The sequence below is a fragment of the Enterobacter sp. A8 genome, assembly GCF_004296595.1.
Lineage (GTDB): Bacteria > Pseudomonadota > Gammaproteobacteria > Enterobacterales > Enterobacteriaceae > Enterobacter > Enterobacter cloacae.
Genome location: NZ_SCMF01000004.1, coordinates 457,790 through 498,507, shown reverse-complemented (window position 1 = coordinate 498,507; position 40,718 = coordinate 457,790). Strand labels below are relative to the sequence as shown.

Here is a 40,718-nt window from a genome sequence, read left to right as displayed (position 1 = left end):
AGCCATGATCAAACTCTTCAATTTAAAAGTTTGATGCTCAATGAATTAAACTTCGTAATGAATTACGTGTTCACTCTTGAGACTTGGTATTCATTTTTTGTCCGAAGACATTAAGAATCCATGTCACTTTGAGTGCCCACACAGATTGTCTGATAAATTGTTAAAGAGCAGTTGCGACGCGCTTCAGCGCTCTGTCGCGAGGTGGCGTATATTACGCTTTCCTCTTTCAGAGTCAACCCTGATTTTCAGGATTTTTTCTCTTCAACCTACCGGGTTGTTTGTGAAGTGATTCACATCCGCCGTGTCGATGGAGGCGCATTATAGGGGGCCTCCGGGGAATGACAAGCGGAAATATGCATTTTTATTTCAACCGCTCATCTTTTCACCAAAAAGCCTATTTTTGGTGCTTTTTGATCGCTTCAGGCAGCTCGGCAAGGCTATTAATCACCCAATCCGCTGCAGTCTCTGCTTCTGGCGTCACGGGTTTGCCGGTGCGAACTAATACTTTGGTACCCACACCCGCCGCGGTTGCCGCCTGCATATCTTCCATTTTATCGCCCACCATATAAGAAGCGGCCATATCAATATGCAGAAATTCCTGCGCCGAGATAAACATCCCCGGGTGCGGCTTACGGCAATCACAGGTCTGGCGATACTCTTCTACCGTTCCCTGCGGGTGATGAGGACAATAATAGATGCCATCAAGATCAACACCGCGGTCGGCAAGAGACCAGTCCATCCATTCCGTCAGCGTTTCGAATTGCGCTTCGGTAAATTTGCCACGCGCGATACCAGACTGGTTGGTGACAACCACCAGCGCATAGCCCATCTCTTTTAGCTGGCGCATGGCATCGATAACGCCTTCGATAAATTCGAACTCATCAATCTCGTGAACATAACCGTGATCCACATTAATAGTGCCATCACGATCGAGAAAAATTGCGGGTACTGATTTTGCCACCGGTTTGCTCCTGAAAAAGGCGTGTTCAGCTAGTATCTCATGAATCGCAGCGCAATAAAGTGCTCATCGCACAGAGTTGGATTGATTTAGACGTCTGGATGCCTTAACATCCGTTTTGTTTACGGGCATCACCCGTATCTGGCAGACGAAAATGCCACGGCTAACTTACATACGATAAAAATAATCTAATGATTAAACTTTCCAATATCACCAAAGTGTTCCAGCAGGGGAACCGAACCATTCAGGCGCTGAACAATGTCAGCCTGCATGTTCCTGCTGGTCAGATTTATGGCGTCATTGGCGCATCGGGTGCAGGTAAAAGTACACTGATCCGTTGTGTTAACCTGCTTGAGCGCCCAACCCAGGGCAGCGTAGAAGTTGGCGGACAAGAACTGACCGCGCTCTCAGAAAAAGAACTGACCAAAGCGCGTCGCCAGATTGGCATGATCTTCCAGCACTTTAACCTGCTGGCGTCACGCACGGTGTTCGGCAACGTCGCCTTACCGCTGGAGCTCGACAACACGCCTAAAGATGAGGTTAAGCGTCGCGTAACCGAGCTGCTGGATCTCGTGGGTCTGGGTGATAAACATGATAGCTACCCGGCTAATCTGTCTGGCGGACAAAAACAGCGTGTAGCCATTGCCCGTGCGCTGGCAAGCAATCCCAAAGTGCTGCTGTGCGATGAAGCCACCAGCGCATTAGACCCGGCCACCACCCGTTCTATTCTGGAACTGCTGAAAGACATTAACCGTCGTCTCGGCCTGACGATCCTCCTTATTACGCACGAGATGGATGTCGTAAAACGCATCTGTGACTGTGTTGCCGTGATCAGCAACGGTGAACTGATTGAGCAGGACACGGTAAGTGAAGTGTTTTCACATCCTAAGACCCCGCTGGCGCAGCAATTTATTCAGTCCACACTGCATCTGGATATTCCGGAAGATTATCTGGAGCGTTTGAAAACCGAACCCACGACGGACAGCGTCCCGATGCTGCGAATGGAGTTCACCGGTCAGTCCGTTGATGCCCCGCTGCTTTCCGAAACCGCGCGCCGCTTCAATGTGAACAACAACATCATCAGCGCGCAGATGGATTACGCCGGTGGCGTGAAGTTCGGCATCATGCTGACGGAAATGCACGGCACACAAGAAGAAACCCAGGCGGCAATTGCCTGGCTGCAAGAACATCACGTAAAAATAGAGGTACTGGGTTATGTCTGAGCCGATGATGTGGCTGCTGGTTCGCGGCGTTTGGGAAACGCTGGCAATGACCTTTGTATCCGGTTTCTTTGGTTTTGTGATTGGCCTGCCGGTCGGCGTACTGCTGTACGTGACGCGTCCGGGTCAAATCATTGAGAACGCGAAGTTGTACCGTACGCTCTCTGCGCTGGTGAACATCTTCCGTTCTATCCCGTTTATTATTCTGCTGGTATGGATGATTCCATTCACCCGCGTGATTGTCGGCACCTCTATTGGTCTGCAGGCGGCCATTGTTCCCCTGACGGTTGGCGCCGCGCCGTTTATCGCGCGTATGGTGGAAAACGCCCTGCTTGAAATTCCAACCGGGTTGATCGAAGCTTCCCGCGCAATGGGCGCCACGCCGATGCAGATCGTGCGCAAGGTTCTGCTGCCGGAAGCACTGCCAGGCCTGGTGAATGCGGCAACCATTACGCTTATCACCCTGGTCGGTTATTCCGCGATGGGCGGTGCCGTTGGCGCTGGCGGTTTAGGCCAGATTGGTTACCAGTACGGCTATATTGGTTATAACGCTACCGTAATGAATACCGTTCTGGTATTGCTGGTTGTACTGGTTTATCTCATCCAGTTCTCTGGCGATCGCATCGTCCGGGCTGTTACGCACAAATAACGTTACACACAACACAAACTCGACGAGTTAAGGATAAAAACATGGCGTTTAAATTAAAGACCTTTGCTGCAGCAGGCGCGCTGATCGGCTCTCTGGCACTGGTGGGTTGTGGTCAGGACGAAAAAGATCCCAACCACATTAAAGTGGGCGTTATCGTGGGTGCAGAACAGCAGGTTGCTGAAACCGCTCAGAAAGTGGCAAAAGAGAAGTATGGCCTTGATGTTGAGCTGGTGACCTTCAACGATTACGTTCTGCCGAACGAAGCGCTGAGCAAAGGCGATATTGACGCCAACGCCTTCCAGCACAAACCGTACCTGGATCAGCAGATTAAGGATCGCGGCTACAAACTGGTTGCGGTGGGTAACACCTTCGTTTACCCAATCGCGGGCTACTCCAAGAAGATTAAATCGCTGGACGAACTGCAGCCAGGCTCTCAGGTTGCTGTGCCAAACGATCCAACTAACCTGGGCCGCTCCCTGCTGCTGCTGCAGAAAGTGGGCCTGATTAAACTGAAAGACGGCGTTGGCCTGCTGCCGACCGTTCTCGACGTGACCGAGAACCCGAAAAATCTGAAAATTGTTGAGCTGGAAGCGCCACAGCTGCCACGCTCTCTGGACGATGCGCAGATCGCCCTGGCTGTTATCAACACTACCTACGCCAGCCAGATTGGCCTGACCCCGGCAAAAGACGGCATCTTTGTTGAAGACAAAGATTCCCCGTACGTTAACCTGATCGTGACCCGTGAAGACAACAAAGACGCGGAAAACGTGAAGAAATTCGTTCAGGCTTATCAGTCTGAAGAAGTTTACCAGGAAGCCAACAAAGTGTTTAACGGCGGCGCGGTTAAAGGCTGGTAATCTGACCTCAGTGTAATATCATCAAGACGGGCTTCTGCCCGTCTTGTCATTTGTGCAGTCAACTGATTCAATATCTGACGTTTTGATTATCCACTGAGGAATTATTATGCGTGCTTTACCGATCTGTCTTTTAGCACTGATGCTGAGCGGCTGTTCTATGCTAAGCAGATCTCCAGTTGAACCCGTTCAAAGCACTGCAACCCCGCCAAAAGCAGAGCCCGTTAAACCTAAAGCGCCTCGCCCTGCGCCGGTACGTATCATTACCAAAGCCGACGAACTTGTGGGCAAGCCTTTCCGTGAGCTCGGTGAGGTGAGCGGTGAATCCTGTCAGGCTACCAATCAGGACTCCCCACCCAACATTCCGACAGCCCGTAAACGTATGCAGATCAACGCGGCCAAAATGAAAGCTAACGCGGTACTGTTGCACAGCTGTGAAGTCACCAGCGGGACACCCGGCTGCTATCGTCAGGCGGTGTGTATTGGTTCGGCGCTGACCATTTCGGCGAAATGAGTGCCTTTCATTTCGAACAGATAGGCGTTATCCGCTCTCCTTACAAAGAGAAGTTTGCCGTGCCACGCCAGCCGGGTCTGGTCACCAGCGGCAGCGGTGAACTTCACTTGATTGCGCCCTATAATCAGGCCGATGCGGTGCGCGGGCTTGAGGCGTTCAGCCATTTATGGGTTGTTTTTGTGTTTCACCAGACGATGGACGGTGGCTGGCGTCCTACGGTGCGCCCTCCTCGTCTGGGCGGAAATGCCCGGATGGGGGTATTCGCGACTCGCTCAACCTTTCGTCCAAACCCGATCGGCATGTCGCTGGTTGAACTGAAAGGAATACGCTGTCAGAAAGATCAGGTGATACTGGAGTTAGGCAGCCTTGACCTGGTTGATGGCACCCCGGTTATCGACATTAAACCCTATCTGCCTTTTGCCGAAGCGTTGCCAGATGCCCGGGCCAGCTACGCCCAGCAAGCACCGCAGGCGGATATGCCTGTTCACTTTACGCCAGAACTGCTTACGCAAATTGGCCAACTGGAAAAGCGCTATCCCCGTTTGCGGGACTTTATCGTAGACGTTCTGGCGCAGGATCCGCGTCCAGCCTACCGTAAAGAAGAGGAAGCCGGGAAAACCTACGCCGTCTGGCTGCTGGATTTTAATGTCCGCTGGCGCGTGACAGAGACCGGTTTTGAAGTGTTTGCCCTGGAACCCAGGTAATTTTCTTCTCCTCTCTTTTGGCATCTTTGCCACACTGGTAAACTAAACCACTTTTTTTGTGTCAGGCTGGCGTTTCAGCCTGTTCCAATTGTCGAAATGGAACCGTAACAACATGCGTACTAGCCAATATCTGCTCTCCACACTGAAGGAGACACCTGCCGACGCCGAAGTCATCAGCCATCAGCTGATGCTGCGCGCCGGGATGATCCGCAAGCTGGCCTCCGGGTTGTACACCTGGCTGCCGACCGGCGTGCGCGTCCTGAAAAAAGTCGAAAACATCGTGCGTGAAGAGATGAATAACGCCGGTGCTATCGAGGTGTCCATGCCCGTGGTTCAGCCCGCTGACCTGTGGCAGGAGAGCGGCCGTTGGGAGCAATATGGCCCTGAACTGCTGCGCTTCGTTGACCGTGGCGAGCGTCCGTTCGTCCTCGGCCCGACGCATGAAGAAGTGATCACCGATCTGATTCGCAATGAGCTAAGCTCTTACAAACAGCTGCCGCTGAACTTCTTCCAGATCCAGACCAAGTTCCGTGACGAAGTTCGCCCACGTTTCGGCGTTATGCGTTCTCGCGAATTCCTGATGAAAGATGCTTACTCTTTCCATACTTCTCAGGAATCTCTGCAAGAGACCTACGACAAAATGTACGAGGCTTACAGCAAAATCTTCTCCCGCATGGGTCTGGATTTCCGTGCTGTGCAGGCCGATACCGGCTCTATCGGTGGTAGCGCGTCCCATGAGTTCCAGGTTCTGGCGCAGAGCGGTGAAGACGATGTGATCTTCTCTGACTCCTCTGACTACGCGGCAAACATTGAATTTGCTGAAGCACTGGCACCAAAAGAACCACGCGGCGCGGCAACCCAGGAAATGGCGCTGGTTGACACGCCAAATGCCAAAACCATTGCCGAGCTGGTTGAGCAGTTTGCGCTGCCGATCGAAAAAACCGTTAAAACGCTGCTGGTGAAATCCACTGAAGGCAGTGCATATCCGCTGGTTGCCCTGCTGGTACGTGGTGATCACGAGCTGAACGAAGTGAAAGCTGAGAAGCTGCCACAGGTTGCCAGCCCACTGACCTTCGCAACGGAAGCAGAAATCCGCGCCGTCGTAAACGCAGGCCCAGGCTCTCTGGGTCCGGTGAATATGCCTGTGCCTGTTGTGATTGACCGCACGGTTGCGGCGATGAGCGACTTCGCTGCAGGCGCTAACATTGATGGTAAACACTACTTTGGCATCAACTGGGATCGCGATGTGGCAACGCCAGAAGTGGCGGATATTCGCAACGTTGTTGCAGGCGATCCAAGCCCGGATGGCCAGGGCACCCTGATGATTAAACGCGGCATCGAAGTGGGGCATATCTTCCAGCTGGGCGATAAATATTCCCGTGCGCTGAACGCTGCCGTTCAGGGTGAAGATGGCCGTAACCAGATCCTGACCATGGGTTGCTACGGTATCGGGGTCACGCGCGTGGTGGCTGCGGCGATTGAGCAGAACTACGACGAGCGTGGCATTGTCTGGCCGGATAACATCGCGCCGTTCCAGGTGGCGATCCTGCCAATGAACATGCACAAGTCTTACCGTGTGCAGGAGCTGGCTGAGAAACTGTACGCAGAGCTGCGCGCGCAGGGTATCGAGGTGCTGATGGACGACCGTAAAGAACGTCCGGGCGTGATGTTTGCTGATATGGAACTGATTGGTATTCCTCATACCATCGTTATCGGTGACCGTAACCTCGACAGCGACGAGATTGAATATAAATACCGTCGTAGCGGCGAAAAACAGATGATCAAGACCGGTGATATCCTTGATTACCTGGTAAAAGCCATCAAAGGTTAAATAAAAAACCCCGCTCAGGCGGGGTTTTTTCATGGCGCAAAGCCAGCGTTATTTACTGTTACAGTCTTTGCCTGCCGCGAACTTCGCGTCTTTATCTGCCACAAGGGTTTTCACCAACTCGCCGCTATCCGGGTTTGGCTCCAGCGTAAAGTGACCGTCGACCGTCAATAATACCGGCTTACTGTCATTTCCGCGTGCGACCGCATAATCCCGTTCCAGCTGGGCATTGTTCGCCACGCTTACTTTCTTACCCGTTGCGCAATCTGTAAAGATGGCCGCATCAGCCATATAGAAATACATGCCCCGCATCGGCATCGGCGTAGCCGGCAGCGCCGCTTTCACCGGAGCCAGCGTGTAGTTGAACTGGGATTCAATCGGGTTGCCTTCACGGTCGAGCATCTCCATCCCCTCGCCTTTGGCGCGGAAATACGTTTTATCGCCGCTCGTATCGGTCAACACCAGCTTCTCGGCCGTGCGTGCCCATGTCCCGTAAGTCGCAAAAGAGGAGGGTTCTTTCGCGCCCTGATACCGCTGATTCATGACCCACGTACCGTCTTTTTGCAGGAACAGCGACGTCTCAATGCCTTCACAGTCGGCACAAGGCAGTACGCCGCGCCAGCTCTGCTGCATTGGCTTTAACTCTTCATTCTGCGTGGGCTGCAGGACCTGCGTTTCCGAACGGTTGTTACATCCGAAAAGCGCAAAGAGCGTACTCACTGCCAACGCTGACCATAATGCTTTTTTCACAATGAATTCCTTATGAAATAGTGTTCCTTTTCGTCAATCCAAAGGGCGACGAACTTTACCGCGTAGTGCTTTCACTGTGGATTTCTGAGCCTTTGACGACAACCGACGCTCTTTCGATGCGCGGGTTGGCCGCGTTGCCCGACGGCTTTTTTGCACTGCAGTTAATTCTTTTATCACCGCCACCAGTCTGGCAATTGCCGCTTCCCGGTTTAACTCCTGGCTACGGTACTCCTGCGCCTTGATCACAATGACACCGTCACTGGTGATCAGATGATGGCTGGCAGCGAGCAGACTTTCCTTATAATACTCTGGCAGGCTTGAGGCCCGAATGTCAAAGCGCAAATGGATAGCGGTTGAAGCCTTGTTAACGTGCTGTCCCCCCGCCCCCTGCGCACGGATGGCGGTGATCTCCAGCTCATTGTCCGGGATGCTGACGTTTCGGGACAACACGATCATGAAGCAGGCTGCCACGCCGCCAGATGAATTTCCAGATTATTCTGAGAGTCAGAAAGCCAGATTGCACCGTCCTGGATCGTCGCCTGCAGAGTCATCGTCCGGCTGGCAAATTCGCTCAGCTGCGCCAGTTGTTCATCATCCAGATACCAGACCGTAAGGTTTTTAAACTGACCGCTCTTGCTCTTGTTTTGCTGCCACCAGATTTCCGCAGCGCGTTGGTTGTACGCGAATAGCGCCACTTCCGCAGACTGGGTACACGCCTTTTTGAGGCGGCGCTCATCCGGCAGACCAAGTTCAATCCATAAATCGATACCCAGATGATCGTTACGCAGCCAGGCTTCCGGCTCGTCTTCTGCGCTTAAGCCACGGGTAAACTGCAGACGCTCGTCGGCATATTTAATCCACGCCAGCAGGCGCAGCATCATGCGCTCCTGGGTTTCAGAGGGGTGACGCGCCAGCGTCAGTGACGCATCCAGAAACTGGTTGCGGTCAAGGTCAGCCACATTGACCACCGCTTTATAAATTGTCGCTTTCAGCGCCATGGGATAACTCCTTTCGAATCAGGCGCACATTGTAGCGAAAACAGCAGCAAAAGGCTGTTACGCCGTGATGAATACGGCGCCATCAAGGCTCTGATATTGCTTAAATGAGTATGGTATAGTCACCTTGCTAAACCGAGTTTATCTTCGTAGGCTTAATGATATCTCACAGTAAGTCAGTGCGCTGGCGGGAGGGGATGTGAATAATTATTGTGAGCTAATTCGCAAACGGTATGCGGAAATCGCCAGCGGAGATCTGGGATATGTCCCGGATGCGTTGGGCTGTGTATTGAAAGTGCTTAATGAAGTGGCCTCTGATGAGAGCCTTTCAGAATCGGTCAGGGAAAAAGCAGCGTATGCTGCGGCGAATTTACTGGTGAGCGATTATGTCGATGAATGATACTTATCAACCCATCAATTGTGATGACTATGACAACCTCGAACTCGCCTGCCAGCATCATTTAATACTGACGCTGGAGTTAAAAGATGGCGAAGTGTTGAAGGCGAAAGCCAGCGACCTGGTTTCACGTAAGAATGTGGAATATCTGATAGTGGAAGACGCCGGTGCGACGCGTGAGCTACGCCTGGACAAAATTGCCAGCTTCAGCCACCCGCAAATCGGCACCGTCGTGGTGAGCGAATCCTGATGACACTAACGGGCAGCCTGGCTGCCCGTTACGTTTTCCACTCCAGACTCACGCCCGATTCTGCCCAGCCCTCTTCTGTAATGAATACCCCTGCCGCCGCAATCAGTGTTTCACCGTAAAAAAGTAACGGCGTGGTATCGCGCAACCAGGGCGGCACATTGCACTCCTGCCAGATTTTTTTGAGCTTCCTTCCACCGTTACGTCCGACAATGTGCAGCATACCGCTGGCCTTAAAGCGCACGGTGACCGGTTCTTCGGCTTTCGGTAAACGCACATGGCCTGGCGTCTCCAGAGACAAGCTTCCCATATCCCAGGGCAACAGCAGCGGTTTCGCAGGCGATGGCCAGCCGAGCACCACATCTGCAAGCGAGGGGGTCGATTTCACCCACCACAGCTGGCCTTTATAGCGCCTGACGTCAAAACCGTTCAGGTGCACGCACGGCGTTGCATCCTCCCGCGCCTGGGCGACTTCGTCCCAGATACGTCCCAGCATGGCACGCGATGGCATCGTTGCACGGTGAGAGGCCAGCCAACGGCGCAGCAGCGCGGCCCGACGAACCGGACTCATCGCCTCCAGCGGTGCGATCGCCAACGCCCCGTTTACCGAAATCAGTTCAGCCAGTTCTTCACTCAGCAGTTCATCCAGCAGGCTCTCCTGTTCGGCACACAGCAGGGCGCTTCGTGCTGTTGCGTCTGCAAAGTGCGGCCAGCGTGCGGTCAGTAACGGCAAAACACGCAGACGCAGGAAATTACGATCGTAGCCATCGTCCTGATTGCTCTCATCTTCAATCCAGCTCAGCTGATATTGCTGCGCCCAGGCTTCCAGCGATGCGCGCGACTCGCCAAGCAGCGGACGCAATAATTGCGTCCCGGCAAAATCAGAGCGTTCAGGCATGGCGGAGAGCCCCGCCGGGCCACTTCCCCGTTTTAACGCCAGCAAGAAGGTTTCGCACTGGTCGTCAAGGTGCTGTGCCGTGACCAGCGCTTCGCCGGGCTGTAATGCCGCGGTAAATGCGGCATAGCGCGCTTTACGCGCGTGCGCTTCAATACCGAGCCCTTCATCTCTGAGCACCACCCGTTTAATCTCAAGCGGGATCGCCCAGGCCGAGCACACCGCTTCACAGTGCGCAACCCAGGCGTCGGCATGAGGACTCAGCCCATGATGGATATGCATCGCCCGGAGCTGAACGTCAGGCTGTTGATCGCGCCAGAGTTTGAGGCGATGGAGCAACACCGTGGAATCCAGGCCACCGCTAAATCCCACCAGCAGCTGGCGGTACGGTGAAACGGCTTGCGCAATAGCGGGTAGGGTCATAGAGAATTACACATAAAAAATGCCCGAACAGAGCGGGCATTATCACACAGGATGGCGCTTACTGCTGGTAAAGCTCCAGCGGAAGACCGTCCGGATCGTTGAAAAAAGTAAAACGCTTGTCGGTAAACGGATCGACACGAATCGCTTCGCACTTCACGCCATGCTCTTCAAGATGTTTTACCGCACGGTCAAGATCATCCACGCTAAAAGCCAGATGGCGCAGGCCGCAGGCTTCCGGACGGGACGGACGCGCAGGCGGGAAAGGAAAAGAGAACAGTTCAATCACATACTGCCCGTTTAACGCCAGATCGCCTTTCCAGGAGTCGCGCTCCACACGATAGGCCTCACTTAACAGCGTAAAGCCCAGAATGTCGCAATAAAAGGCCTTACTTTTGGCGTAATCGGTGGCAATGATCGCAATATGATGAACCTGTTTTAAACCCAGCATAGCTTCTCCTTTTATGATGCCTGAACGTTACAACCGAAAACCCGCCCCTGGCAAGCAGCCACCTTTATTTTAGGACTCGCACCCAGTAAACCCCATTTTCATCACGTTTCGCACCGTGGATATCCGTCTCGAAGCCCGGGTAGTGACGCCCGACAGAACAGAGCATCAGCAGAAAATCGAGCACCGCACGGCTCTCTTCGGTGATCATCTCTCCCGGCATCAGCAGCGGTACGCCCGGTGGATAAGGCAGGATCATATTGGCCGAGACGCGTCCTACCAGATTTTCCAGCTCAACGGTTTCTACCTCCCCTTTCACCTGTCGCTGCCAGGCTTTGTGCGGCGTCAGTTTCATCTCAGGCAAGACGTCAAACGCCTGCAGCATCAGGCGCGGCAGATCGTGCTGGCGGATCAGTTTGTGGATCCCCTGGGCCAGATCCTGTATACGCATATTGCGATAAAAATCAGGATCCTCCGCATAGAGATCCGGCAGCATGTTCTTCACGCGCAGGTTCAGATCGTACGCACGCTTAAACTCCATCAGCCCACGTAGCAGACCCATCGCGCGGGTTTTATCAATCCCAATGCTGAACAGGAACAACAGGTTATACGGTCCGGTTTTCTCCACCACCACGCCGCGCTCATCAAGGAATTTCGCCACCAGCGCGGCCGGAATACCTTCGTCGCTCATGTTGCCCTGTTCATCCATGCCCGGCGTCAGGATTGTTACTTTTACCGGGTCGAGGAACATGTGGTCGGCATCGGCATCACGGAAGCCATGCCACTCCTCACCCGGCGCGACTGGCCAGCACTCCGCCTCGTCAATCTCTTCCGGCTGCCAGATATCAAAGAACCAGCCCTCAGCCTCATCTTTTAACCGCTGAACCTCTTTGCGGAAATGCAGCGCGCGCTCCACAGAGCGATTGATAAGACGTTTACCCGGATTGCCGCGCAGCATCGCCGCAGCCGTTTCAATGGAGGCCACCAGCGGATAACTTGGTGAGGTGGTGGTGTGCATCATAAACGCTTCGTTAAACGTCTCTTCGTCGTACTCACCTTTGATATGAATAAGCGAGGCCTGGGAAAATGCTGCCAGCATTTTGTGCGTCGATTGCGTTTCGAAAAACACTTTGCCCGGCACGCGTTCGCCACTCATTCCACTTTTACCCGCGTAGATGGGGTGGAAATTGGTATAAGGCACCCACGCGGAATCAAAGTGGATCGAGGGGACATCCAGCGTCTGTTTGATCCAGTTGGTGTTATACAGCAATCCGTCATAGGTGGAGTTGGTGATCACCGCATGGATCGGCCAGCTTGCGCCGGGGATCGCCGCCACCTTATTTTCTATGGCTGAATGGGTGAATTCACGGCGCGGAATTCCCCCCAGGATCCCCAGCGCGTTACGCGTGGGTGACAGCCAGAGCGGTACGACATCGCTCATCATCAGCAGATGCGCCAGCGACTTATGGCAGTTACGGTCGATGAGTAACGTACTTCCGGCCGGGGCGGCATACATGCCGACGATTTTGTTTGACGTCGACGTACCGTTGGTCACCATATAGCTCTGCTCGGCCCCAAAGGTGCGGGCAATGTACTCTTCCGCTTCAAGGTGTGGACCGGTGTGATCCAGCAATGAGCCAAGCTCGGTAACCGAAATCGACACATCCGCTTTCAGGGTGTTACCGCCGAAGAAATCATAAAACAGACAGCCAACCGGGCTTTTTTGATAAGCCGTCCCCGCCATATGACCAGGCGTGCAAAAGGTGTACTTCCCTTCCTTCACATAGGTAAACAGCGCCCGGGTAAACGGCGGCGTGATGTTATCCAGATACTCGCCGGTATATTGCTGAATGCGGGCCGCAATATCTTCGGCCACGCCGAGTGAGTATTCGAAAAACCACAGCGCCATCCGCATATCCTGTGCACTGACGTCCATGGTCGAGTGGGTATTGATAAACGCATACAGCGGGAGATATTCATTCAGCTTGTTGATATCGCTGCACAGCTCCAGGTCGTACTCATCCCAGTCGAAGATCACGCCACAGATCCGCGGGTTGTGCTCAATGAACTTCAGCAGGTCAGCGCTGTTGTGCGGCCAGATCAGCTGATAGCCACGTGACTGCAGGGCCTGCTCCAGCTCCTTGATAGGCTCATCTTTATAAAAGACGCCGTGTGGCCCCATAATGGCAATAATATTCACGGGCTTCCTCCTTAAAAAACATTAGCTAAGCATAGCCAAGGTAAACCGCAGGTATAAAAAAAGCCGCAACAGTGTGCGGCTTTTCAGATAATTGTGAAGCTTACGCGTAACCGTAGGTCATCAGACGCTGGTAACGACGATTGAGCAGGTCTTCTTTGCTCAGCACATCCAGGTCCGCCAGATCGGCCAGCAGCTGCGCTTTCAGGGAAGCGGCCATCACTTCCGGCTTACGATGCGCACCACCCAGAGGTTCAGGGATGACGGTATCGATCAGCTTCAGCTCTTTCAGGCGTGGGGCAATGATGCCCATCGCTTCTGCAGCCAGCGGCGCTTTATCGGCGCTCTTCCACAGGATAGAGGCACACCCTTCCGGAGAGATAACGGAATAGGTGCTGTACTGCAGCATATTCACTTTATCGCCCACGCCAATCGCCAGCGCACCACCGGAACCACCTTCACCGATGACGGTACAGATGACAGGCACCTTCAGGCGAGACATCTCACGCAGGTTACGTGCGATGGCTTCAGACTGACCGCGCTCTTCCGCGCCCACGCCTGGGTAAGCACCCGGGGTGTCGATAAAGGTGATGATGGGCATATTGAAACGCTCAGCCATCTCCATCAGACGCAGGGCTTTACGGTAGCCTTCTGGTGCCGGCATACCAAAGTTACGACGGATCTTCTCTTTGGTTTCACGGCCTTTCTGATGGCCAATGATCATCACCGGACGTCCATCCAGACGAGCGATACCACCGACGATAGCTTTATCGTCAGCGTAAGCGCGGTCGCCTGCCAGTTCGTCAAATTCGTCAAACGCCAGGCGGACATAATCCAGGGTGTACGGACGCTGTGGGTGACGCGCCAACTGGGCGATCTGCCATGCGCCGAGATCGGCAAAGATTTTGCGCGTCAGTTCTACGCTTTTCTCACGCAGACGATGCACTTCTTCGTCGATGTTAATATCCAGTTTTTCATCCTGACGGCTTACCGCTGTCAGAGAATCGATTTTCGCTTCCAGCTCAGCAATCGGCTGTTCGAAATCAAGGAAATTCAGACTCATAGTATTCCTGTATTAGTCAAACTCCAGTTCCACCTGCTCCGAACCAATGAGGCCACGGAGATCGTTCAGTAAACGATCGCTCGGAGAGACACGCCACGTTGCACCAAAGCGCAACCGCGCACGTGCATCCGCCCTCTGATAGTAGAGATGTACTGGAATTGTCCCCGAGCGGTGGGGTTCCAGAGACTGACGGAGTCGGTTTAAAAGCTGGTCATCAATTTGCCTGTCCGTCAGCGAGATAGCAAGCCCGCGAGCATATTTTTCCCGGGCTTCGTCAATGTCCATCACTTCGCGGGCGGTCATTTTAAGCCCCCCGCTGAAGTCATCAAAGCTGACCTGTCCGCTGACGATAAGTATGCGGTCTTTTTCCAGCAATTGCTGGTATTTATCCAGCGCGTCGGTGAATAACATCACCTCCAGACGCCCGGAACGGTCATCCAGGGTACAGATGCCGATACGATTGCCGCGCTTGGTGACCATAACCCTTGCAGCAATCACGAGCCCCGCAGCCGTGGTGATTTTACCACGTTCTGTCGGATGCATGTCTTTCAGCCTGTAGCCTCCGACATAGCGCTCAATTTCTTTGATGTACTGATTGATCGGGTGCCCCGTCAGGTACAAGCCTAACGTTTCACGCTCACCATCCAGCACCACCTGTTCTGGCCACGGCAGACAGCTGGCGTAAGACTGCTCGATCTGCTCTGGCTCTTCCGCCAGCACGCCGAACATGTCCGCCTGGCCAATGGCTTCCGCTTTTGCGTGCTGATCCGCGGCTTTCAGCGCGTCGCCAAGCGAGTTCATCAGCGCGGCGCGGTGCGGCCCCAGCCTGTCGAACGCACCGGACATGATCAGTTTTTCCAGCACGCGGCGGTTCAGTTTTTTGGTATCGGTGCGGGCGCAAAGATCAAACAGCTCGCGGAAATAACCACCGTTATTACGCGCTTCGATGATTGCCTCAATCGGCCCTTCACCTACGCCTTTGATCGCGCCGATCCCGTACACAATCTCCCCGTCGTCGTTAACGTGGAAATGGTAAAGACCCGAGTTAATGTCCGGCGGCAGGATCTTCAGTCCCATGCGCCAGCACTCATCCACCAGGCCAACCACCTTCTCGGTGTTATCCATATCGGCGGTCATTACCGCCGCCATAAATTCAGCGGGATAGTGCGCCTTCAGCCACAGGGTTTGATACGACACCAAAGCATAGGCGGCAGAGTGCGATTTGTTAAATCCGTACCCGGCGAATTTCTCCACCAGGTCGAAGATTTTCATTGCCAGTTCGCCGTCAATGCCGTTTTTCTTCGCGCCATCTTCAAAAATAGAGCGCTGCTTGGCCATCTCCTCCGGCTTTTTCTTACCCATTGCACGACGCAGCATATCCGCGCCGCCGAGGGTATAGCCGGAGAGCACCTGAGCAATCTGCATGACCTGTTCCTGATACAGGATGATGCCGTAGGTTGGCTCCAGTACCGGCTTCAGGCTTTCGTGCTGCCACTGAACGTCCGGGTAGGAAATCTCTTCCCGACCATGCTTACGGTCGATAAAGTTATCTACCATCCCCGACTGCAGCGGTCCCGGACGGAACAGCGCCACCAGTGCGATCATATCTTCGAAGCAGTCAGGCTGCAGACGTTTAATCAGATCTTTCATGCCGCGGGATTCAAGCTGGAAGACCGCGGTGGTCTCCGAGCGCTGCAGCATGTCGAAACTTTTCTTGTCATCCAGCGGGATGGCCGCGATATCCAGCGGCGGCTCGCCGTTCTTCTCGCGGCGGGCGTTGATCATCTCCAGCGCCCAGTTGATGATGGTAAGCGTACGCAGACCGAGGAAGTCGAACTTCACCAGCCCGGCGTATTCAACGTCGTTCTTATCAAACTGGGTAACCGGGTGCTGCCCCGCTTCGTCACAATAGAGCGGCGCAAAGTCGGTAATTTTGGTCGGGGCGATAACCACACCACCCGCGTGTTTACCGGCGTTACGCGTGACGCCTTCCAGCTTACGCGCCATATCAATCAGCGCTTTGACTTCTTCGTCAGCTTCGTAGATTTCCGGCAGCTGCGGCTCGGCTTCAAACGCTTTTGCCAGCGTCATCCCCGGATCGGGCGGCACCAGCTTAGAGATGCGATCGACGAATCCGTACGGATGCCCCAGCACGCGGCCCACGTCGCGGATAACCGCTTTCGCCGCCATCGTACCGAAGGTAATGATCTGCGATACCGCGTCACGGCCATACATATCCGCCACGTGCTCAATAACCTGGTCACGTTTTTCCATACAGAAGTCGACGTCGAAGTCGGGCATGGAGACACGTTCCGGGTTAAGGAAACGTTCGAACAGCAGGTCAAATTCCAGCGGGTCGAGGTCAGTGATCTTAAGCGCATAGGCCACCAGTGACCCGGCACCGGAACCACGTCCTGGACCAACCGGCACGCCGTTATCCTTCGACCACTGGATAAACTCCATTACGATCAAGAAGTAGCCCGGGAAGCCCATCTGGTTGATAACCTGAAGTTCGATATCCAGGCGCTCGTCATACTCCGGACGACGTTTTTTACGCTCTTCTTCATCCGGGAAAAGGAATTCAAGACGTTCTTCCAGACCTTCTTTGGATTTCATGACCAGGAAGTCTTCCGTGGTCATTTCCCCGGTCGGGAACTGCGGCAGGAAATACTCACCCAAACGCACGGTAACGTTACAGCGCTTGGCGATTTCAACGCTGTTTTCCAGCGCTTCCGGGATGTCAGAGAAGAGTTCACACATCTCCTCTTCGCTGCGCATATACTGCTGAGCAGAATAATTACGCGGGCGCTTGGGATCGTCGAGGGTGAAGCCATCATGGATTGCCACGCGAATCTCGTGAGCGTCGAAATCCCCGGCCTCAAGGAAGCGTACATCGTTGGTTGCCACCACGGGCAGCCCGCGCGCTTCCGCAAGCGCCACGGCGGCATGGAGATAACTCTCTTCATCCGGGCGGCCGGTGCGGATCAGCTCCAGATAATAACGATCCGGGAAGTACTCTTCGTAGAATGATACGCACTGATCCACCAGCGCACTATTGCCGCGCAGCAGGCATTTGCCCACATCACCCATGCGGCCGCCGGAGATCAGCAATAACCCTTCGTTCAGCTCCGCCAGCCAGTCCCGGTCAATCCATGGCCCCAGGGCGCCGTAGCCTCGCTGGTAGGCTTTGGAGATAAGCAGGGTGAGATTCTGATAACCCGTGTTGTTCATCGCTAACACGGAAATTTGCGTCATTTCGTCGCCGAGCAGTTCGCTCTGCACATGAAAATCAGCTCCGACGATGGGTTTCATCCCCGCGCCATGCGCCGTTCCGTAGAACTTCACCAGACCACACAGGTTGGTAAAATCGGTGATCGCCAGCGCAGGCATACCCAGTGAGGCCGCCTTTTTTACCAGCGGCCCGGTTTTCGCCAGCCCATCGATCATGGAGTAGTCGCTATGCACCCGCAGGTGTACGAAACGTGGTTCAGCCATCTTCAGATTCCGCGTTACTTAATTGCTTGCGTATTGATTCAGGACACCAGTCCCAGCGCGCGTTTCACCGGGCCAAAACTGCGCCGGTGATGCTCGGTTGCGCCATGTTCAGCCAGCTTTTCCAGGTGGAAGGCTGTAGGATACCCTTTATGCTGAGCGAAGCCATACTGAGGGTAAGTGAGATCCAGCGCGGCCATTTCAGCATCGCGAGTCACTTTGGCAATAATAGAAGCCGCACTGATTTCCGCGACCCGGCTATCCCCTTTTACTACTGCCATGGAAGGCACTGGTAATGCAGGGCAACGGTTGCCGTCAATAAGAACATACTCCGGGGCAATTTTCAGCCCCGCCACCGCACGCTGCATCGCCAGCATTGTGGCATGCAGGATGTTTAGCTCGTCAATTTCATGCGGCTCAGCACGCCCAAGGCTCCAGGCTAATGCTTTTTCCTGAATCTCATCAAATAACGCCAGTCGGCGCTTTTCTGAAAGCTTTTTGGAGTCATTCAACCCGATAATCGGACGGGCAGGATCGAGGATCACCGCCGCGGTCACGACAGCGCCCACTAACGGGCCACGGCCCACTTCGTCCACACCCGCAACAAGGTGGGTGTGAGGATAAATAAATTCCATCATCTTGCTAACTCCAGCACCGCATCAGCCGCTTGCTCATCGGCATTACAGCGGATCTGCTGATGCAGTTCGCGGAACGTATCATGCATCTGGTGGCTGGTCTTGCCGTTGGCAAGCAGCGGTAGCAGCGCATCGGCCAGCGCCTGAGGCTGACATTCGTCCTGCAGAAGCTCTTTCACCAGTTCACGCCCGGCGAGCAGGTTTGGCAGCGAAACGTACTCCGTCTTCACCAGGCGTTTGGCCAGCCAGAAGGTGAACGGCTTCATGCGATAGCCTACCACCATCGGACATTTCGCCAGCATGCACTCCAGGGCTGCCGTACCGGAGGCCAGCAGCGCGGCGTCGCTCGCAACCATCGCCTCACGGCCTTTTCCATCCAGCAGATGGATGTGAAGATCCGGTGCAACCTCGGCTTTGATACGCTCAAACTGCTCCCGGCGCTTGGCGTTCACCAGCGGCACAACCACTTCGAGATCGGGATAGGTATCGCGCAGAATTTGCGCGGTTTTCAGGAAGTCCGCGCTAAGCATCTCTACTTCTGCGCCACGGCTACCCGGCAGAAGAGCCAGACAGTGCGCATCGTGAGGGATCCCCAGCACGTCACGCGCTGCGTTTTTATCCGGATCCAGCGGCATCGCATCCGCCATGGTATGCCCGATAAAACGGCACGGAACGTTAAATTTGTCGTAAAACGCTTTTTCGAAAGGCAGGAAAGCCAGCACCAGATTGGTTGACCGTCCGATTTTGAAAACGCGTTTCTGTCGCCACGCCCAGACGGACGGACTGACGTAGTGAATTGTTTTAATGCCCTGCTTTTTCAGATTCCCTTCGAGGGTAATGTTGAAGTCAGGCGCATCAATACCGACAAAGACATCGGGTTTGAGCTCGGTGAAGCGGCGGGTAAGATCGGCGCGGATATGCAGCAGACGACGCAGTCGCCCCAGCACCTCAACAATGCCCATCACGGCCAGCTCTTCCATTTCGTACCAAGCTTCGCAGCCTTCAGCCTGCATTAGCGGGCCTGCAACGCCAACAAAGCGAGCATCAGGTACGCGAGCCTTAAGCGCGCGGATAAGACCGGCACCAAGAATATCGCCGGAGGTTTCTCCGGCGACCAGGGCTATCGTAAGCGGACGACTGTCGACCATTAACGAATCAGACCCCTTGTGGAACGGTCAAAGAATTCCATGAACGCGTTCACTTCAGGGTGCTTTTCCGCCAGTTCGGCAATTTCCGGCTTCGCCTCTTCCAGCGTTTTGCCGCTACGGTACAGTAACTTATACGCGTTGCGGATAGCCGTAATCGCTTCGCGACTAAAGCCACGACGCTTGAGGCCTTCGATGTTCACGCCGAATGGCGTGGCATGGTTGCCCTGCGCAATTACATACGGTGGGACGTCCTGCGCCACACCGGAGCATCCGCCGACCATCACGTGTGCACCAATGATGCAGAACTGATGGACTGCGGTCATACCGCCAATAATTGCGAAATCATCAACCGATACGTGTCCTGCCAGCGTTGCGTTGTTGGCAAGAATACAGCGGTCACCTACGGTACAGTCGTGCGCGATGTGCGCATTAACCATAAACAGGTTATCGCTGCCCACCTTCGTCAACCCACCACCCTGTACTGTTCCACGATGAATGGTGACGCTTTCGCGGATACGGTTACGATCGCCAATTTCCAGACGGGTCGACTCACCAGCATATTTTAAATCCTGGTTAACTTCGCCGATGGAGGCGAACTGATAGATCTCATTGTTGCTGCCAATGGTCGTATGACCATTCACGACAACGTGAGATTTCAGTACTGTACCCTCACCAATTTCGACATGGGGACCAACAATACAGAACGGGCCAATGTGGACATTAGCACCAATAATGGCGCCGGTTTCCACAATAGCGGTAGGATGAATAAAGGCAGATTTATCAATCACGTATCAGGACTCCCGGCTACGAGCACACATCATCGTCGCTTCGCAAACAACTTTGCCGTCAACCAGCGCTACGCCTTTAAAGCGAGTCAGGCCACGACGCGTTTTTTCAAAAGTGACTTCCATGATCATCTGATCACCAGGCACGACAGGACGCTTGAAGCGCGCTTCATCGATACCCGCGAAGTAGTACAGTTCACCCGGCTCCAGTTTGCCTACGCTTTTAAACGCAAGAATACCGGTAGCTTGTGCCATCGCTTCCAGGATCAACACACCCGGGAAGATGGGTTTACCAGGGAAGTGCCCCTGGAAGAATGGCTCGTTAACGGAGACATTTTTCACTGCGCGCAGAAAACGACCTTCTTCAAAATCCAGCACACGGTCTACCAGCAAAAACGGGTAACGGTGCGGCAGAAGTTCTAAAATCTCTTCAATATGCAGAGTATGAGTGTCGGTAGTCAAAATACTCTTCCTGTCAAAATGTACTGATTAGCAATAATAACACGGCCTGCCGGTTTAAAAGAAAGCCGACAGGCCGGGAAATTAAGCGTTAAAAAGATGAACGCTTAGTCTTGTTGATCGATCTTACGCTCAAGGGACTTGAGTCGCTTGCTCATATCATCAATATTCATCACCAGAGCTGCTGTTTTACGCCATACCTTGTTAGGTTGCAGCGGGATGCCTGAGGAATAGACGCCTGGCTCAGTGATAGGACGCATTACCATGCCCATTCCCGTCACGGTGACCTTGTCGCATATTTCCATATGACCATTGATCACGCTGGCACCGCCAATCATGCAGTAACGGCCAATTTTCAGGCTGCCTGCCATGATGACGCCACCTGCAACCGCGGTATTGTCGCCAATCACAACGTTATGCGCAATCTGGCACTGATTATCGATAATAACACCGTTGCCGATAATGGTGTCGTCAAGCGCACCACGGTCAATGGTGGTACAGGCTCCGATCTCGACGCGATCGCCAATGATAACGCGACCAAGTTGCGGGATCTTAACCCAATTACCACGATCGTTAGCGTAGCCAAAACCGTCAGAACCAATCACTGTGCTGGACTGAACGAGGCAATTTTCGCCGATTTCAACTTCGTGATAGACGGACACATTAGCCCACAAACGGGTCCCGGCGCCGATTTTTGTGTTTTTCCCAACGAAGCAGCCCGGGCCGATGACGACGTTATCGCCCAGTACGACGCCAGACTCGATCACGGCATTTGCGCCGACTGCTACGTTGTTACCCAGCTGAGCCGTCGGATCGATTGCTGCACTGGCAGCAATGTTTTGCGCCGGCTGCGGCGTGGTATCAAGAATTTGTGCCATGCGAGCATACGTCAGGTAGGGATTTTTCACTACCAGTGCCGCACCAGTGGCAAACGGAAGATCGTCCTGCGTCAGAACAACAGCCGACGCCTGGCATTGAGCCAGATGTTCACGGTACTTAGGGCTTACCATGAAGGTAATATTGCCAGCTTTAGCAGATTGCATGGACGCAACAGCGGTGATGACGATATCGCCATCACCGTGTAATTCTGCATCCAACTGCTGAGCTAAATCAGCCAGTCGAATTGAAGGCATTACTTATTTAACCTGTTTCAGAACATCAGCGGTGATGTCTTTAACATCGCTGCTGTTGAAAGCAACGGCGTTCGCATCAACAACCAGATCGATGTTCTGATCGGCAGCAACTGCTTTAACAGCAGTCTGAATGCGAGTCACCAGCTTGCCACGCTCTTCGTTAGAACGACGCTGACGATCCTGCTCGAAAGCCTGCGCTTTCTGGGAGAACGTCTGGCGCTGAGCCATTACGTCTTTTTCCAGTTTGCTGCGCTCGCTTGATTTCATGGTAGAACCATCACGCTGCAGACGCTGCATTTTGGACTGAAGATCGTTTTCCATACCCTGCAGTTCGCTTGCACGGCCTTTGAATTCGTTTTCCAGAGTCGCAGAAACGCCCGTTTTCTGTGCAACCTGCTGGAACAAATTACCCATGTTGACGATTGCAATTTTGTCTGCTGCCTGAGCAGAAGTTGCCATCGCTAAACCGAGACCTGCAGCTAATAACCACTTTTTCACAATTAACTCCTTACCATCCCATTGGCACCAGAAGGTACCGTTCTTTGCGTGGCAAGGCGATCGTTTTACCGATCGCCGGTTGTCAGCGCTACACTGCCAACGCATTCCTTTGCAGCGGAGAATTACCAGGTTTTACCAATGTTAAACTGGAATTGCTCCGACTTATCTCCATCATATTTCTTAAACGGCTGGGCGTAAGAGAAGACCAACGGCCCCAGCGGTGACATCCATTGTAATGCGATACCTGCAGACATGCGAATATTGCCCGGATCGCTGTAGTCTGGAACACCTGCCGCACGCATCTGGGCAGTGTTCTCCCAGTTGGTATCCCACACGGTACCGGCATCCCAGAAGAAGGACGTACGGACTGAGTTCGCGTATTTATCACTGATGAATGGCGTTGGCGTGATGAACTCAAGGCTCGCCACGGCCATGGCGTTACCGCCTACCGCATCATCAGAGCTACAAACCTGTTTTGGATCCCGGCTTGCGCAGTTATCTTCGTCATTACCGCCGTAATAAACCGCTTTCGGACCAATGTTATTGGACTGGAAGCCACGAACGGTACTGGAACCACCGGCGTAGAAGTTCTCATAGAACGGCATCTCTTTGCCGCCTAAACCATCGCCATAGCCCCAACGCGTACGACCCAGAACCACCCACTTATGATCGTCATCGATCGGGAAGTACGAGGCAGTATCGAGCGTTAACTTGTAGAACTCGTTATCAGAACCAGGAATAGTCACTTTACCATTCAGGTTGACACGAGAACCTTCCGTTGGGAAGTAACCACGGTCAAGGCGGTTATACGTCCAGCCGTAGTTGAAGGTGAAGTCATCCGCCGCAAAACCGTTGTTATCGCTGGAGGTGCTCGCCGACTGGCCGATAGAGTCGAGATAACGCCACATTGCCACCTGCGGTTGCATATTGGACAGGTCGTTATGCACGTAACCCAAGCCCGCACGCAGGGTGTTGTATTCGTTAACCGGGAATCCAAGCGTACCGTCTACACCGTAGCTCTTGTTGGTGTACGAGGACAGATCCGCGTCGTCTGCTTTAAAGTCGTTATAGAAGATACGACCACCCAGGCTCACACCGTCGACGGTGAAGTATGGGTTAGTGACAGAGAACTCAGAGTAGGTCTGGTAGTCGTTTTTGGTACCGTTGATACCCACCGAGTAACCCGTACCCAGCCAGTTATCCTGCTGAACGCCAACCTGGAAGCTCACGCCGCTTTCAGTACCGTAGCCCACACCGAAGTTAAAGCTACCGGTATTACGCTCTTTCACTTTGTACACGACATCAACCTGGTCCGGGCTGCCCGGCACACGCTGGGTATCGGTATCAACCGTTTCAAAATAGCCCAGACGGTTCAGACGCTCTTTACCCTGGTCAACGAGGTCGCTACCCAACCATGCCCCTTCCATCTGGCGCATTTCGCGACGCAGAACGGAATCTTTGGAGGTGTCGTTACCTTCGAAGCGGATCTTACGCACGTAGAAACGGTTGCCCGCATCAACGTTAACGTGAAGCTTAACGGTTTTATCCGCGTCGTTGATTTCCGGCTGAGTTTGCACACGCGGATAGGCATAACCATAGCGGCCGAGCAGCTTTTTAATGCCGTCTTCCATTTTGGTTACTTTAGAACCGCTGTACAGATCGCCTGGCTGAATTTTGGTCAGCGATTCGATCTCGGCAGAATGCCCCGCCAGGTTGCCACTTACTTCAACACCCGAAAGCTTGTACTGATCGCCTTCTGTAATGTTAATCGTAATGTAGATCCCTTTCTTGTCCGGGGTCAGACTCACCTGAGTGGAGTCGATGTTGAAACGGGCATAACCGCGATCCAGATAGTAGCTGCGCAGGGTTTCGAGGTCGCCCGCCAGTTTCTGTTTCTGGTATTTGCGATCGCCCACCACGTTCCACCACGGCACTTCGTCACGCAGCTGGAAGGTGGAGATCAGTTCGTCGGTAGTGAACGCGTGGTTCCCGACGATGTTGATCTGTTGGATCTTCGCCGAGACGCCTTCCTGGAAGACCAGCTTCAGGTCAACACGGTTACGCGGCAGCGGAGTCACCACCGCTTTCACGCTGGCGCTGTACTTACCGACGCTGTAATAGAAATCTTCCAGACCTTTTTCAATGTCTGAAAGGGTGGTGCGGTCCAGAGATTCCCCCACACGAACACCGGATGCTTCAAGGTTTTGCTTGAGCATGTCATCTTTCACCGACTTGTTACCAGAGAAAGTGATACTGGCGATCGTTGGACGTTCTTTTACCTGAACCAGCAGCGTATCACCATCGCGCAGGACGCGGACATCCTCAAAGTTGCCGGTGGCAAACAGAGCACGGATGGTGTTACTGATGTCATCATCATTAACCGTATCGCCGGGGCGCACAGGCATACTGAGGAGGGCCGCACCAACGGCGACACGCTGAAGGCCTTCGAAATGAATGTCTTTCACTACGAACCCGTCAGCACCGTATACGGTGGCGCTGCTAAACAGCAGCGACGCTATGAGCAACTTTTTCATCGCCATCGTTATTATGCGTTCTTCCTAACTAACTCTCTTACAACCGAGAGAAATCATTGAAAAGTGCAAGCCCCATTAACAGCACCAGCAAAATCGAGCCAATGCGATAACTAAAGTCTTGAACTCGCTCGGATACCGGCCCGCCTTTTAGCTTTTCAATCGCTAAAAACAGCAGATGACCCCCGTCTAAAACGGGAAGCGGGAACAGGTTGATGATCCCAAGGTTCACGCTAATGAGCGCGAGAAACATGAGATAGTAAATCACCCCGAACTCCGCTGACATCCCAGCCCCCTGAGCTATCGAAATTGGCCCACTGAGGTTGTTCAGTTTCACATCACCGGTTATCAATTTCCCCAACATGTTTACCGTCAGCTTCATCAGTTGCCATGTTTTATCCGTGGCTTCAAGGATGGCGCTAAACGGCCCATACTGGCGTATTGTCTTGTACTCATCAGGCAGCGGGATCACTTTAGGCACAACGCCTGCAAACCCTTCTGCCTTTTTGCCGACCGATTTGCTATCCGGGATCAGCGTCAGCGAGAGTGGACTACCCTGCCTTTCAACTTCCAGCGCGAGCGACGTACCCGGATTATCGCGCACCAGAGTAACAAAGGTCATCCACTGTGTTAATGGCTGACCATCGACTTTAACGATCCTGTCGCCAGCTTGCAAACCCGCTTTGCTCGCCGCCGAATTTGCCTGAACTTCGGCTAATATCGGTTCGATCTGCGCACCACGTGGGCGAATCCCCAGCGCAGAGACGGGATCTTCTTTGTCTGGTTCGAAACTCCAGTGACGCAAATCCAGCACTTTATTCTGTCGCTGGTCAGAACCAAACGGTGACACGCTGACCGTGGTCTGCTCATCACCGATTTTGGCTACCAGTTGCAGTCGCACGGCATCCCAATCAGGGGTTTCGATACCATCAATCGCTTTAAGTTCCATCCCCGGCGTAATTTGCGCACTCGCCGCGATGGAATTGGGGGCGATTTCACCGACAACCGGACGCACGCCCGGAACGCCGATGATAAACACCAGCCAGTAAGCGAAGATAGCAAAGATGAAATTGGCTACCGGTCCGGCAGCAATGATGGCGGCACGTTGTCCAACGGTTTTGTTGTTAAACGCGCTGTGTCGAAGCTCAGGGGCCACAGGCTCAACACGTTCGTCGAGCATTTTGACGTAGCCACCGAGCGGGATAAGGGCGATGACAAATTCCGTGCCGTGACGGTCGGTACGCGTCCAGAGTGATTTGCCAAAACCGATGGAGAACCGCTCTACGCGCACACCGCAACGGCGAGCAACCCAGAAATGGCCAAATTCATGCACGGTAATCAGTACACCCAGTGCAACAATGAACGCCGCCAGATTCCAGAGAATGCTCAGCATAAAACCTTCCGTTAAATCGTCCCGAATACCAGTAAAAGCAGACAAGCAAACACGGGAACAGCCGCTGTCAGGCTGTCAATGCGATCCAGTATCCCGCCATGCCCTGGAATCAGGTGTCCGCTGTCCTTAATCCCTGCTTCTCGCTTGAACATACTTTCGGTTAAATCACCGAGTACCGAGGCCAGCGCGGCAAAAATCGAACACACCAGCAGTATTGACGGTGCAATGTCCAGATTCGCCCAGACGCCATAGCCCCAGGAGATAATCGCTGCCGTAAACAGGCCGCCGATGAATCCTTGCCAGGTTTTACCAGGCGACACCTTCGGAGCCAGTTTATGTTTGCCAAACAGTTTACCAAACATATAGGCCCCAGAGTCAGCCCCCCAGACCAGAATCATCACATAAAGCAGCCAAATCGCACCGCTGTAGTGGTTTTCGTCGTAGTGCCAGGCGCGCAGAGCCACCATGCCCCAGAAAAAAGGCACAATGGTAAGAAGACCAAATATAAGGCGCAGCACTTTTGAATTGCGCCATAACGCCGCGGAGCCTGGATAAAAAAGCACCAAAACAAGGGCGGCGATCCACCAGGCCAACGATACCCACAGGGACCCGGCAACCAGTGGTTGGTGAATATCATGGTGATATTCCGGCAAGGTAAACAGCATCAGGGCCAGGATCAAGCCACAGAGTACCGCCAGCCATACCCGCTGACTGCGCGACGTAAAGCCGCTAAACTGTCCCCATTCCCACGCGGCCAGCATACACACCACCAGCGTGACAATAGCAAATCCCACCGGGGGCAGTAAAAACAGCGCCGCAATGACAATGGGTATTAATACAAAAGCGGAAATCAGGCGATACTTCAGCAAAAGCTACCCCCATCAGGCTTTGTCGCCACCAGGCTCGGTGCCGCCGAAACGACGCTCTCGATTGGCAAAGGCATGCAGCGCACCTTCAAAGTCTTGTTCATCAAAATCGGGCCAAAGCACATCCGTAAAGTAAAGTTCGGCATAGGCAATTTGCCACAGCAAAAAGTTACTTATGCGATGTTCTCCCCCTGTCCTAATTACCAAATCCACAGGTGCCAGTTCATTCATGCAGATTTGCTTGCTCAGCGCGTCTTCATCAATTTGGTCGGGTCTCAACAACCCTTCCTGAACCTGTTCGGCCAGGTGCCGAACTCCCTGGATAATATCCCAGCGTCCACCGTAATTCGCCGCGATATTCAGCGTCAGACCCGTGTTATTTTCAGTCAGCGCTTCTGCTTTACGAATCCGTTCCTGCAAACGTGAGTTAAAACGACTGGTTTCGCCAATGACACGCAGGCGCACATTGTGGCGGTGCAGGCTTTTTACTTCGCTGTCGAGCGCCCACACAAACAGTTCCATCAACGCAGTCACTTCCTGCGCAGGTCGATTCCAGTTTTCACTGCTAAAAGCATAGAGCGTTAACGCATCAATGCCGTTATTGGCGGCAAAAGAGACGGCGCGGCGAACAGATTTCGCCCCAGCTTTATGCCCAAAGGCTCGTATCTTCCCTTGTCTTTTCGCCCAGCGGCCATTGCCATCCATGATGATTGCTACATGACGGCAGCCATGAGCTGGCAAGTTTTCGCTTATTGGTTGATTCGCAGACAACATAACGCGTTTTTAGTCCCTGAAAAGGATTTAACGGTACTCAGGAATACTGAAGCCTATACGTAAAAAAGCCGTGTCAAACCACGGCTTACCTGACCACTTAAAGTCAAATACCTGCGATCAGGTGGCGCAGACTATATCACCGAAGCCCAACGCTAACAAATAGCACGACGACTAGTGCTTGCTTTATCACCAGCTTGCGAGACGTGTCACCTGTTTGCGCGCAATAATACGAGCCTGCTCATCTACCGCCAGCACCTCTTCCACGCTTTGAGGTTCGCGCAGATCCATCAACTCCAGTACCGACAAATTCAGCATAGCGATATCGGTGAAACGGATCTGCTGATTCAGAAATGCTTCAACGGTAATTTCATTGGCTGCATTGAGTGCCGTCGTCGCCGCCTGCCCCTGGTCAAAGGCATTCATTGCAAGCTTAAGACACGGATAACGATCGTAGTCAGGTTCACTGAACGTCAGAGAACTCAGCTCGCAAAAATCGAGTGGCTTCACGCCAGATTTCACGCGTTCAGGCCATGCCATTGCATGTGCAATTGGCGTACGCATATCCGGCTCTCCCAGCTGTGCCAGCACGCTGCCGTCCTGATAGCGCACCATCGAGTGAATCACCGATTGCGGGTGGATCAGCACTTCCATCTGTTTCGCCGACGCGTTAAACAGCCAGCGAGCTTCAATGTATTCCAGACCTTTGTTCATCATAGTGGCAGAGTCAACGGAGATCTTACGCCCCATTGACCAGTTCGGATGACGGCACGCCTGATCCGGCGTCATTGCGCTCAGTTCAGACAGTGGCGTTTCACGGAACGGGCCACCAGACCCGGTAAGCAAAATCGATACAACCCCATTCTGCTCCAGGTCAGCGTACCCCAGGTTCTGCTGAAAAGGTTGCGGTAAACTCTGAAAAATGGCGTTGTGCTCGCTGTCGACCGGCAAAAGACGTGCTCCGCGCTGCTTAACCGCCTCCATAAACAGACGTCCGCAGGTTACCAGCGACTCTTTATTCGCCAGCAGAACATCTTTACCGGCATCGATGGCGGCCAGCGTCGGCAGCAACCCGGCCGCGCCAACAATGGCGGCCATCACCTGATCGACCTCATCCAGCGCGGCCATCTCACAGGCAGCCTGCTGCCCGCTCAGAACCTCAGTACGACTGCCCTTCTCTTGCAGAGCGGCTTTCAGCTGGCGGGCGCTCTCTTCGTCATCCATTACCGCATAGCGGGGCGTAAACTCCAGACACTGCTCGACCATTCGCTGCACATTCTTCCCGGCCACCAGTGCTGTCACGGTGTAAAGCGCAGGGTTGTGGCGTACAACGTCGAGAGTGCTGCAACCGATAGATCCGGTTGAGCCAAGGAGAGTTAAATGCTTCATGAGATGCCCGAAAAAAGTTAGACCAGATAAAAGCAAAACGCCGCCAGCAAGACCCGAAGTCCCTCTGAACGGCGTTTATCAGTGTAAGACAGAAATCAGAACTGCATCAGTTCCGCTTCTTTATCTGCCAGCGCCGCATCAATTTTCTTGATGGCAGCGTCAGTCATTTTCTGAATGTCGTCCTGTGAACGACGATCGTCATCTTCACTGATCTCTTTTTCTTTCAGCAGCGCTTTCACTTTATCGTTAGCGTCGCGACGGACGTTACGCACGGAAACACGACCCTGCTCAGCTTCGCCACGCACGACTTTGATCAGGTCTTTACGACGCTCTTCGGTCAGCGGAGGCAGTGGAACACGGATATCAGCACCCGCAGAGCTTGGGTTCAGACCGAGGTCAGATGCCATGATCGCTTTCTCAACTGCCGGGCCCATAGAGCGATCGAACACGTTGATTTTCAGCGTGCGGGTATCTTCTACGGTCACGCTCGCCAGCTGGCGCAGAGGGGTAGGCGTACCGTAGTACTCTACGATGATGCCATCCAGCAGGCTTGGAGAAGCACGGCCAGTACGGATTTTGCTGATTTGGGTTTTGAACGCTTCTACGCATTTTTCCATGCGTACTTCAGCATCTTTTCTGATGTCGTTAATCACGTTACGAATCCTTGAAAACTTGTCTCAGGCAGACTATCCGCCAGCACAGTGCTACAGGTGTGCTAAGTATAGTCGCGTTTAATTCATGACAACGCCAATGGCGCGTCCGGGTAAGATACCACTTCAAAATAAAGCGGAATCTTACCTGTATTTATCGCCGACGGAAATTATTCCGTGATCAATGTGCCTTCTTTTTCGCCCATGACCACGCGGCGCAGTGCGCCAGGCTTATTCATGTTGAAGACACGGATTGGCAGTTTGTGGTCGCGAGCCAGCGTGAAGGCGGCAAGATCCATTACTTTCAGCTCCTTTTCCAGCACTTCGCTGTAGGACAGCTGATCGTACATGGTGGCAGAGGGATCTTTTGCCGGGTCGGCGGTAAACACGCCATCCACTTTGGTTGCTTTCAGCACCACATCGGCTTCGATTTCGATACCGCGCAGGCAGGCAGCGGAATCGGTTGTAAAGAACGGGTTACCCGTACCGGCGGAGAGGATCACCACGCGGTTGTTGCGCAGCAGGCTGATCGCTTCTGCCCAGCTGTAGTTATCGCAAACGCCATTCAAAGGAATAGCGGACATCAGGCGGGCATTCACATAGGCACGATGCAACGCATCACGCATTGCCAGACCGTTCATCACGGTTGCCAGCATACCCATATGGTCGCCCACAACGCGGTTCATCCCCGCTTTCGCCAGACCAGCACCACGGAAAAGGTTGCCACCGCCAATGACCACGCCGACCTGAATACCCAGTTCGACAAGTTCTTTGATCTCCTGTGCCATGCGGTCGAGAATGCTTGCGTCAATACCGAAGCCTTCCGATCCCTGCAGCGCTTCGCCACTCAGCTTAAGCAGAATGCGTTTGTACACGGGTTTTGCATTGGTAGCCATGTTTCTTTCCTGAGACTGTCAACGATTAAGATGGGGGTTAATTCTGGCGACATAGTAAGTCGCATACCAGCACAGCGATACGGGATCCTGTCTGATTTTCGTCTGACGGGTGACAAAAAGAAGCCGCCCTCAGGCGGCTCCTTTTTCATAATTAAGACTGCTTGGACATTGCAGCAACTTCTGCTGCGAAGTCAGTCTCAACTTTCTCGATGCCTTCGCCCACTTCGAAGCGGATGAAGCCAGTTACGTCAGCGTTGTGCTCTTTCAGCAGCTGAGCAACGGATTTGCTTGGATCCATAACGAAAGGCTGGCCAGTCAGAGAAACTTCGCCGGTGAATTTCTTCATGCGGCCTTCAACCATTTTCTCTGCGATTTCTTTTGGCTTACCAGACTGCATCGCGATGTCCAGCTGAACCTGGTACTCTTTCTCTACCACTTCAGCAGACACGTCTTCTGGTTTAACGAATTCTGGTTTGCTTGCAGCGATGTGCATTGCCAGCTGTTTAACCAGCTCTTCGTCAGCGCCTTTAGCCGCAACCAGAACACCGATACGCGCACCGTGCTGGTAAGAACCCAGAACGTCGCCTTCCAGGGACGCTACGCGACGGATGTTGATGTTCTCACCGATTTTAGCAACCAGCGCAACACGTTCTTCTTCGAACTGTGCTTTCAGAACTTCAACGTCAGTGATTTTGCCAGCAACAGCTGCGTCCAGAACTTTGTTAGCAAATGCCTGGAAACCACCATCTTTAGCAACGAAGTCAGTCTGGCAGTTAACTTCCAGAATGATGCCGTAGTTGCCGTCGATTTTAGTGATGATCACGCCGTCAGCAGCAACGTTGCCTGCTTTTTTAGCTGCTTTGATCGCACCGGATTTACGCATGTTTTCGATTGCCAGCTCGATGTCGCCGTTCGCTTCAGTCAGCGCTTTTTTGCAATCCATCATGCCTGCGCCAGTACGCTCGCGCAGCTCTTTTACCAGGGATGCGGTAATTTCAGCCATTCTTAAATCCTCGGGAGATGTGAACTGCCCGGCCTGCGGCCAAACAGTATAAATTGAAAAAAGGGGCCGATAATGGGCCCCTATTCATACACGGTACTAATAAGGGGTGAAACCTTATTATTCAGCTTCTACGAAGCTTTCTTCCGCCTGAGAAGCCAGATCCTGGGAACGGCCTTCACGAACGGTAGCAGCTACAGCGCTCAGGTACAGGCTAACAGCACGGATTGCGTCGTCGTTACCCGGGATAACGAAGTCAACACCGTCCGGATCGGAGTTGGTATCAACGATAGCGAATACCGGGATACCCAGGTTGTTAGCTTCTTTGATTGCGATGTGCTCGTGGTCTGCATCGATTACGAACAGCGCGTCTGGCAGGCCGCCCATATCTTTGATACCGCCCAGGCTGTTTTCCAGCTTGTCCAGCTCACGAGTGCGCATCAGCGCTTCTTTCTTAGTCAGCTTGTCGAAAGTACCGTCCTGAGACTGGGTTTCCAGATCTTTCAGGCGCTTGATGGACTGACGAACAGTTTTCCAGTTGGTCAGCATGCCGCCCAACCAGCGATGGTTCACGAAGAACTGGTCGCAGCTGTTAGCAGCATCTTTCACAGCTTCGCTTGCAGCGCGCTTAGTACCAACGAACAGAATCTTACCTTTACGGGAAGCGATCTTGTTCAGCTCAGCCAGGGCTTCGTTGAACATTGGTACAGTTTTCTCAAGGTTGATGATGTGAACTTTGTTACGCGCGCCGAAGATGAAAGGCTTCATTTTCGGGTTCCAGTAACGGGTCTGGTGACCGAAGTGAACACCAGCCTTGAGCATGTCGCGCATGGAAACAGTTGCCATGTTTAAAACCTCTATATTGAAAGTTGGGGTTATGCCTCCACGTATCCCATATTACCGACCCCGAAGGGCACCCCGGAATATGTGCCGATACGTGTGTGTTGTTACACAAAGTGAGATATATCGCTCCCGTCCAGCCTGTGTATCTGAGATGGATCGGAGGTCCGGCGCGCTTTATACCACAAATCACGACCAGAAACCAATAATTGTTGGCGTAGTGTGCTGTTAATGATTCTCAATTTGGCACGGGGTGCGCCTGACTGATACCATTGACGGTACTTAGACTAGTATTGTCGAAAAAATCGACACCGATGGACAGATTACATGGCTATCTCTATTAAGACCCCTGAAGAAATTGAAAAGATGCGCGTCGCTGGTCGTCTGGCCGCGGAAGTGCTGGAAATGATCGAGCCGTTCGTGAAACCGGGCGTCAGCACCGGCGAACTGGACCGCATCTGTAACGACTATATCGTTAACGAGCAGCACGCGGTCTCCGCCTGCCTCGGCTACCACGGTTTCCCGAAATCCGTCTGCATTTCTATAAATGAAGTGGTGTGCCACGGTATTCCGGATGACGAAAAACTGCTGAAAGATGGCGACATCGTCAACATCGACGTCACCGTCATTAAAGATGATTACCACGGTGACACCTCGAAGATGTTTATCGTGGGCAAGCCAACCATCCTGGGCGAGCGCCTGTGTAAAGTGACGCAGGAGAGCCTCTACCTGGCGCTGAAGATGGTGAAACCGGGCATTCGTCTGCGCACCATTGGTGCCGCTATCCAGAAGTTTGTCGAAGCGGAAGGTTTCTCCGTGGTTCGCGAATATTGTGGCCACGGCATTGGCCGCGTCTTCCACGAAGAGCCGCAGGTTCTGCACTACGATGCGGATGACGGCGGCGTGGTGCTGCAAAAAGGGATGACCTTCACCATCGAGCCGATGGTCAACGCGGGTGACTACCGTATCCGTACCATGAAAGATGGCTGGACGGTGAAAACCAAAGACAGAAGCTTGTCTGCACAGTACGAGCATACTATTGTGGTAACAGACAACGGCTGCGAAATTATGACGTTGCGCAAGGATGACACCATCCCGGCAATACTGACGCACGATGAATGATAAAAAAGCCGGCAAATGCCGGCTTTTTTAATGGCGATAGCTTTTTCTTATGGGTGGCGCACGATGAGTAATCTATTACCCGAACAGTATGCTAACACTGCACTTCCCACCCTTCCCGACCAGCCCGATAACCCGGGCGTCTGGCCGCAGCATGAGCTGAGCTGTGCCGGCATCAAAGCCCATATGGATGTCTTCCAGCGCTGGCTGGGAAGCGCGTTTGATGCGGGCATTTCCGCCGAACAGCTCATTGAAGCGCGCACCGAATTTATTGACCAGCTTCTGCAACGCCTGTGGATTGAGTACGGGTTCGGGCAGGTCAGCGACGTGGCGCTGGTTGCCGTCGGGGGCTATGGCCGCGGTGAGCTGCATCCGCTTTCCGATATTGACCTGCTGATCTTAAGCCGCAAAAAGCTGCCGGACGAACAGGCGCAGAAGATTGGCGAATTGCTGACGCTGCTCTGGGATGTGAAGCTGGAAGTCGGCCACAGCGTACGCACCCTGGAAGAGTGCCTGCTGGAGGGGCTATCGGATCTGACCGTTGCCACCAACCTGATTGAAACCCGCCTGCTGATCGGCGACGTCGCGCTGTTCCTGGAACTGCAAAAACACATATTCAGCGACGGCTTCTGGCCATCAGAAAAGTTCTTCGCCGCTAAGGTCGAGGAACAAAATCAACGCCACCAGCGCTATCACGGCACAAGCTATAACCTTGAACCGGATATCAAAAGCAGCCCCGGCGGCCTGCGCGATATCCACACATTACAGTGGGTAGCCCGTCGCCACTTTGGCGCCACCTCGCTGGATGAAATGGTGGGTTTTGGCTTTTTAACCGAGGCCGAGCGAAACGAGCTCAACGAGTGTCTGCATCTACTGTGGCGCATTCGTTTTGCCCTCCATCTTGAACTTAATCGCTACGATAACCGTCTGTTGTTCGACCGCCAGCTCAGCGTGGCCCAGCGCCTTCACTACAGCGGTGAGGGTAACGAACCGGTTGAGCACATGATGAAGGATTTCTTCCGCGTGACCCGACGCGTTACCGAACTCAACCAGATGCTATTGCAGCTGTTCGACGAAGCTATTCTGGCGCTGACGGCCGACGAAAAACCGCGCCCCATTGATGACGAGTTTCAGCTACGCGGTACGCTTATCGATCTGCGTGACGAAACGCTGTTTATGCGCGAGCCGGAAGCGATCCTGCGGATGTTCTACACCATGGTCCGCAACAGCACGATCACCGGGATCTACTCCACCACCCTGCGCCATTTGCGCCATGCGCGCCGCCATCTGACGCAGCCGCTGTGCTATATCCCGGAAGCGCGTTCGCTGTTCCTGAGCATGCTCCGCCATCCGGGCGCCGTCAGTCGCGGACTGCTGCCAATGCACCGTCACAGCGTACTGTGGGCCTATATGCCGCAATGGTCGCACATTGTCGGGCAGATGCAGTTCGATCTGTTCCATGCCTATACGGTGGATGAACACACGATCCGCGTCATGCTCAAGCTGGAAAGTTTTGCGAAAGAAGAGACGCGCTCCCGCCACCCGCTGTGCGTTGAGCTGTGGCCACGGCTGACCCATCCGGAGCTGATCCTGATTGCCGCCCTGTTCCACGATATCGCCAAAGGCCGCGGCGGTGACCACTCGGTGCTCGGCGCGCAGGACGTGCTGAAATTTGCCGAACTGCACGGTCTGAACTCACGTGAAACACAGCTGGTGGCCTGGCTGGTGCGCCATCACCTGCTGATGTCGGTCACCGCACAGCGTCGTGACATTCAGGATCCTGAAGTAATAAAGCAGTTTGCAGAAGAGGTACAAACAGAAAACCGTCTGCGCTATCTGGTCTGCCTGACGGTGGCCGATATCTGCGCCACCAACGAAACGCTGTGGAACAGCTGGAAGCAGAGCCTGCTGCGTGAACTGTACTTTGCGACCGAAAAACAGCTGCGCCGCGGAATGCAAAACACGCCGGACATGCGCGAGCGCGTGCGCCATCATCAGCTGCAGGCTCTGGCCCTGCTGCGGATGGACAACATTGATGAAGAGGCGTTGCATCAGATTTGGGCCCGCTGTCGTGCCAACTACTTTGTCCGTCACAGTCCAAACCAGCTCGCCTGGCATGCGCGGCATCTGCTGCAGCATGATTTGTCGCAGCCGATGATCCTGCTCAGCCCGCAGGCGACGCGCGGTGGTACCGAGATCTTTATCTGGAGCCCGGACCGCCCTTATCTGTTTGCTGCGGTATGCGCTGAACTGGACAGACGAAACCTGAGCGTGCACGACGCGCAGATTTTCACCACCCGGGACGGCATGGCGATGGACACCTTTATTGTGCTGGAGCCAGACGGCAGCCCGCTGTCGTCGGATCGTCATGAGGGGATACGTTTTGGTCTGGAGCAGGCCATCACTCAGCGCAGCTGGCAGCCGCCGCAACCGCGTCGTCAGCCCGCGAAACTGCGCCACTTTACCGTCGATACCGAGGTCAATTTCCTGCCGACCCACACCGATCGTAAATCGTTCCTGGAGTTCATTGCCCTGGATCAGCCAGGTCTGCTCGCCCGCGTCGGCCAGGTCTTTGCCGATCTGGGAATTTCGCTTCACGGGGCCCGAATTACAACCATTGGCGAGCGAGTAGAAGATTTATTTATAATCGCAACAGCGGACCGGCGTGCCCTTAATAATGACCTGCAACTTGAAGTGCAACAACGGTTGACAGCAGCCCTCAATCCAAACGATAAAGGGTGACGTGTTTTTTAGTGAAATGGAAAGAGTAAACAATGCAGCAGTTACAGAACGTTATTGAGTCCGCTTTTGAGCGTCGCGCCGAGATTACCCCGGCAAATGTGGATACCGTTACCCGCGAAGCGGTTAACCAGGTGATTTCTCTGCTGGATTCCGGCGCGCTGCGTGTAGCAGAAAAAATCGATGGTCAGTGGGTCACTCATCAATGGCTGAAGAAAGCCGTGCTGCTCTCTTTCCGTATCAACGATAACCAGGTTATCGACGGAGCTGAAAGCCGCTACTTCGATAAAGTGCCAATGAAATTCGCTGATTACGACGAAGCGCGTTTCCAGAAAGAAGGCTTCCGCGTAGTGCCACCTGCAGCGGTGCGTCAGGGCGCGTTCATCGCCCGTAACACCGTACTGATGCCGTCCTACGTAAACATCGGTGCCTATGTAGACGAAGGCACCATGGTGGATACCTGGGCTACCGTGGGCTCCTGCGCGCAGATCGGTAAAAACGTTCACCTGTCCGGCGGCGTCGGCATCGGTGGCGTACTGGAACCCCTGCAGGCTAACCCAACCATCATCGAAGACAACTGCTTCATCGGCGCGCGCTCTGAAGTGGTAGAAGGCGTGATCGTTGAAGAAGGCTCAGTGATCTCTATGGGCGTTTACATCGGTCAGAGCACCCGTATTTATGACCGTGAAACCGGCGAAATCCATTACGGCCGTGTTCCGGCAGGCTCCGTGGTTGTTTCCGGCAACCTGCCGTCTAAAGATGGTAAGTACAGCCTGTACTGTGCGGTTATCGTGAAGAAAGTGGACGCGAAAACCCGCGGTAAAGTGGGCATCAACGAATTGCTGCGCACCATCGATTAATCGGATATAACAAAAAGCGGGGGCAACCCCGCTTTTTTCATATCTGAGGGTGGCGAAAATAGATTTTTTCGTTAATTATTCAAAGGTTATGTTGAGATCAAGGGTACCGCTATGTACGATAATCTGAAAAGTCTAGGCATTACCAATCCTGATGAAATTGATCGTTACAGCCTTCGCCAGGAAGCCAACAACGACATTTTAAAAATCTATTTTCACAAGGACAAAGGAGAGTTTTTCGCCAAGAGCGTGAAGTTTAAATATCCACGCCAGCGTAAGACCGTCGTCGCAGACGGTGTAGGACAGGGATACAAAGAGGTTCAGGAAATCAGCCCCAACCTGCGCTATGTGATCGATGAACTCGATCAGATCTGCCAGCGCGACCGTACCGAAGTCGATCTCAAGCGTAAGATCCTTGACGATCTGCGTCACCTTGAAAGCGTTGTGACTAATAAGATCAGCGAGATTGAAGCGGATCTTGAGAAATTAACGCGTAACAAATAAGTTGGGTGCGGCCTGATGCCCTCACCCCGGCCCTCTCCCACAGGGAGAGGGAGAAAACCATCATGTAGGCCGGGTAAGGCGAAGCCGCCACCCGGCAAACAGCATCATCGCTGTTCATCCAGCTGCAACGCCACATACAGCAGCAGTCTGTCGTCAAAACTTCCCAGATCCAGCCCTGTCAGCTCCGAAATCCGGTTGAGCCGATACTCCAGCGTGTTGCGGTGAATGAACAGCGCTTTCGACGTCGCCAGCGGCTGCACGTTATGCCGGAACCACGCCTGTAGCGTCCGGCGCAGCAGGCCATTGTTGTCCATCGCTTTCAGGCGCGCGAGCGGACGCGCCAGCTCATTGGCCTGCCAGCCACCGCGCAGGCTGTCGAGCAGTACCGGCAGCATCAGATCCTGATAAAAATAGCTGCGGCTTTCCGGCATTCGCTGTTTACCCACCATCATCGTGGTACGCGCCGTACGCCATGAGCGGGCGATACTGCCAGGCCCGGTAAAGTAATTCCCCAGGGCGACGCGAAAACGCAGCTGACCATTCTCTTTCATACGGGAAATTAACTGCTCCACACGACGACGGTGATCTTCCGCATCCCAGCGACCGAACGCGTTAAGCGCCGGCTTGAGCACCACCATTTCCGTCAGGGATACAATCGCCACCAGGTTGTCGCGCTCCGGCGTTGCCAGCGCGTTTTGTAGCTGCTGCAATTCAGCCATCGCGCTATCGACCCCCAGTTGGCCGCTATCCACCTCAATCACCGCCACGACGCGCGGTTGGTTCAGGTCAATACCCAGACGCTGCGCCCACTCGCTCAGCGCAGGCGTATGCTCCTCTGCCTGAATCAGGTTCATCACCAGCTCTTCGCGCAGACGGCTGTCCTGGGCCAGCAGGTGCATCAGGCGCGACTGCTCCAGCATCATCTCCGCCGTCATGCAGACCAGCTCGCCATATTTACGCAGTGATTCGGGTTCACCGGTCAGGCCTATTACGCCAACAATTTCCCCTTCAAGGCGCAGCGGTAAATTGATGCCCTGACGGACGCCGTGCAGGTGTTTCGCCACGGCATCATCGATATCCACGACCCGCCCCTGGGAAAGCACCAGCAGTGCACCTTCGTGCAATTCCCCAATACGCTCGCGATCGCCGCTGCCAATAATGCGCCCGCGGGCATCCATTACGTTGATATTGGTATCGATGATGCGCATGGTGCGCGCCACGATATCCTGCGCCATTTTGGTATCAAGATGCCAGCCAGCCATGTAACCCTCCTGTGAGCAGAGCTCAAGCATAGGGGAGTTCGGTTACGGTCGCATTGTGCGAATGCACAAAATCAGGCAGTGAAGTATGGACTTGTGGGAAGGGTCACAGAAACAAAAAAGCCCCTGCTTACATCACGCAGGGGCTTACGAGGATTATTGCATCAGGAGGTAGATAGAGGTATCACCACGCTGAATATTCAGCGCCAGCACGGATGGTTTGCTGTCGAGAATTTTACGCAGTTCAGCGATGTTTTTCACTGGCTGCTGGTTAGCACCCATGATCACATCACCTTTTTTCAGGCCGATACGGGCTGCCGGGGAATTCGCTTTCACGTTATTCACCACCACGCCTTTATCTGCACCTTTGTTGCTCATCTCCGCCCCTTCAATACCGCTGAAGATGGTGCTGGAATCAACCTGATTCTGGCTGCTCTGCTGCAGCTCCAGACTCACGTTAACCGCCTTACCGTCACGCAGCAGGCCGAGGGTAACTTTGCTGCCAATTGGCATTGAGCCCACTTCGGCACGCAGGGCGGCAAAGCTGCTGATCGGTTTACCGTTCAGGGAGGTGATCACATCCCCGGCTTTAATCCCCGCTTTTGCTGCGGAGGAGTTCGGCATAACCTGGCTCACGAACGCGCCGCGCTGGGCGTCAACTTTCATCGCTTTCGCCAGTTCAGAGTTCAGCTCGGTACCCATGATACCCAGCTCACCGCGTTTCACCTGGCCGTACTGCACCATCTGCGCGGTCAGGTTTTTCACCATATTACTTGGGATAGCAAAACCGATACCGATGTTGCCGCCGTCCGGCGCCAGGATGGCAGTGTTAATACCAATCAGCTCACCGTTCAGGTTCACCAGCGCACCGCCGGAGTTACCGCGGTTGATCGCCGCATCCGTCTGGATGAAGTTTTCATAGTTCTCCGCGTTCAGGCCGCTACGGCCCAGCGCTGAAACAATCCCCGATGTCACTGTTTCGCCCAGACCGAACGGGTTACCGATGGCCACGGTGTAGTCACCGACACGCAGCGCGTCGGAGTCGGCAATTTTAATCGCCGTCAGGTTTTTAGGATCCTGAATCTGGATCAGTGCGATATCAGAGCGTGGGTCCTTGCCCACCACTTTGGCGTCAAATTTACGCCCGTCGCTCAGCTGAACCTTAATGCTGTTGGCGTTATCCACCACGTGGTTGTTGGTAACGACATACCCTTTCGCGGCATCAATAATAACCCCCGAGCCAAGCGCCATGAATTTCTGCTGCTGGCCGCCGCCCTGGCCGTCATCCCCTGCGCCACCGCCCTGACAGAACGGAGAACTCTGGAATGGCGAACCGTCCTGGCAGAACGGCGAGTTATCGCCGAAGAACTGCTGGAAGTTACGCGGCATACGCGGCGTATTGACGGTCGTGCTGCCCTCAACGTTAATACTCACCACCGATGGCATCACTTTTTCGAGCATCGGTGCCAGGCTTGGCATCTGCTGCGCGGTTGCTGCCGATGACGCGGTCTCGGCTGCAGTAGCAGTCAGAGGAGACAGCGCTAAACCTAAACTCAGAGCCAGTGCACTCATTGCTAATGTGGTTTTTTTCATGTTTCTCAATCTCGATTTACAG

38 protein-coding genes are annotated in these 40,718 nt (G+C 53.8%); 12 read left to right on the top strand and 26 right to left on the bottom strand.

What is annotated here, in order from left to right; all coding sequences use genetic code 11:
* Positions 1 to 394: 394 nt before the first annotated feature.
* Entirely contained in the window at positions 395 to 961 is a 567-nt protein-coding gene (gene gmhB, locus EQV24_RS17980; protein ID WP_020688563.1) for a D-glycero-beta-D-manno-heptose 1,7-bisphosphate 7-phosphatase, read from the bottom strand.
* Between the two features lie 188 nt (positions 962 to 1,149).
* On the opposite strand from gmhB, the gene metN reads away from it, so the two are divergent.
* The 6 genes from metN to proS all read left to right on the top strand — a co-directional run bounded on the left by metN (position 1,150) and on the right by proS (position 6,730).
* A complete protein-coding gene (gene metN / locus EQV24_RS17975) occupies positions 1,150 to 2,181 on the top strand; it encodes a methionine ABC transporter ATP-binding protein MetN (protein WP_023621751.1) in 1,032 nt (343 codons plus the stop codon).
* On the top strand, positions 2,174 to 2,827 hold the full coding sequence (locus tag EQV24_RS17970) for a methionine ABC transporter permease MetI (protein WP_003856130.1): 654 nt from the start codon (positions 2,174 to 2,176) through the stop codon (positions 2,825 to 2,827). Before metN ends, EQV24_RS17970 begins: the two co-directional genes overlap by 8 nt.
* A 41-nt stretch (positions 2,828 to 2,868) precedes the next feature.
* The gene (gene metQ, locus EQV24_RS17965; RefSeq protein ID WP_013095678.1) at positions 2,869 to 3,684 is read left to right on the top strand and encodes a methionine ABC transporter substrate-binding lipoprotein MetQ; all 816 of its coding nucleotides are present in this window, start codon (positions 2,869 to 2,871) and stop codon (positions 3,682 to 3,684) included.
* Between the two features lie 106 nt (positions 3,685 to 3,790).
* Positions 3,791 to 4,195 carry an Rcs stress response system protein RcsF gene (rcsF, locus tag EQV24_RS17960; RefSeq protein ID WP_014830728.1) on the top strand — a complete coding sequence of 135 codons (405 nt, stop codon included), beginning with the start codon at positions 3,791 to 3,793 and terminating at the stop codon, positions 4,193 to 4,195.
* Positions 4,192 to 4,899: a tRNA (N6-threonylcarbamoyladenosine(37)-N6)-methyltransferase TrmO gene (gene tsaA / locus EQV24_RS17955; protein ID WP_020688560.1), complete on the top strand. Its 708-nt coding sequence runs from the start codon at positions 4,192 to 4,194 to the stop codon at positions 4,897 to 4,899. Before rcsF ends, tsaA begins: the two co-directional genes overlap by 4 nt.
* A 112-nt stretch (positions 4,900 to 5,011) precedes the next feature.
* A complete protein-coding gene (gene proS / locus EQV24_RS17950) occupies positions 5,012 to 6,730 on the top strand; it encodes a proline--tRNA ligase (RefSeq protein WP_058650403.1) in 1,719 nt (572 codons plus the stop codon).
* Between the two features lie 48 nt (positions 6,731 to 6,778).
* Here the strand turns inward: proS and nlpE are convergent, their stop codons facing one another.
* From nlpE to EQV24_RS17935, 3 genes are read right to left on the bottom strand one after another with little or no spacing between them, the layout of a single operon-like run.
* The gene (nlpE, locus tag EQV24_RS17945) at positions 6,779 to 7,477 is read right to left on the bottom strand and encodes an envelope stress response activation lipoprotein NlpE (protein ID WP_058679218.1); all 699 of its coding nucleotides are present in this window, start codon (positions 7,475 to 7,477) and stop codon (positions 6,779 to 6,781) included.
* A 33-nt stretch (positions 7,478 to 7,510) separates the two neighbouring features.
* Positions 7,511 to 7,933 carry an alternative ribosome rescue aminoacyl-tRNA hydrolase ArfB gene (gene arfB / locus EQV24_RS17940; protein ID WP_020688557.1) on the bottom strand — a complete coding sequence of 141 codons (423 nt, stop codon included), beginning with the start codon at positions 7,931 to 7,933 and terminating at the stop codon, positions 7,511 to 7,513.
* The gene (locus tag EQV24_RS17935; protein ID WP_013095672.1) at positions 7,930 to 8,475 is read right to left on the bottom strand and encodes a YaeQ family protein; all 546 of its coding nucleotides are present in this window, start codon (positions 8,473 to 8,475) and stop codon (positions 7,930 to 7,932) included. The genes arfB and EQV24_RS17935 overlap by 4 nt, the downstream gene beginning before the upstream one ends.
* Positions 8,476 to 8,671: 196 nt before the next feature.
* On the opposite strand from EQV24_RS17935, the gene EQV24_RS17930 reads away from it, so the two are divergent.
* Together EQV24_RS17930 and rof are read left to right on the top strand one after the other, a co-directional pair.
* Entirely contained in the window at positions 8,672 to 8,872 is a 201-nt protein-coding gene (locus tag EQV24_RS17930; protein ID WP_008501889.1) for a YaeP family protein, read from the top strand.
* Positions 8,859 to 9,119 carry a Rho-binding antiterminator gene (gene rof, locus EQV24_RS17925; protein WP_014830722.1) on the top strand — a complete coding sequence of 87 codons (261 nt, stop codon included), beginning with the start codon at positions 8,859 to 8,861 and terminating at the stop codon, positions 9,117 to 9,119. The genes EQV24_RS17930 and rof overlap by 14 nt, the downstream gene beginning before the upstream one ends.
* A 28-nt stretch (positions 9,120 to 9,147) precedes the next feature.
* Here the strand turns inward: rof and tilS are convergent, their stop codons facing one another.
* The 20 genes from tilS to rpsB form a co-directional block, all read right to left on the bottom strand.
* Positions 9,148 to 10,434, bottom strand: coding sequence for a tRNA lysidine(34) synthetase TilS (gene tilS, locus EQV24_RS17920; RefSeq protein ID WP_048971830.1), 1,287 nt, complete (start codon positions 10,432 to 10,434; stop codon positions 9,148 to 9,150).
* A 58-nt stretch (positions 10,435 to 10,492) separates the two neighbouring features.
* Positions 10,493 to 10,882, bottom strand: coding sequence for a VOC family protein (locus EQV24_RS17915; protein WP_013095668.1), 390 nt, complete (start codon positions 10,880 to 10,882; stop codon positions 10,493 to 10,495).
* 64 nt (positions 10,883 to 10,946) lie between these two features.
* Positions 10,947 to 13,079, bottom strand: coding sequence for a lysine decarboxylase LdcC (locus tag EQV24_RS17910; RefSeq protein WP_029883819.1), 2,133 nt, complete (start codon positions 13,077 to 13,079; stop codon positions 10,947 to 10,949).
* A gap of 100 nt (positions 13,080 to 13,179) precedes the next feature.
* The gene (gene accA / locus EQV24_RS17905; protein ID WP_013095666.1) at positions 13,180 to 14,139 is read right to left on the bottom strand and encodes an acetyl-CoA carboxylase carboxyl transferase subunit alpha; all 960 of its coding nucleotides are present in this window, start codon (positions 14,137 to 14,139) and stop codon (positions 13,180 to 13,182) included.
* A 12-nt stretch (positions 14,140 to 14,151) separates the two neighbouring features.
* On the bottom strand, positions 14,152 to 17,634 hold the full coding sequence (dnaE, locus tag EQV24_RS17900) for a DNA polymerase III subunit alpha (protein ID WP_013095665.1): 3,483 nt from the start codon (positions 17,632 to 17,634) through the stop codon (positions 14,152 to 14,154).
* A gap of 38 nt (positions 17,635 to 17,672) precedes the next feature.
* Positions 17,673 to 18,269: a ribonuclease HII gene (rnhB, locus tag EQV24_RS17895; protein ID WP_013095664.1), complete on the bottom strand. Its 597-nt coding sequence runs from the start codon at positions 18,267 to 18,269 to the stop codon at positions 17,673 to 17,675.
* Positions 18,266 to 19,414: a lipid-A-disaccharide synthase gene (gene lpxB / locus EQV24_RS17890; protein WP_013095663.1), complete on the bottom strand. Its 1,149-nt coding sequence runs from the start codon at positions 19,412 to 19,414 to the stop codon at positions 18,266 to 18,268. Before lpxB ends, rnhB begins: the two co-directional genes overlap by 4 nt.
* Positions 19,414 to 20,202 carry an acyl-ACP--UDP-N-acetylglucosamine O-acyltransferase gene (lpxA, locus tag EQV24_RS17885; protein WP_013095662.1) on the bottom strand — a complete coding sequence of 263 codons (789 nt, stop codon included), beginning with the start codon at positions 20,200 to 20,202 and terminating at the stop codon, positions 19,414 to 19,416. The genes lpxB and lpxA overlap by 1 nt, the downstream gene beginning before the upstream one ends.
* Before the next feature lie 3 nt (positions 20,203 to 20,205).
* A complete protein-coding gene (fabZ, locus tag EQV24_RS17880; protein ID WP_010426706.1) occupies positions 20,206 to 20,661 on the bottom strand; it encodes a 3-hydroxyacyl-ACP dehydratase FabZ in 456 nt (151 codons plus the stop codon).
* 104 nt (positions 20,662 to 20,765) lie between these two features.
* Positions 20,766 to 21,791: a UDP-3-O-(3-hydroxymyristoyl)glucosamine N-acyltransferase gene (gene lpxD, locus EQV24_RS17875; RefSeq protein ID WP_013095661.1), complete on the bottom strand. Its 1,026-nt coding sequence runs from the start codon at positions 21,789 to 21,791 to the stop codon at positions 20,766 to 20,768.
* A gap of 3 nt (positions 21,792 to 21,794) precedes the next feature.
* Positions 21,795 to 22,289, bottom strand: a complete 495-nt coding sequence (skp, locus tag EQV24_RS17870; protein WP_013095660.1) for a molecular chaperone Skp — start codon at positions 22,287 to 22,289, stop codon at positions 21,795 to 21,797.
* Between the two features lie 122 nt (positions 22,290 to 22,411).
* A complete protein-coding gene (gene bamA / locus EQV24_RS17865) occupies positions 22,412 to 24,829 on the bottom strand; it encodes an outer membrane protein assembly factor BamA (protein ID WP_013095659.1) in 2,418 nt (805 codons plus the stop codon).
* Positions 24,830 to 24,860: 31 nt separating this feature from the next.
* Positions 24,861 to 26,213 (bottom strand): sigma E protease regulator RseP, encoded by a 1,353-nt coding sequence (gene rseP / locus EQV24_RS17860; protein WP_014830712.1) that lies wholly within the window; start codon positions 26,211 to 26,213, stop codon positions 24,861 to 24,863.
* 11 nt (positions 26,214 to 26,224) lie between these two features.
* Complete coding sequence (gene cdsA, locus EQV24_RS17855) at positions 26,225 to 27,082, bottom strand: phosphatidate cytidylyltransferase (protein ID WP_013095657.1); 858 nt, start codon at positions 27,080 to 27,082, stop codon at positions 26,225 to 26,227.
* A 12-nt stretch (positions 27,083 to 27,094) separates the two neighbouring features.
* The gene (gene ispU, locus EQV24_RS17850) at positions 27,095 to 27,853 is read right to left on the bottom strand and encodes a (2E,6E)-farnesyl-diphosphate-specific ditrans,polycis-undecaprenyl-diphosphate synthase (protein WP_028028110.1); all 759 of its coding nucleotides are present in this window, start codon (positions 27,851 to 27,853) and stop codon (positions 27,095 to 27,097) included.
* 186 nt (positions 27,854 to 28,039) lie between these two features.
* Positions 28,040 to 29,239: a 1-deoxy-D-xylulose-5-phosphate reductoisomerase gene (ispC, locus tag EQV24_RS17845; protein ID WP_061771600.1), complete on the bottom strand. Its 1,200-nt coding sequence runs from the start codon at positions 29,237 to 29,239 to the stop codon at positions 28,040 to 28,042.
* A gap of 95 nt (positions 29,240 to 29,334) precedes the next feature.
* Entirely contained in the window at positions 29,335 to 29,892 is a 558-nt protein-coding gene (frr, locus tag EQV24_RS17840; RefSeq protein WP_008501909.1) for a ribosome recycling factor, read from the bottom strand.
* Positions 29,893 to 30,059: 167 nt separating this feature from the next.
* Entirely contained in the window at positions 30,060 to 30,785 is a 726-nt protein-coding gene (gene pyrH / locus EQV24_RS17835; protein WP_003856194.1) for a UMP kinase, read from the bottom strand.
* A gap of 151 nt (positions 30,786 to 30,936) precedes the next feature.
* Complete coding sequence (tsf, locus tag EQV24_RS17830; RefSeq protein ID WP_008501911.1) at positions 30,937 to 31,788, bottom strand: translation elongation factor Ts; 852 nt, start codon at positions 31,786 to 31,788, stop codon at positions 30,937 to 30,939.
* Between the two features lie 117 nt (positions 31,789 to 31,905).
* The gene (gene rpsB / locus EQV24_RS17825) at positions 31,906 to 32,631 is read right to left on the bottom strand and encodes a 30S ribosomal protein S2 (RefSeq protein ID WP_013095653.1); all 726 of its coding nucleotides are present in this window, start codon (positions 32,629 to 32,631) and stop codon (positions 31,906 to 31,908) included.
* A 321-nt stretch (positions 32,632 to 32,952) separates the two neighbouring features.
* Here rpsB and map point away from each other — a divergent pair, with 321 nt between their 5' ends.
* The 4 genes from map to EQV24_RS17805 all read left to right on the top strand — a co-directional run bounded on the left by map (position 32,953) and on the right by EQV24_RS17805 (position 37,844).
* Positions 32,953 to 33,747: a type I methionyl aminopeptidase gene (gene map / locus EQV24_RS17820; RefSeq protein ID WP_013095652.1), complete on the top strand. Its 795-nt coding sequence runs from the start codon at positions 32,953 to 32,955 to the stop codon at positions 33,745 to 33,747.
* Between the two features lie 63 nt (positions 33,748 to 33,810).
* Entirely contained in the window at positions 33,811 to 36,486 is a 2,676-nt protein-coding gene (gene glnD, locus EQV24_RS17815) for a bifunctional uridylyltransferase/uridylyl-removing protein GlnD (RefSeq protein ID WP_130626894.1), read from the top strand.
* A 32-nt stretch (positions 36,487 to 36,518) separates the two neighbouring features.
* Entirely contained in the window at positions 36,519 to 37,343 is an 825-nt protein-coding gene (gene dapD, locus EQV24_RS17810; RefSeq protein WP_013095650.1) for a 2,3,4,5-tetrahydropyridine-2,6-dicarboxylate N-succinyltransferase, read from the top strand.
* A gap of 111 nt (positions 37,344 to 37,454) precedes the next feature.
* Positions 37,455 to 37,844, top strand: a complete 390-nt coding sequence (locus EQV24_RS17805; protein WP_008501916.1) for a DUF3461 family protein — start codon at positions 37,455 to 37,457, stop codon at positions 37,842 to 37,844.
* 104 nt (positions 37,845 to 37,948) lie between these two features.
* On the opposite strand, the gene cdaR is transcribed toward EQV24_RS17805, so the two are convergent.
* Together cdaR and degP are read right to left on the bottom strand one after the other, a co-directional pair.
* On the bottom strand, positions 37,949 to 39,106 hold the full coding sequence (gene cdaR, locus EQV24_RS17800; RefSeq protein WP_013095649.1) for a DNA-binding transcriptional regulator CdaR: 1,158 nt from the start codon (positions 39,104 to 39,106) through the stop codon (positions 37,949 to 37,951).
* 153 nt (positions 39,107 to 39,259) lie between these two features.
* Positions 39,260 to 40,696 carry a serine endoprotease DegP gene (gene degP / locus EQV24_RS17795; RefSeq protein ID WP_013095648.1) on the bottom strand — a complete coding sequence of 479 codons (1,437 nt, stop codon included), beginning with the start codon at positions 40,694 to 40,696 and terminating at the stop codon, positions 39,260 to 39,262.
* Between the last annotated feature and the right edge of the window lie 22 nt (positions 40,697 to 40,718).

What these genes read in the sequence shown, in the direction of transcription:
- metN (WP_023621751.1), top strand. Translation starts at nt 1,150, where the DNA reads ATGATTAAACTTTCCAATATCACCAAAGTGTTCCAGCAGGGGAACCGA.
- EQV24_RS17970 (WP_003856130.1), top strand. Translation starts at nt 2,174, where the DNA reads ATGTCTGAGCCGATGATGTGGCTGCTGGTTCGCGGCGTTTGGGAAACG.
- metQ (WP_013095678.1), top strand. Translation starts at nt 2,869, where the DNA reads ATGGCGTTTAAATTAAAGACCTTTGCTGCAGCAGGCGCGCTGATCGGC.
- rcsF (WP_014830728.1), top strand. Translation starts at nt 3,791, where the DNA reads ATGCGTGCTTTACCGATCTGTCTTTTAGCACTGATGCTGAGCGGCTGT.
- tsaA (WP_020688560.1), top strand. Translation starts at nt 4,192, where the DNA reads ATGAGTGCCTTTCATTTCGAACAGATAGGCGTTATCCGCTCTCCTTAC.
- proS (WP_058650403.1), top strand. Translation starts at nt 5,012, where the DNA reads ATGCGTACTAGCCAATATCTGCTCTCCACACTGAAGGAGACACCTGCC.
- arfB (WP_020688557.1), bottom strand. Translation starts at nt 7,933, where the DNA reads ATGATCGTGTTGTCCCGAAACGTCAGCATCCCGGACAATGAGCTGGAG.
- EQV24_RS17935 (WP_013095672.1), bottom strand. Translation starts at nt 8,475, where the DNA reads ATGGCGCTGAAAGCGACAATTTATAAAGCGGTGGTCAATGTGGCTGAC.
- rof (WP_014830722.1), top strand. Translation starts at nt 8,859, where the DNA reads ATGTCGATGAATGATACTTATCAACCCATCAATTGTGATGACTATGAC.
- tilS (WP_048971830.1), bottom strand. Translation starts at nt 10,434, where the DNA reads ATGACCCTACCCGCTATTGCGCAAGCCGTTTCACCGTACCGCCAGCTG.
- EQV24_RS17915 (WP_013095668.1), bottom strand. Translation starts at nt 10,882, where the DNA reads ATGCTGGGTTTAAAACAGGTTCATCATATTGCGATCATTGCCACCGAT.
- accA (WP_013095666.1), bottom strand. Translation starts at nt 14,139, where the DNA reads ATGAGTCTGAATTTCCTTGATTTCGAACAGCCGATTGCTGAGCTGGAA.
- dnaE (WP_013095665.1), bottom strand. Translation starts at nt 17,634, where the DNA reads ATGGCTGAACCACGTTTCGTACACCTGCGGGTGCATAGCGACTACTCC.
- rnhB (WP_013095664.1), bottom strand. Translation starts at nt 18,269, where the DNA reads ATGATGGAATTTATTTATCCTCACACCCACCTTGTTGCGGGTGTGGAC.
- lpxB (WP_013095663.1), bottom strand. Translation starts at nt 19,414, where the DNA reads ATGGTCGACAGTCGTCCGCTTACGATAGCCCTGGTCGCCGGAGAAACC.
- lpxD (WP_013095661.1), bottom strand. Translation starts at nt 21,791, where the DNA reads ATGCCTTCAATTCGACTGGCTGATTTAGCTCAGCAGTTGGATGCAGAA.
- bamA (WP_013095659.1), bottom strand. Translation starts at nt 24,829, where the DNA reads ATGGCGATGAAAAAGTTGCTCATAGCGTCGCTGCTGTTTAGCAGCGCC.
- rseP (WP_014830712.1), bottom strand. Translation starts at nt 26,213, where the DNA reads ATGCTGAGCATTCTCTGGAATCTGGCGGCGTTCATTGTTGCACTGGGT.
- ispU (WP_028028110.1), bottom strand. Translation starts at nt 27,853, where the DNA reads ATGTTGTCTGCGAATCAACCAATAAGCGAAAACTTGCCAGCTCATGGC.
- ispC (WP_061771600.1), bottom strand. Translation starts at nt 29,239, where the DNA reads ATGAAGCATTTAACTCTCCTTGGCTCAACCGGATCTATCGGTTGCAGC.
- pyrH (WP_003856194.1), bottom strand. Translation starts at nt 30,785, where the DNA reads ATGGCTACCAATGCAAAACCCGTGTACAAACGCATTCTGCTTAAGCTG.
- tsf (WP_008501911.1), bottom strand. Translation starts at nt 31,788, where the DNA reads ATGGCTGAAATTACCGCATCCCTGGTAAAAGAGCTGCGCGAGCGTACT.
- rpsB (WP_013095653.1), bottom strand. Translation starts at nt 32,631, where the DNA reads ATGGCAACTGTTTCCATGCGCGACATGCTCAAGGCTGGTGTTCACTTC.
- map (WP_013095652.1), top strand. Translation starts at nt 32,953, where the DNA reads ATGGCTATCTCTATTAAGACCCCTGAAGAAATTGAAAAGATGCGCGTC.
- glnD (WP_130626894.1), top strand. Translation starts at nt 33,811, where the DNA reads ATGAGTAATCTATTACCCGAACAGTATGCTAACACTGCACTTCCCACC.
- dapD (WP_013095650.1), top strand. Translation starts at nt 36,519, where the DNA reads ATGCAGCAGTTACAGAACGTTATTGAGTCCGCTTTTGAGCGTCGCGCC.
- EQV24_RS17805 (WP_008501916.1), top strand. Translation starts at nt 37,455, where the DNA reads ATGTACGATAATCTGAAAAGTCTAGGCATTACCAATCCTGATGAAATT.
- cdaR (WP_013095649.1), bottom strand. Translation starts at nt 39,106, where the DNA reads ATGGCTGGCTGGCATCTTGATACCAAAATGGCGCAGGATATCGTGGCG.
- degP (WP_013095648.1), bottom strand. Translation starts at nt 40,696, where the DNA reads ATGAAAAAAACCACATTAGCAATGAGTGCACTGGCTCTGAGTTTAGGT.